The following is a 57,671-nucleotide window of genomic DNA, read 5'->3' on the forward strand; positions in this document are numbered from 1 at the left end:
TAAAACTGAAATTCTCCTCACGCCTGCGCAACGACAAAAAGTACACCAAACGATCGGCGTTTGCAGGTATGTTTACAATCTGTATCTAGTTACGGCTCAAAAACACTACAAAGAAATGAAAAAACATTTGTCCGGCTATGACTTTTCAAAGTGGTTAAACAACGTGCATCTAGTGGAAAATGATCCATGGATTAAAAAGGTTTCCAGCAAAGCCGTCAAACAATCGATTATGAACGGGGACCGTGCTTTTAAGAATTTCTTTAAGGGAAAGTCGAAATATCCACGCTTCAAAAAGAAACGGAATCAAGATGTAAAAGCCTATTTCCCCAAAAACAATCCGACCGATCTTTCGCCGTGTGCAGTAACCATCTTGTATTTCCAACAATTAATAAAGAACGAAGAATCATTCAACTGGAAAAACAATTAAAACGCCAGCAACGAAAATTAAGCAGAAGTTATGAACAAAACAAAAATCGAAAGGACGGTGAATTCTGCGCTAAAAACAGGCAGAAACAACGGTTAGTTGTTCAAAAATTGCATGCCAGAATAGCCAATATCAGGAAAGAGTATATTCGATTTGTCGTTAGTGTGCTGGTGAAAACCAAGCCGGCCTATATCGCCATCGAAGATTTAAACGTCAAAGGCATGATGAAAAATCGCCACCTGTCCAGAGCGATTGCCGCACAAAACTTTAAACAGTTTAGAGAATGGCTCATCGGGAAGTGTTTGGAGATCGGCATTGAAATCCGACTCGTCAATCGATGGTTCCCTTCAACAAAACGTTGTTCGGCTTGTGGTGAAAAAAATCATGACATCTCACTTGCGGATCGCATGTTCACCTGCGCAGTTTGCGGTTTAGAGATGGACCGAGACTTCAATGCCAGTTTAAATCTAAAATATACGAACGACTACACGGTCGTTACTACAAATTAATATGTGTATTAATAGGGTGGGCTACATCCGAATTTACGCCTGTGGAGTGCTAAACCAACCGTAGTAGCGGGATATTGGCGAGGCGGGGTACGAAGAAGCAGGAATGGTCTGGCATAGAAAAAGGACAGTTTTTTTATGTTTTTAGTAGCAGTTGTTGGGATGAAAATGCATCATACACAAGTGACGATCAAACCATTGGGGGATTCTGCGCTTATGGTTCAACTCGGGGATGGAATAGACCCTTTGATTCATAAACAGGTGAAGGCGCTATCAACTCTGTTGCATGAGCATCCATTTGAAGGGTTTGTCGAATCTGTACCTGCTTACAATAACGTTACGGTCCATTACAATCCATACATCGTCTATCTTTCCCAATTTGGAGCAGAAGGGATCACCCCATTTCAAAAAGTGAGCGCTTTCATAAATGAGTTAGTGCAACGAATGGGGGAGACACAGTCCATTGAAGACAGGATTATTACGATTCCCGTCTACTACGGAGGAGAATTTGGCCCTGATTTGGACTATGTAGCAGCGTATCATGATTTGTCCACCGACGAAGTCATTCGGATTCACACAGAAAACGAGTATTTGGTCTATATGCTAGGGTTTGCGCCCGGTTTTCCGTTCATGGGCGGCATGAACGAGTCCATTGCCACTCCGCGAAGAGAAACACCACGGCTGTCAATCGCTCCTGGATCGGTCGGAATTGCAGGAAAACAAACGGGCGTATATCCATTAGAGACGCCTGGGGGCTGGCAAATTATCGGCCGCACGCCAAAGAAACTGTTTCTTCCTCATCTGTCACCGCCGACCTTATTGCAATCCGGCGATAACATTAAGTTTGTTCCGATCTCCCTTGAAGAATATCGAACAATCGAGGAGGAGATGGAATGACCGTTCAAGTACTTCATCCCGGTTTACTGACAACGATTCAAGATTTGGGGAGATTCGGTTCACAACAATATGGCGTCATTGCCAGCGGCGCGATGGATCCCTATTCTCTTCGAATCGCCAATTTACTTGTTGGAAACGAACAAGGCGAAGGGGCGCTCGAGGTCACATTAATGGGGACGTCCTTAGCGTTTCAGCAGGATCGGCTCATTGCCATTACGGGCGGGGATTTACGTGCAACGATTGACGGGGAACGTGCGCCGATGTGGCGACCGATCGTTGTCAGGGAAGGTTCTGTCTTGACATTCGACTATGCCGTTCATGGATGCCGGGCATATGTAGCTTTTGCAGGCGGCATCGATATACCGAAAGTCATGGGCAGTAAAAGTACGTATATGCGTGCAGGGATTGGCGGGTTCAACGGAAGGGCATTGCAAAAAGGGGATATTTTCCATTGCGGCGAGATGGGCGCGCGCAGTCAGTCGCTTGTCTGTGAATTAAAGGATCCGCTCTCTTGGTCTGTTAATTATCATACACTTCTGAATGTAGAACAGACACAGACTATTCGTGTACTGAAAGGGACCGAATTTGATCGCTTTGAGAAAAAAAGCCAGCAAGCGCTATTTACTGAGTCGTATACACTAACAACGAATTCCGACCGGATGGGTTCACGGCTGGAAGGCGCCGCTTTGTCACTGCGTGAGGAATTTGAGTTACTTTCTGAAGGCGTTACATATGGGACGATTCAAGTTCCGCCGAATGGACAACCGATTATTTTAATGGCAGATCGTCAAACAACAGGCGGCTATCCAAAAATCGGTCAAGTGATGACCGCCGATTTACCGAGTTTGGCCCAGTTGAGACCGGGCGGAGCGATTCAATTCAAGGAAGTATCGCTTGAAGAAGCCGAAAAAGCATTCATCAGAAATGAACGGATCATTCAAGAAATCAAAATGGCCATTCAGTTAGTAACTTCATAACTGTTCCTAACATAAAAACCATCCTCTATTCGCGGATCAGAAAGCAGAATAGGGGATGGTTTTTATCAATGCAAATAGCCCAATCGGTTCGATATTTCCTCGGCAGCTGCGATCACTTTTGCTGCAAGTTCCGGAATCCGGTCATTATGATAATTAGCTTCGATGCCGGCGATACTAATTCCCGCAATGACCTCACCACGATGATTAAAAATGGGTGCTGCGATCGCAGATGTGTGATTTTCCAATTCGGAATGGCTCAGTGTGTAAAATATCTAATGACCGGACAACTGTTTTATTTTTATTCGTCATACGAGTTCCTCACTTTATTTCACTTTTAGTTTAGTACGATATAATAAGAAGGCGTTTGCCTTCCCATTGTAGTTGACAACGCCAAAAGGAATCCCATCAGTAGCACATACGTCACAGATTCGTCCAAAATTACCCCAATTGACCATCTTCCTCTTAAACTAGTACTTACATTATACACTTCGAAGTTAGACTTTGGAGAGGATTCAATTAATCATGCGGAGAATCGATTTGAAATTCTCTATTCAGTGGATGTTCAAACGGCTGCATAACCAGCCAACATCCTGTTAGCCCAAGCCTCGGCGATTGATCCCAATCCATCACTAGAAGAAACTGGATTTCTAGACAACTTTTATGTAGTAGTTTAAAATTATTGTAGGGATTTTCTCCTATTGTAGTGTGAATTATTAGTAAATGGATAGTGAATAGACGAAGTCCGAATAATCCAACAGACCTATTCGTTTTTATGTGTATTTATTTCTACCTAATGTTAAGAAAGCAGGAGGGAGAACATGAAAAATGATGACATGCTGAAACAAACTACGTTAGAAGAAAAGGGTCATTTGAAAAAAGTACTGAAAGAATTGGCTGATATTAAATTTGCACTCGACCAATCTTCTATTGTAGCTATAACGGACGATAGAGGGGTCATTTTATATGTCAACGACCGCTTCTGTGAGATTTCTAAATATCAAAAAGAGGAATTGATTGGTCAAAATCATCGCATGATCAATTCCAACTATCATTCTCATGATTTTTTTAAAGACATGTGGACGACCATTAGAAAAGGAAAAGTATGGCGAGGAGAAATTTGTAATCGCGCAAAAGACGGATCTTTGTATTGGGTCGATTCAACGATCGTTCCTTTTTTACATAAAACTGGAAAGCCTTATCAATATATTGCCATTCGAAACGACATTACGCGTCGAAAGAAAATGGAAGAAGAGATCAAAAAAAGCGAAGAAATGTATCGCTTAATTACAGAAAATTCATCAGACTTCATTTCGGTCATTAATACGGACTGTCAGTTTACCTATGTATCACCTTTGCACCAAATTCTTTTAGGACATGAGGAAGCGTCATTGAAATCGAGTCAATTACTTCATTGGATACACGAAGATGACAGGGAAGAGGTTTCACAAATGCTAGAAGAATTAGTGAAGGGGCGTAAACAATCCATTCGATTCGACTATCGGATGCGGACGAAGAGTGGAACTTATATAGATGTAGAAACGAAAGCAAGTGCAATGTTCGATGAAGCATCGGACAGCAATAGATTTGTGCTTGTGACGCGAGATATTACCGAGCGTAAACAATCTGAGCAGATGATTTATCATCTTGCTTATCATGATGCATTAACGGACTTGCCTAATCGCAGATTGTTTATGAAGCGATTAAGGGATGAAGTGGCGAAGGCAAAAAAATCGGCAACGACTCTTGCTGTTTTGTTTATTGACCTGGATCGGTTCAAATACATTAATGATACATGGGGACATGATACTGGAGATTATATTCTTCTCCAAGCAACACAGCGTATTAAAAATTCCCTTCGTTCTACGGATTTCATCGGAAGATTAGGTGGAGATGAGTTTGCTGTACTATTAAGCGGGGATGCAAATCAAGAGAATATAGAGATCATTATCAAAAGAATACAAAAGAATTTTGAAGAACCCGTCAACATTTCAACTCACAAATATACCCTTTCTTGCAGTATTGGCGCTTCTTTTTTTCCTGACGATGGAAAAAGTGCGGATGAACTATTAACAAAAGCGGATACTGCTTTGTATGTTGTAAAAGAACAGGGTAGAAATGGGTATGCCTTTTTTAATCCGGAAATGGAAAAGCAATCGCTGGAACGAACTTTGTTGGAAAACGAGTTAAGAAAAGCCATTGAGCTCGAGCAGTTTCATCTTGCTTACCAACCGAAAGTTGATTTTTCAAAAGGTGAATTAGTAGGCATGGAGGCGCTTGTGCGTTGGGATCATCCTGATTTAGGCAGCATTCCACCAAATAAGTTTATTCCGTTGGCAGAAGAAACGGGATTGATCCTCCCGCTTGGTGAATGGATTCTTCGCCGCGGCTGTGAACAGAATAAAGAGTGGCAACAGAAAGGGTACCCGCCTTTAAGGTTATCGATTAATTTATCGGTTAGGCAATTAGAATGTCCTACTATTCCTCAAGTGGTCGAAGAGGTATTGCGAGATACGGCATTAGACCCTCAATGGCTTGAGCTCGAAGTGACGGAAAGCGTTTTTGCGGAAGTAGAACACGCTTCAACGCTTCTGAAAAATATTAGAGCATTAGGGGTTACCATCTCCATTGATGATTTTGGGGCAGGGTATAGTTCTTTTAGTTATATTAAGCACCTTCCTGTGGACACCCTTAAAATTGATTCGTCATTTATTCAAGATATTGACCAAAACGAGCATAGTCAAGCGATTGTAAAGGCTGTTTTAACGCTTGCCAAGACACTCCGCCTGAATGTGATAGCTGAGGGGATTGAAACTAAGGATCAACTTGCCATTTTAAATGAGGACGGATGTAAACAGGGGCAAGGATATTTATTCAGCAAGCCGTTGTCAGGTGAGGATTTTGAAAAATACTTACAGAATCGTTTGAATTAGCACGTATCCTCAATAATAGTAGAAAGCATCCGAGCAGTCGTTGTTGACAGGCTCGGATGCTTTTTTAGTTGCGATAGGTTGTCACAAAAGAGGGGCGAGGAAATAGAGTTGATTGCTTGTCAATCCCACTCGACGTACCTCGTTTTGCATGCGCTTTCTCATATAGGGGAAGAGCCTGTTTAATCTGCGAGTTCAATCGTAGCCGTAATCGGAACACCATTTAATGACTGTGTTGCCAGCCGATCTGCTTCTGTATTTAATTTACGCCCAATCAGTTGGTATTCTGGTTGGATCCCATGTTCTTTCATCTTTTCTTCAATACGGTCTGCCCATGCTGATAGATTGTTTTCGAGTGTCGGCCATTCTCCGGTTAGCTGATTGATCACGACTTGGGAGTCCCCTTTGAAAAGAACTGGCAAATGATGAACGTTCATCAGTTCAAGCTCTTGCAGACATAAGTAGAGCGCTGCATATTCCGCCTCATTATTCGATTTCAGTTCTGTGGAATGTGCATTCCGGCGCAATCTGTAAGATTTACCATTTTGTTCATAATAAATGACACACCCTAAACCCGCATGACTACTTTCAAGGTCGAAGCCGCCATCAAAATAGACGGTAATATGATGGGGTTCGGTATCGATTTCTTTCAAATAGCGCTTCAACTCTTTAACTGTCCATAGGTTGTCTAATCGATCAATCAATTTCACATGTTTAGCGCGTCCCGTACGCTCGATGTCTTCTGTCAGCATTAACGCTTGCGCTGCTGGCATCTCATCAGCATAAAATGCAGCTTCCGCCCCGTTTCTTGCTTTGTACGTCCATTCGATCCGAATTTTCATCGCAAGTCCTCCTATTCATCTACCCATATCATTTCCTGTTCCCATACAGTATGTATACAGTGAGTGTAACCAAAGTTGATCCTCATAAACGAGAGTGTCATAAGTGTGATGTTCTCATACAACACGAAATGGTACGAGAACATCACATTGGATCTCTTATGACGTCCGATTCGTTTCGCTCATGAGCTCCCCATTTTCAGAAAGTGGGGAAAAACGTGCGTTGAAAAAGCGGAGTGTCGGCGGTTCATAATCCATCTTCAGTCCGCAAATCGATGCTCGTTTTTTGTACAGGTCGACGATCGAGTCCACAACAACATCCATATGATTATTCGTATAGACGCGGCGGGGGATTGTTAAACGGACGAGTTCAAGATTAGGTGTATTATGTTGTCCCGTTGTTTTGTTACGTCCGGCTGAAACGATTCCGCGTTCCATACTGCGCACACCGGAATCTAAGTAAAGGGCGGCGGCAAGCGCTTGTGCTGGGAATTCTTCTTGTCGTAAGTGGGGGAGGAATGCACGTGCATCCAAAAATACAGCATGACCTCCGATCGGTTTCACGACTGGAATGCCCGCATCGATAAGTTGCTCGCCGAGATGGCGAACTTGGCCGATCCGGTGTTCAATATAATGATCATCGATCGATTCCCGAATTCCAATTGCCATCGCTTCCATATCACGTCCAGCCATACCGCCGTAAGAGGGCATGCCTTCATACACAACCACTAGCTCGCGTGACCGAATGTATAACTCTTCATCATTCATCGCAAGGAAACCGCCGATATTAACGAGGCAATCTTTTTTCCCGCTCATCGTACAGCCGTCTGCGTACGACATCATTTCTTTTAAAATCGCTGCAATGGACCGATTGGCATAACCAGCCTCTCGTTCTTTAATGAAATAAGCATTTTCAACGCAGCGCGTCGCATCGAGCATCACGTCAATATCATGTATTTTACAAAGATCATACACTAGCTTCATATTTTGCATACTGACCGGCTGTCCGCCCGCAAGATTCACTGTTACGGCAAGGCAGACATATGGAATGTTTTCGGCACCGACTTCATCGATGACCTTTTGCAATTTGATTAAATCAACATTCCCTTTGAACGGATGTTCAATGGTAGGGTCATGTGCTTCATCAATAATAATATCGACAAAAGTAGCGCCGTTTAGTTCCTGATGGGCACGTGTTGTTGTGAAATACATATTCCCAGGGACGACATCGCCTTTTTTTATTTTCAATTGAGATAAGATGTTTTCCGCCCCGCGCCCTTGGTGTGTCGGCAGGACATATTGAAAGCCGTAAACATCTCGCACTGCTTCTTCTAACTTGCGCCAGCTTTTGCTTCCGGCATACGCTTCGTCGCCTGTCATGAGCGCTCCCCATTGTGCGTCACTCATTGCCGTTGTGCCGCTATCTGTTAGTAAATCGATATACACATCTTTTGAATCGATGAGGAATGTATTGTATCCGGCTTGTTGAAGTGATTGTTTTCTTTCTTCATACGAAAGCATCGCGACGGGTTCTACGCTTTTAATTTTATACGGTTCTGCTGTTCTCCTTTTCATTTCACCATCCCTTTCATTCGTTCTTATTATTACTATATCGATGGGGGATGGGTGTTACGACTTCGTCATGGCTCCTTATAAAAAAATTCAACTTTGTTGAATGGATTCGGCTCGCATAATTCATCAGTCTTGAAACAAGCTATCGTAAGATGACTGGATTGAACACCAGTAATTGCTTAGATGGGGGAATCACATATGAAAAAACCCTTCACACCACAGCTTGTCTATTTTGAACCGAATGCATTGGATTATCCGCTCGGCCAAGAACTAAAAGAGAAGTTTGAAAAGATGGGGATCGAAACGCGCTTCACGACATCGCATAATCAAATTCGGGATTTGCCAGGTGAGACGGATGCACAAAAATACCGGATTGCAAAGTCGACATTAGTTGTGGGCATTCGAAAAACGCTGAAATTCGATTCGTCCAAACCGTCTGCAGAATATGCCATTCCTTTTGCGACGGGCTGTATGGGGCACTGCCATTATTGTTATTTACAGACCACTATGGGAACGAAGCCGTATATCCGGACGTATGTGAACGTGGAGGAAATTTTGGACGCTGCTGACAAGTATATTGAAGAGCGCGCACCAGAAATCACTCGTTTTGAAGCGGCTTGTACATCTGATATTGTGGGAATCGATCACCTGACTCATACGTTGAAACGGGCGATTAACCATTTCGGACAGACCGAATTAGGACGACTGCGGTTCGTGACGAAATTCCATCATGTCGATCATTTGCTAGATGCGGCGCATAACGGCCATACCCGTTTTCGATTCAGTGTCAATGCCGATTATGTCATTAAAAACTTTGAGCCAGGCACCTCGCCATTAGTGAAACGGATTGAGGCAGCAGGAAAAGTAGCAAGAGCCGGCTATCCGCTCGGCTTTATCGTGGCCCCCATTTATCTTCACGAAGGATGGCAAGAAGGTTACCGATATCTATTTGAGCGGCTCGATGAGGAACTGCCTGACGATGCAAGGGAAGATATTACGTTTGAATTCATTCAGCATCGTTTTACGAAACCGGCGAAAAGAGTTATTGAGAAAAACTATCCGAAAACGAAATTAGCGTTGAATGAAGAAGAAAGACGTTATAAATGGGGCAAGTACGGAATTGGAAAATATATTTACCAGAAAAACGAAGAAGACGAGATCAAGGAGACGCTATTCGGTTATACAGAAAAATTCTTTCCGAATGCGAAGATTGAGTATTTTACATGATCAGATCCAAGCATATCGATAATGGATATGCTTGGATCAATCAATTTATTTCTTCTTTAACTGTGTTTGCGCCATCCCTACCATTTTTTTCACCATTTTACCGCCGATATTTCCAGCCTGTTTTGCCTTCAGCTCACCGTTGTACCCTTTTTTAAGAGGGATCCCTAGTTCCTGCGCAATTTCAACCTTCTTATTGTCATCTACATCATTGCCTTGCGCGTTGAACACTTCAACTTTTAAACGATTCATTGCCGCATGCCACTCCGATGATCTGTATCGACCGTTGTATTGATCGTTCTGAGTCATGATTGATCTCCTCCTCTCAAACGTAGTATTTCCGCAATTTGAGTATTCACTCAAACAAAAGTGCTAGGTGACTGGCACCAACTTACAGTAAGGAGGGCGCTTCTTTCTGCCGGATAGGTGCCCAATTGTTACCGCCTATATTGTTGTGAACAGATCCGAAGTATAAACTCCTTCATATCAACAAGTCGCGGATAGGTTGGTTGCTCGGTCGTTCCGGCAATCACCAACGGTACAAGTGACTCTTGTCTGTGTAATGAACCATGTGCTGCGCCGCTAAGGTGGGCCGGTGTTAATTGGGCTTTGAATTCATAGCCAGGCTTTGCATTCACGACGATAAAACGACCCGAATGAGAATGTAATGCACTATAAACTCGAGCTAATGCATCTGGATAATCTCCGTAAGACAACTTTTTCTCGCTCGTCACTTTCAAATCCAGAAGCTCCGGATTTCCTTCGATACTCCATGTTTGATCATACACATCCTGATAGTCACCGGTTGGACGAAAGGTCAATGAACCTTCGCGCATGCCAGATACGATGCGAATTGAGTCATCCTTCTTGCAGGCAATAACATCCAAACGTCGATCATTTCTGAGGCGTTCGATTATCGCAGACAGTGGAAGGTTTTTATCCAGCACGTAAATATAAGCCATTCGCTGGTTGACACAAACAACAAGCTGATCTTTCTTACGTACTGGGCGCTCGATCCGGGCGATACGATATGTTTGAAGTAGTTTACGCAAATCAATCGCAAATTCCCGGTGCTTGGAACCTGTTGGAGAATGACCATTGTCTCCCATCACCATCCATATATTCCGTTTTAGCGCTTCTTCCCAAGATGGATACAGATTCAATGTTTTTTGGATTTCCCGGTCAATTTGGGTAATTCCCTTTAGATCTTTGGGGCCCTTGAAATGAAGGCGGAGGTCCATATCTTGAAATATACAAAACGTAAACGCCGGGAGTTTGTTTTTACGAATTAAAGTTCGAAGCTCTCGTGCAGTATATTTATAATTTCCAGCAGCTATTTGCGATGTGAATCCCCACGGTCTTAGTTTGGAAAAAAGACCTAGAGAGAAAAGTGGTGGTGTATGACTTGTCCATTTACCCTTTTCGAAGCGAGTCAATGTACTAAATAATCGAGGAACCTGTAACCGCCTAGGTGTATTCCCGCGATAAACAAAAGAATTAATAGAAGCGGAAGGGATTCCTCTGTTACCCAACTCCTCATAAATTGTAGAAACATCACTACTTAAATGCTCGTTGTTTAGCCGGTAAAGCATGTTATGAACCGATCGGCGTACACCTAATCGAAACGTTTCACGAAAACCAGTACCATAATTAATAATTTCTTTTCTTGAGTGATCAAACCAGTTTAAGCCCGGAACATGGTGTTGATCAGCATACGTACCTGTCAAAAGACTGCTATCGATCGTTACCGACATCGTCGGAAACGAACTGACCATATTGGGAATAAACTGACCGTTTTCCATCAGAAATTTTAAAGCAGGAGCACGTCCAGTTTGAGTAGCGATTTCCAAAGGTTCAGACATCAGAGAATCGATGTTTAACAAGATGACTGGTTTTGGCGATTGTAGGTTATTCCTCATAGTTTTCAACCTCATTGCATTTTCTGTATTGTTTTTTCTATACTTCCCATTTTTCTACTGTTGTACTCTGGAAAAATCTTTCTTCGAGGGCACAGAAAAGTCCTTTTACTATCATAAAGAATGGATCCTTATAAACTCGAGGGGATTTTTTCGGTGACTGGCACGAAAAACCCGATCCCCCTGGCAAAGGGGATCGGGTTTTCATTATCTGACCGAAATGACTTGTTCATTTGTCATAATTTCCAATTGTTGCGCTATCACATGACTAGCATTCTTTCCATTACCTAGGCAGATGCCAACCTCGTTCATATTGTACTGGCGCTTCAATAGTTGCTTTTAGTTCTACTGCCGCCGTATAAGGCCAATACGGGTTTCGGAGTAATTCTCGCGCTAAAAACACAAGATCCGCACGGTCGTTTTTGACGATTTCCTCGGCGTGAAGCGGGGAAGTGATGAGTCCAACTGCACCTGTTGGGATCGATGCGCCCTGTTTAATCGTTTCCGAAAAAGGTACTTGGTAACCCGGATAGGCATCGATTTTCGCGGGGACGACTGCACCGGAACTGACGTCAATTAAATCAACCGTTTGTTCTTTCATCCACTCGGCCATTTCCACATAGTCTTCTGCTGTCATGCCGCCTTCTGTGTAATCATGGGCGGAGATGCGAACGAATAGGGGGCCCTCCCAAACTGCCCGTACTTCATCCAATACTTCACGCAAGATTCGATAGCGATTTTCGGCCGAACCTCCGTATGCATCCGTTCGTTTATTGGATAAAGGGGATAGAAATTCATTCAATAAGTAACCGTGTGCCGCATGAATTTCAATGACGTCAAATCCGGCTTTTTTCGCTCGAATCGCACCATCTTTAAACGCTTGTACAGTTGTTTTGATATCATCGATCGTCATTTCGGTCGGTGTTTTCGATTTAGCATCGAACGGAATCGCGGAAGGTGCGTAAATCGTTCCATCGACCGTCGCTTTTCGTCCGGCATGCGCAAGCTGGATGCCGATTTTGGCGCCATTCGCTTTCACAAGACGAACGACTTCACTAAGTCCTTCAATATGATTATCATCCCAAATGCCAAGATCTCGGGCAGAAATACGCCCTTCCGGCTGCACACCCGTTGCTTCAACAATGATCAAACCAACACCGCCAATTGCACGTGTGGGGTAATGAATCTTGTGCCAATCTTGTACTTTGCCATCATCGTTGCTAGAATACATGCACATCGGCGCCATGACGATGCGGTTGTTAAATGTGACACCGCGCAGTGTAAACGGTTCAAATAACTTTGCCATGTTCATTTCCCTCCTAAATAGTACAAACTTTAGTATAGCAAAGGGAAGTGTCGCTCACACAAGATCTGTTTTCAAACAAACGCAATATTTTTATATTTAACTTATAAATTGAAGTAGGGAACACATGGAGTATGTGATCTGGTTTGTGAGTATAGTTCTGTTTTGCATCGGATGGGCTTATTGCAAATATGTCTTCCAACACCGTAAAATGTATTTCATTCCTTATATCGTATGTCAATTTGGCATCACACTTTTTGTCGCAAGCATTTTTCTCATTGGTGGTTGGGAAGGCATGGCATGGCATGGGGCATGATGTCCCTGTTATTAATGGGGATGGGACTGCTTGCGGCACTCTTATTATATTTCTATCGTTTACTGAAAAGGTGGTTCGGACAAAACTAAAGAGCCTTCTCCCGCTAACTGAGAAGGCTCTTTGTCATGATTGAGGAAAATCTTGTTGCATTTGTTGCATGAGCCCATGATCATCGACTGTCATTTTCCCGATTTTTCCTTCCTCCGGACAAATCGCTGTACCGGTAATTTCAAATGGCAGCGTTTGTCCCTGACGATTTGTATACAAAACTTGGGCAATAAAGTCATAATGAGTCGGCGCGACGTCACTTTGGTTGATAGAAAGATCCGTTACCTCCAGTTCATAGTCCATGGTCGACCAGTGGTAGAAAAATAGCAACGGTCTCATATTTTCATAACCATTTTCTGTGAAGTATGGATCAAATGTTTCTTTTACATATGCTTCCATTTCTTGCAGCTCCGGCGCACCTTCGGGAAGTGATACAACGCCTTGAGGGTCCGCAGTTTCCTTCCTATTCTCCAGTAATTGTTTTTCAACCTCTTCAGCTAATCGGATATATTCGGCATCAGGCGCGGTAAATTGCTGTTGGAGCACCGCCCGAATCGCTTGCTCACTTGAATCCTTTTTCGTTTGTGCCGAACATCCCGTGAACAATAAGCAAGTGAAGAGTGTAAAAAACAACTTCTTACGCATATGTTTTCTATTCATGATCTCTCCTCCTCATTCCAAACAGCTGCTTGATCAATATACGACTATATAGTTTGAAAAGTTTCACCAAGTGCTTATTTAGGCAGATTGATGTTCATGTGCATTCTTTTTCATCTCCCAATACTGAATGAGCTTAAAAAGCGGTGGAAGGATGACGCAAACCGCGATGACTCTTAATACTTGGACTGCTAGCACAAATGTTGAGTCTCCGCCAAGAACAATTGACGTTGTCGTCATTTCCGATATGCCGCCCGGAGAAAATGCCAATGCAGTCGTGATGAAAGGCAAGTCCGTCAGTAGAGAAGCGAGATAGGCGCTGAGAAACATTGTAAAGATGAGGAAGATGGTACTTACCATTGAAAAGAACACTATTTTCTTCAGCCCTTGAAACATGCTTCGATGTATGCGGGAACCGATGCTTGTGCCAATCAGAACTTGAGAAATAACGATCATTCCGGAAGGCCACCATGCTTGCAGCTCCGCATTCAAAAAGATCGTGCTAACCATTTGCAGAAGGGCTACACTTACCATGCTTCCAAGTAGCCAAGGCGCCGGGAATTTTACAAACCTTCCAAAGAAATAGCCGAACCATGCAATGCCGACTAACAATGCAGTTCCCCAAATATGCCCCATTTGAAATGGCGGGCTAACAGAAGCGCTAAGTTCAGGAACAGCCTCAACAGGTGGTCCCATGCTAAAAGATAGAATGACGGGAATCGTCAGGACGACTAAAAAGATCCGCATCGTCTGTGCAATGCTCACTACACCGGTGTTAGCACCAAGTTCTTCCGCAATGCCCGGTATCGTGGACAACCCTCCAGGTGCAGCAGCAAAAAAACTTGTCAGTAAATCTAGTTTTGTGAATTTCCATAAAATGAGACCAGAAAGTAAGGCGAAAACGATGGATAGAAGAAGCATCGTACTAATCGTTAACCAATGGTCTTGAAAAGTGAAAAAAAACGTGCTGTTCATTTTCCTTCCCAGTTCAATGCCTAACATACATTGTCCGACCGCCATCCAATATTTTGGAATTCCGATATGTGGTACGGGGCTTTCATCTTGCTGTTTTCCATATCGTAGAGAGAGAATGGTTGCTGCGAGCAGCGCGCCAATCATCCAACCGATTGAAATACCTGTTAAAGAAAGTAGAAAGCCGCCGACTCCACTTAAAACAATTACATTCAACGAATGTAGAAATGCATTGTGCCTAAACATGTTGCCCCCTTCTTTCAGTTGTTTTATTAAAATAGTCTTGCTTGCATGTACTAGTAACTGTAGTACACTTTTAGCAATAAATAAAATAGTGGTTATTGATGTTTAACCATCAAATATTGTGATGTCTGAAGGGGGTTTTTCCACTTGAATGAACGGGATTGGCTCGTGTTACAGACGCTCTATGAGGAAAAAAATATCACAAAGGCTGCCCAACAGTTATTTATTTCCCAGCCGGCGCTCACGAACCGGCTGCAGCAAATGGAACAAGAATTTGGCGTTAAAATTGTTAATAGAGGAAGACGCGGCGTACAATTTACGCCGCAAGGAGAGTACCTCGCTAAGTGTGCACAGGAATTGCTTTTCATGACGCAAAAAATGAGAGAAAATGTCTTGAATATGGAAGATGAAGTCGCGGGTGTTTTAAAACTGGGTGTGACAAGTTATTTTACAGATTATAAGCTTCCTAACTTGTTGAAACGATTCAAAGATCAATACCCGAATATCGAATTTAAGGTTACGACAGACTTTAGTGCTCATATTGCCCAAATGGTTTATAACCAAGAGGTCCATGTTGGTTTTGTGAGAGGAGATTACACGTGGAAAGATCAAAAACGTCTGTTATTCGAAGAGACCTTATGCATTGTTTCAAAAGAAAAAATTGATATACAGCATCTTCCTTCGTTGCCGAGAATTGAGTATCAGACAGATTCTTTATTGAAAACGACTGTTGAAAAATGGTGGTATGAAAATTTCACCCAGCCACCACTCGTCAGTATTGAGGTGAACAAAGCGGATACTTGTAAGAAAATGGTGCTGAACGGCTTAGGCTACGCCATTCTACCCAGCTTGATTGTCAACGATGCAGATCATCTGTATAAAATAGACTTGACCGATCAGGACGGGAAACCGATCATCCGGAAAACATGGATGTTTTTCCATCAGGAGTCTTTGCAATTAAACATCGTCAAAGCCTTTGTTGATTTTATCGAACAATTGGACTTGGACGAAGATATTTAAAAAGTGAGGCGGCTTGTTAAAGTATATGGAAATGATTGATTAAAAAGGGGGATGTGAGGGGATGTATGATTTTTTAATCGTTGGCGGGGGAATCGTTGGACTGTCAACCGGAATGGCATTATATGATCGATTTCCAAACGCGAAAGTAGTTGTGCTGGAAAAGGAAGCGGAAATTGCATCGCATCAGACAGGGCATAACAGCGGGGTTATTCACTCAGGCATTTATTATAAACCTGGTAGTTTTAAAGCAGAATTCGCGAGAAAAGGCAGCCAATCGATGACGGATTTTTGTGAGATGCACGGAATTGAGCATGATATATGCGGTAAAGTCATCGTCGCAACGTCCCAAGAAGAGCTTCCTTTACTCGATAATTTGTACAATAGAGGGCTTGAAAACAAGCTGGCGATCCAAAAAATTGGCGTCGATGAATTAAAAGAAATAGAGCCGCATGTCAGCGGATTAGGTGCGATTCGAGTGCCGCAAGCTGGCATTGTGAACTATAAGCAAGTCAGTCAGAAATTTGCAGAAATTATTCAAGGTAATGGCGGGGAAATTAAGCTCAATGCCAAAGTTGAAAAAATTATTGAGGAAAATGATCAAGTCATTGTCGAAACGAAAAATGAGACATTAAAAGCGAGAACAGTCATTAACTGCGCCGGCTTACATAGTGACCGTGTCGCATTCGCTGCGGGATATAAAACCGATATGCAAATTGTTCCGTTTAGAGGAGAGTACTACAATCTCGTTCCTGAAAAAAGACATTTAGTGAAGCATCTCATTTACCCTGTGCCGAATCCAAAATTCCCGTTTTTAGGGGTTCACTTTACAAGAATGATTGGCGGAGAAGTCGATGCCGGACCGAATGCGGTCTTAAGCTTTAAAAGGGAGGGATATAAGAAAACAGATTTTAGCGCAAAAGATCTTGCTGAAGTGCTAAGATTCAAAGGCTTTTGGATTTTGGCCAATAATTTTATGAAAGAAGGAATGGAAGAATACGCGCGTTCCTTTAGCAAAAAGCGATTCACAAAGAGTTTACAGCAACTCATTCCAGAAATAAGGGAAGAAGATTTAATCCCAGCCCCTGCAGGCGTAAGAGCGCAGGCACTTAGTTCAGACGGGAATATGGTGGATGATTTTAATATTATTATGGGGAAAAATACGATCCATGTGTGCAATGCCCCGTCACCCGCAGCGACCGCTTCCATTGAAATCGGAAAAGAAATTGTACGAAGAATTTCTGGCAACTCTCATCTATTGGAAAAAGATACGGAGGAGACAGCTTATGTTTAATGGAAAGACAATGTTTACCGCGTCAAAGAGGATATTTTAACGAATAAGATCATTATAGATTTGAATGAGGACATCGCTGAAACGGGCGATGTTCTTTTTCATGTTGGAGCGTATTAGTTGACGAACAAAAAAGCTGATGCGAAAAAAATGTGTATTGTAAATAATATTATGGTAAAATTTCTACAAGTAACATCATTCTTAACACAAACACCTTAGAAAAGCAGAGAAAGTAGGGGAATGGGATGCAACAACAAGAATTAGCAAGAGGCCTAAAAAATAGGCATGTACAGCTGATCGCAATCGGGGGTGCGATCGGTACTGGGTTATTCCTAGGAGCAGGAAAATCGATTCACTTAGCAGGGCCATCGATTTTATTTGCTTATTTAATCGCTGGTGCCATTTGTTTTTTAATTATGCGAGCGCTTGGTGAATTGCTGTTATCGAACTTGAACTATAATTCTTTTGTAGATTTTGTGCAAGATTATTTAGGAAATATGGCTGCGTTTATCACCGGTTGGACGTACTGGTTTTGCTGGATTTCAATCGCTATGGCAGATTTAACAGCAGTCGGTATTTATATTCAGTTTTGGTTTCCGGAAGTTCCGCAATGGATGCCAGGATTAATCGCACTTGTCGTCTTACTCATTATGAACCTTGCGACTGTGAAACTTTTTGGTGAGATGGAATTCTGGTTTGCTTTAATTAAAGTGATTGCGATTTTGGCATTGATTGTAATCGGTGTCATTATGATTGTAACGGGCTTTTCGACAGATTCGGGCGCGTCAAGCTTCTCCAATTTATGGAGCCATGGCGGCATGTTCCCGAACGGCGTTTACGGTTTTATCCTGTCATTCCAAATGGTTCTTTTTGCGTTTGCTGGGATTGAGCTTGTAGGACTGACGGCGGGGGAAACAGAAAATCCGAAAAAAGTGATCCCAAAAGCGATCAATAATATTCCAATTCGGATTTTAGTGTTTTATGTCGGTGCACTCATTGTCATTATGGGCATCTATCCATGGAATGCCATCAATCCATTGGAAAGTCCATTCGTTCAAGTCTTCGCTGCAATTGGAGTCGTCGCAGCAGCCGGCATCATCAACTTTGTTGTCCTAACATCTGCTGCATCGGCGTGTAATAGTGCCATTTTTAGTACAAGCCGGATGCTGTACTCGCTTGGCAAGGGAAAACATGCGCCTGTTCCCTTAACAAAACTAACGCGCAATCGAGTGCCTTCCAATGCACTGTTCTTTTCAACCGTTGTCATTCTGATCGCAGTTGTATTGAACTACATTATGCCAGAGGGTGTATTCACACTCATTACGAGTGTTGCTACCGTTTGTTTCGTTTTTATTTGGGGCATCACGGTCATCAGCCACTTGAAATATCGCAAAACGAGACCAAATCTAGCGAAAGAAAGCACGTTCAAAATGCCGCTTTATCCATTCTCTAATTATTTGATACTTGCTTTTCTAGCGTTTATTCTCGTTGTACTGGCGCTTGCGGAAGATACCCGTATTGCTTTATTCGTAACGCCTGTTTGGTTTATTTTACTCATTGTGGCTTATAAGACACGGCAAGTAAAAGTTGAGCAAGAGGCGGCGCATTTAAATTAAATCTTGACGAAAACCAGCTGATGTGAAAAACTCGGCTGGTTTTTTGTCATCATTCATCTTTCTTATTTCAAGATAACACACCCAATTCCCGGGAACGAGCCTCTGCTTTGTCAATGCACTCAGCGATCGCTTCCTTGAATAATCTGCCCTCTAAAGCTTTTAACCCTGCTTCCGTTGTGCCGTTTGGGCTTGTGACGTGCTTTCTTAATTCCGCAGGCTCCGTCTTCGTTTGGCGCATCATGGCCGCCGCCCCTTCAATCGTCTGGATAATGAGCTCCCGTGCTACGTCTTTGGACAACCCTTTCGTCATCGCCGCCGCTTCCAGTGCTTCCGCCAAATAATAGACATAAGCAGGGCCGCTTCCGGACAACGCAGTGACCGCATGCAAATCATCTTCTTCAACCTCTTTGACTAACCCAATTCCGCCTAATAACCCGAGAATATGACGCCGCATATCATCATCGACTGCGACATTCATTGCCACACCTGTTGCCGATTTGCCAATTGTCGCGGACGTATTCGGCATGGAGCGCGCAATCGGCCGGTTGCCCAATCCATTTTCCAATGTTTGGATGGAAACACCGGCAATGACCGATAAAATTGCCGCTTGTTCATTGATAAATGGGGCTGTGTCTGCCATCGCTTTTTGGATATCTTTCGGCTTCGTCGCAAAGACAATGAGATCTACTTCATGTAATAAGTATTTATCCGTCAAAATAGAAATGCCATATTGTTGCTTGAGGGAAAGGAGCCGTTTTTCATCGGATTTGTTTGTCACAAAAATATTCTTCGGTTCCAATACACCTTGTTCTACGATTCCAGCCATGACCGCTTCCGCCATGGAACCTGCGCCGATAAACGCAATCGATCTCATATTAACCACTCCTTCAGTAAAATAAAACATGCGCTTCCGTCCTATCCAAAGGACGAAAACGCATGTTTCCGCGGTACCACCTAAATTTGCCAGCTGACAGCCAGCACTACTTTTTCCTTTTTTAACGCAAAAGGGACGGCTATGTTTCCACAGCGACTCGGAAGGAGGTTCACTGCGGGAGAGGGGATGTGGCTTTCAGCCGGTGACCACATTCTCTAGACCCATTTCCGCAGCTACTCGTCTTCGTCAACGTCAGTCTATGTTTTTAAAGTAGATATTCCGTACCAAGCATATCCTCAGCCTGATTGAAAACGCTTGTCAAGGAAGGCAGGCTAAGCGCGACGTCCTGTCGCAACGCCTGCATGACTCGCATCGTGCGAGTCCGCGCGAAGTCGAGCGAAGACGCGAATAGAACTAAGGTTCATGAGCGGGCGAGCAAATAAGGAAGGCATCCTAAGTTCGCCGCGTCCTGCGGCAACGGATGCATGACCTACATCCTGTAGGCCCCAACGACGAATGTGAGGGTTTGTCAACAGGCTGAGTCGTTCATGAATTAGAACGATTATGGCATGTCTGAAAAATAATGTCAATGCCTCTAACTATAATTTCCTAACAATGCGATAATAAAGGCAACTAACATCATAACTGCAATGACAACAAGCGCCACCTTCCCCGTACTGATAGGTGCTTTGCCACTCACTTTCCCGGTTTGTCCATTGACTAAAAATCGATAAACCGTGTCTTTATAACGGAAGGACGAAATCCATATTGGCAACAGTATATGCTTGTATGTGATGTCTTGATAATCTGTCGAAACACTTGTGATGTTGACAATATCTCCATACACTTGGCCGCGAATCCCATTTTCGATTCGCCGATCTATTATTTGTTGCGCGTCTTGCCATCCAGTCGGCAATGAAATCGAATAGCGTTCAGCCAAAAACCCCGATAAGTATTCCATTTTATAATCTACAAGGTCCTTTAAATGAAATGGCTCAATCCGTTTCACAAGTCCACTTGCGACATTTTCAGATGCTTTCACAAGGACATCATCGAAAAATTCATTGTAGCGGCCGCTTTCCATATGCCAGCGAATTTTCCGAACTTGCTCCGTCACTTGCCGCGGCTGTCCGTCCTCATATACGGTGCGCGTGACTGTAACATAATAGTATGTGCCGACTTGCACAACATATGCCGATTGTGTATCGGCGTCAAATGTCCAGTAGGGGATATAAGCTCCCGACAAACGATTCAAGCGATACGTTTTCTTCAGCTCATTCGGCGCGAAATAGCGCTTCCGAATCCATACTTTAAATTTTTCAACAGCTTCTTTTTCAGATACTTGGAAAGGGACGACTAAAGCAGGTTTTATACCCGCATGGTGATCACTGACCGTAATGTGGGAGGAACCGCAAAACGAACAAAAGTCGGCTACTTTATCTTGATCCAACAACGTTTCCGCACCGCAGCTGTCACATGTAAACACACGTTTTTCGTCATCCCAGCTATGGTCTTCCTTTTCCAGCGCTTCTAAAAAGTTGAGCTCAATCGTGTTGTTTTGCGTACGTTCGATTTCTTGCGTACTGCCGCAAAACGGGCATTGAAGCGCGCCTGTTTCGGGTGAGAATTCCATATTGCCGCCGCAAGACGCACATTGCGTCACGGCTGTTTGTTCGATCTTTGCCTTTTCATCGCCATTTTCGATTAAATCTGTCACGCAATCACCCCATTAAAACTCATGGCTTTAAGTTGTCTCCACAGTCACTGCAAAACTTTGCAGTCGGCGTGTTTTCTTTTCCGCATTTTGTACACGTCCGATGGCTTACTTGCTTCCCGCCGCATTCGCCGCAAAATTTGGCATCTGCATCGATCTCTTTTTGACAATGCATGCATGGTACTTTTTGGGGTTGCACGGCATTGCCACATTCTGGGCAGAACTTAGAGTCTTCTGCAATACGTGCTTGGCAATGCGGGCAAGTCGTTTTTGCAGTTTGCTCATTGACAGGGGCGGCCTGCTGCTGTGCATTTCCCGAAAAGACGTTTGCCATGACATTCCCAAGAGCCGCTCCTGCACCAAGTCCTGCACCCGCACCAGCCAATCCGCTTCCTTCGTTTCTCGCCGCATCTCGAAGCGCTTCCGCCGCTTGGTACTGTTGGTATTGTCCGAGATTGCCAAGGACACCCATGGACGTTCTTTTATCCATCGCCTCTTCCACTTCTTTTGGAAGCGATAAATTTTCAATATAAAGAGAAGTGATTTCAAAACCGAATGCTTTGAATCGCTCCCGCATTTTCTCTTTTCCTTGGCCGCTTAATTCATCGTAATACATCGCGAGGTCAAGGGCTGGAATGCGAGATTCGGCAAATAGATCCGTCAACCCGGACAAAATCATCTTTTTCAAATGGTTTTCAATGTTGCTTGTATCGTAGGACGCATTCGTTCCGAACAGCTCTTTTAGGAAAACAGCTGGATCCGACACCCGGTAGGAATAAATGCCATACCCTCGTAATCGAATCATGCCAAACTCAGGATCCCGCATCATAATCGGGTTTGATGTGCCCCATTTTTGATTGACAAATTGCTTCGTGTTGACAAAATAGACTTCCGCTTTAAATGGGGAATTGAAACCGTGTTTCCACGATTTCAGCTTCGTTAAAATCGGCATATTTTGCGTATATAATAAATGGCGGCCTGGGCCAAAAACATCCGCAATTTCCCCTTCATTGACGAAAACCGCAGCTTGCGACTCTCTCACGGTCAATTCCGCACCCATTTTAATTTCATTATTGTGAACTGGAAAGCGGTATACCATTGTATTTGTGTCGGTATCCGTCCATTCGATGACTTCGATAAATTGACTTTTAAAAAATCCGAATAATCCCATCTTGTTGCCTCCCTTATTTGATTCAACTAGTATATTGATCAAATAGTTAATCTCTAATTGGAACCTTCATTATAGCATATTCCGACAACCACCTATTTCAACTGTTGGCCAACTAGAGGGATGACGTCATCCTAGAAAAAAGGTACAATAGCCTGAACAGTCATTCATTTTAAGATTCAAAGAAGGTGGGATTCTATGATACATAAAATTACAATGCCTACGCCGTTTGCGGTAGGGGATGTCAACGCGTTTCTCCTCAAAGGAGATGCGCTCACATTAATCGATGCCGGTCTTAAGACGCCGGAAGCGTATGAGGCACTTAAGTGGGGATTGAAGGAAGCGGGGTATACTTTTCGGGATATCGACCAAGTGGTGTTAACGCATCACCACCCCGACCATGCAGGCTGGATCGAGGCGTTCGATCGAGCGAATATTTTAGGACATGCCTATAATGACCCTTGGCTAAGAAGAGACGACGAGTTTTTCGCGTTTCATGACGCTTTTTACTTGGCGTGTTTAAAAGAGGCAGGTGTGCCAGAACACCATTACTCTTGGGTAGATCGCAAGGGGCGATCCGTGCAGTTGATGGGAGAGCGACCGCTCGATCAGTTTCTGAGTGAAGGTGATGCACTACCCGGACATGAAGGATGGGGTGTCATAGAAACACCGGGACATGCGCAGAGTCACCTTGTTTTTTGGCACGAAACGTCCGGCACGATGATCGGTGGTGATCTTTTATTGGCCAAAGTTTCTTCAAACCCGCTCATTGAACCGCCATTCGATCAAAGTTCGGGACGTCCACGGTCGTTGCTGCAATATAATCACTCGATAAAAAGACTACTAGATTTACCAATTACCCTTATTTATACTGGCCACGGAGATGAAGTGAGGAATGCACATGTATTAATAAAAGAGCGGCTAGAGCTGCAGGAAACACGCGCAATGAAAGTGTTAGGAATGATGGAAGAAAAGCCGCAAACTATTTTTCAATTAACGAGGCAAATCTTTCCAGCTGTCTACGAAAAACAACTAGGCCTCACACTTTCTCAAACGGTAGGGCAAGTGGACTTTCTCCTTCATAAGGGATTGATCGAAGAACGAAGAGATGAAAAAGGTGTTTTATGGTATGCACAAACGTAAATCTGTTTTTATTACAGGCGCAACAAGCGGTGTCGGGTATGCGCTGACGAAAAAACTGTTGGCGGATCAAGATCACTATCATGTCATCGGAACGGGTAGAGCCCCCGACGCCATCTGGACATTGCAAAACGAAGGCGCGCACATGGTACGGGCTGATTTATCCCGCCCGGAAGAGGTGGATTTCTTACTCACGCAAGTCGGAACGCCGGATATCGTCGTTTTTTCAGCTGGGGTTGGTCGATTTGCCACCGCGCACGAAACGTCTGATGAAGCGATGCACGACATGATGAACATGAATGCGATCCTTCCAATGCAGCTGACAAAACGATTATTGCCGGACATGATCCAACGGGGAAGCGGCCACCTCATTTATATTGGCTCGCAGGCAGGCAAAGTCGCCACACCCAAAGCGGCCGTCTATGCCGCATCGAAACACGCCATCATCGGCTTTACCGACGCACTTCGCATGGAAGTTGCGCCGTTCGGGATCCATGTCACAGCGATCCATCCCGGTCCGATCGACACACCGTTTTTAGACGTAGCCGACGACACCGGACATTACCGAAAAGCACTCGGCAACCATTTGCTATCGGTCGATGCAGTTTGTGATGCCGTCATCAAAACGATCGAACAACCTGTCCGAGAAGTGAACTTGCCGGGCTATATGGGGGTAACGAGTAAATTGCATGCCATCGCCCCTGGGCTTGTCGAGCGGATTGGACGGAAGTTTTTTACCAAAAAATAGCAACTGGTGCCAGGCACCCGAACGATTCTGACATTCACGTTTGTTTTAATAATTGATACAATTTACCGTGTGAAGGTAGAGTGGATATAAAGCTTGCAGTGAAAGTAAATGGAAGAGAACTCGATGTTCAAAAAAACGTATACGATTGGAGGAGAGTGGAATGAGCTTGATAAAACGGTTAGGAATGGAACTGCCGATCATTCAAGCGCCGATGGCAGGTGTGACGACACCGGAGTTTGTCGCAGCCTCTGCAGAAGCGGGGATGCTTGGTTCGATTGGTGCGGGTTATTTGTCAAAAGAAGAAACTCGGACATTTATTCGTGATGTGCAAAAACGCACAAAGAAGCCTTTTGCTGTCAATTTATTCGTGCCGGAACAAGTAGAGCCTAGCGAAGAACAATTACATCAAGCATCTCAGGCACTGCAGCCGATTAGAAATGAACTAGGCATTTCTTCGGAGCTATTAACGCTTTCAAAACATGAATTCGATGGACAAGTGCAAGCCATACTAGAAGAAGGCGTGACCATCTGCTCGTTCACATTCGGGCTGCCAGAGGAAAAAATAATCCGTCGATTAAAAGAAGCGGGTATTTTTCTGATCGGCACGGCTACAACAGTGGAAGAAGCGATTTTGGCAGAAGATGCTGGAATGGATGCGGTCGTTGCGCAAGGAAGCGAAGCGGGCGGACATCGCGGTTCTTTCCTTGGAGACATTAAGTTTATTTCACTCGTTGAATTACTTCCGGCAATCGTTAGTGCTGTTGACATTCCAGTGATTGCAGCGGGCGGCATTGCGACGAAAGAACTGATGAACCGCATGTTGGACGCGGGTGCAGGAGCTGTCCAAATCGGTACGGCATTGCTTGCGTCCGATGAAAGCGGCGCCCATCCACTTTATAAGCGAGCAATTGTAGAGGCAGAAGAAGGATGCACCGCGCTAACGACTGCATTTTCCGGCAAATTCGCACGCGGCATTCGTAATCGTTTCATGGAAGAAATGCAAGAGGCAGTCATTGCGCCGTACCCTTATCAAAACGATTTAACGAAAGAAATTCGAAAAGTCGCGGCGAGCGAAGGAAAGCCTGCGTTCATGTCACTATGGGCAGGGGAAAGTGTGCATTTGAGCAGGGAAGGAAGCGTGCGGGATCTCCTGAACCACTTTTCATAAGATCAGTTATCGGTCAGTTTCCTGCATCGTAATCTTTACCACTTTTTCTGTTTTGGTCACAAACCGGATTCTCACAAACACGCCAAATTCTCGATTCCCTTCTTTCAGCCACAGTTTAAATTTTTCAATCGTTTCTTCGCCCTCCGTTTCTCTACCTTCGTGGAGATAATCGACAATATTGGCCTTTGGATATTTGGCGTGTGTTTCTACCATGGCAAGCTGCCCCCATTTCGCATAAGCCGGAACTTGTGCTTGCAGCATTGTTGGAATCTGTGTCGACGTTGAATAAACGGTCATCAACACACCAAGTGCAATCACTATTTTTCGGATCATTAAACTCCACTCCTTTTTTGTAGGATGTGTTGTTTGTTTTGATTCATGCGAGTATGCATTTCAACCTGGTGCCGATTCACCAAAATATCGTTCTTATTACATTATTTTTCTTCTTTCCTGTGTGTTAAACTTTGAATGTTTAACAGGCAATGAGAAGGTGGAAATGATTTGAGCAGAATAGAACGTAAACAGCAACAGAAACAATTGAACAGTACGAAGAAATGGTCTACCCTCAAAAAAACTATCCGAATCCTACTATTTGGAATGCTAGGGATGATCCTTTGTGGATTGCTCGTGGTCAATCTATTCATTACTTTCAGTGATGTAAGTAAACTAGAAGAGCCTGACCCAAGACCGACCTTTATTTACGATCAAAACGGAGAGATCGCTAGTAAAATTTCAAACGCCAACATTGAAGGCGTCCGATTAGATCAGATGCCAAAAGAACTCATTGAAGCAGTCATCTCTGTGGAGGATCAACAATTCTACAAACATCATGGGATCAATTACTTCGGAATTGCACGGGCATTTACCCGAAATTTGGTAAAAGGAGAAGTCGTTGCCGGTGGAAGCACGATCACCCAACAGCTTTCAAAAAATGTTTTTTTAACTCATGAACGTACCTATTCTCGCAAATGGAAAGAATTAATTCTCACAAAGAAAATTGAGAGAACGTATTCAAAAGATCAGATTTTAGAACGCTATTTAAATCAAATCTATTTTGGTGAAGGCGCATGGGGCGTTCAGCGGGCTGCACAAGTCTATTTCGGAAAAGACGTCAGCGAGTTAACGTTAAACGAATCCGCGACATTAGCAGGATTAATCAAAGCACCTTCCTATTTATCTCCATATAAAAATATGGAAAAAGCGATCAAACGACGCAACATCGTTTTATCATTGATGAAAAATGAAGGATATATTCGTCAAGCGGATTATGATGAAACGATCAAACAGGAAATTGTGTTAGCCGATCAAACGACGATGAATTTCAAAGGGAAATATCCCTATTATGTTGACCATATCGTTGACGAGGCGGTTCACAAGTACGGGCTAACGAAAAACGAAGTGCTTTCTGGAGGATACCATATTTACACAGAGTTAAATTCTGTCATTCAAGATGCCCTGGAAGAAGTCTATCGGGATGACCGTTATTTTCCAGAGAGTAAACCCGATCAACTTATTCAAAGTGCTTCAGTCTTCCTCGATCCTACAACAGGTGGCATCCGTGCATTGGTTGGAGGCAGAGGGGAGTATACATATGGACGGTTTAATCATGCGACGGAGCTTATTCGACAACCGGGATCGACCTTAAAGCCAATTGCCGTCTACACTTCTGCATTGGAGCAAGGCTATGAGATGTCGGATTTACTCGTTGACGAACCCATCAATATTGATGGCTATTCCCCAAGAAATTTTGACAGGCAATACAGGGGACAAGTGACCATGTACGATGCAATCGCTCAGTCGTATAACATACCGCCCGTCTGGCTCTTGCATCAAATGGGCATTGAAAATGGTGTGCGTACCGTCGAACAGTTCGGCATTCCATTGGAAGAACATGACCATAACCTCAACTTGGCATTAGGGGGCTTGCATCAAGGGACGTCACCGCTGCGAATGGCGCAAGCATTCTCTACTTTTGCGAATAATGGGGTCATGATGGAAGCGCATGCGATTGTAGAAATAAAAGATGCAGAAGGCGAAGTCATTGGAAAATGGCGGGAACAGTCTGTAGAAGTAACAGAAGCGCAAGTTGCCCAGCAAATGACCTATATGCTGCAAGGTGCTGTCGAAGTCGGCACGGCCAAAAAAGCACAACTATCAGGGATAGAAGTAGCTGGTAAAACAGGGACAACCCAGCTGCCGTTCACCGGTGTTGATGGGTCAAAGGATCATTGGTTCGTCGGATATACGCCAGATATTGTCGGTGCGGTTTGGTTAGGGTATGACCAAACGGATTCCGAACATTATTTAACATCGACGAGTAGTTTCACAGCGCCACCAATATTTCAGCAAGTTTTATCAAGGTCGATTAGTGAATTACCTACAAAGAGATTTGAGTTACCATTCATCGCGAAAAAGAAAAAAGAGCTCGAGAAACAAAATGAGAAAATGAAGGAACAAGAAAAGGAAAAAAGGAAACGAGAGAAGGAAGAACGGAAAGAACGAGAAAAACATGAGAAAGAGAAGGAGAAGCGGGAAAAAGAAGACGAGAAAGAACAAAAGAAAAGAGAAAGAGAGCGAGAAAAAGAAGAGAAGAAACGAGAAAAAGAGAAGGAAAAAGAGGAAAAGAAGAAACGGGAAGATGACGATTGAGCAATTACGGTTGGAAAAGGGACGATCTGTCAGTCTTTCTACAAAACTTACCAAAATTAGACATTTTCAAAGATTTACAATAGTTGGTATTTGTTGTATCATAAACAGTAATCATTCATTGAGAATAAAAAACACTGCCCAGCCTGTTGAAAATCGATAGTAGATTTCATTCGCAGGTAGAAGCCAGTTCAAGTAGACTAACGGTCTCCGTTATCGTCTTTTTGAACTGGCTTTTTCTATTGGCACGAAAAGGGGAAGATCATATCTTTCTGTATACCAGGAATAATTGTAAGCGCTTTAATTTACTAACCAATAAAGGATGCACATAAAGGAGCGGACATTGAATGTATGTTACCGCCTCTATGAAGCCGAAGAATTTTAAAATCCCGTTGTCAATTGATTGAGGGCATTAAACAAAGATTGGGCAATGAACACTGCACGCCATCTGATGCACGTGACATCGAAACGAAAAACGTTCGAACTATAAAGGGGGTAAAAAAATGGAGGATCAAAAACTGTTAAAAATTTTAGGGAACAAAGATGTATTGGCGCTTGCATTCGGCGCAATGATTGGTTGGGGATGGGTTGTTACCGCAGGCCTTTGGATTACCGAGGCTGGCTCACTTGGGGCAATCGCTGCATTTCTAGTCGGTGGATTGCTCGTTGTGTTTGTCGGACTCACTTATGCAGAATTGGCAGCTGCGCTACCGCTCGCGGGGGGAGAAATGTATTATGCCCATGCCGCGATGGGTCGATTGCCTTCTTTCATCACCACATGGGCGATCATTCTTGGTTATGTTTCTGTGATCGCATTTGAAGCAGTTGCGCTTCCAACCGTTTTCGATTATCTCATTCCGGGATACGGCGTTGGGATGGCCGGTTCCATCCTTATTTCTTGGATCAATTATCGCGGTATGAAGTTAACGAGTGTCATCATGGGGATTTTGACGCTATTGATTGCGATCGCTGGGGTTTTATTAATTACAGGTAGCTCAATCGCAGGAAATGTCGAGAATATGGCACCGTTTTTCACGAATAATATGAGCGGAATTTTAATCGTACTGATCATGACACCATTCATGTTCGTTGGATTTGACGTGATTCCACAATCGGCGGAGGAAATTAATTTGCCGCGTAAGCGGATTGGTCAGTTGCTCATCTTTTCGGTCTGCCTCGCAATCACTTGGTATCTATTGATCATCTTCGGTGTTTCACGAGTGTTGACACCGACAGAGATTTCCGGCTCTACGCTGGTGACGGCCGATGCGATGGCAAAAGCGTTCGGCGGCAGCAAAATGATGGGGAATGTACTTGTCCTTGGTGGAATTGGTGGTATTTTAACAAGCTGGATTGGTTTCTATGTTGGCGGAAGCCGTGCGATTTACGCGCTGGCAAAAGCAGGTATGCTGCCGAAATTTTTGGCAGAACTTCATCCGAAGTATAAGACACCGCACAAAGCGATTCTATAAATCGCAATTTTAACAACCGCCGCGCCTCTATTCGGCAGACCAGCACTCGTGTGGCTTGTTGATGCAGGTGGTCTCGCGTTAGTCATTGCTTGGCTCATGGTCGCACTATCCTTTATTATTCTACGGAAAAAGCGTCCGGAAATGAGACGGCCATTCCGTGTTCGAGGCGGCACGTCCGTTGGATGGATTGCGTTGTTGATGTCGATTGGCGTTGTGATTTTATACCTGCCAGGCATGCCATCCGCACTTGTTTGGCCGTACGAATGGATCATTATCATCGCTTGGGCTGCACTAGGATTTGTTTTCTACAAGTGGGCAATGTCCAAGTACGGAGCAACCAATGCGAATACATTAATGGATCAAGAGGTAGATCGAATTCTCCAAACAGAAGATGAACTAGCAATCCCTACAGATGAACAAGCAGAGAAAGAAGTGTATAATCAATAGTGGCAATATTCGATAGACTGCCAGAGATCCAAGACGGAAACATGAGGGGGCTGGGAATGTGAATACACTATTTATCGCAGGGCATGCAAGACTTCCATCTGGTATGGCCGCACAGAATATGTTCGAATCGATCACGATTACTGCAGAAATTGACAAAAATTATGGGGTGATCGTCACGGCAAGCTGTACGCTTGCAACGGATCATGGAAGAGATTTCATTCAGCATTTATTAAGAGGACATAGTTTGCGCGATGGCATTGACAAGCCCATCCAAGTGGTGAAGCAACATTATTTAGGGAAAGCGAGCAACGCACTTGTCTCCGCTTTAAAAGATTTACACAAGCAGTATGAATTGCAAGTCACTGCAAAGGGAACTAGTAGTTGAAAAATGTAAGCCTATACAATCGATCACATGAAAACAGTGCCCGCCACACACATCGTGTGGAAGGCACTGTTTTTTTACCGTTTTCTTTTATTTCTCTTGCCATTAATATTCAGAAATTCACTTTCTTCCCCAAACTCCACTTCTTTATGCTTCGCTACCGTATCATATTTAGGCATGACGTTTGCTTGCTTGCCTTTATCCTTATTGCGATTTTTGTTTTCCTCAGACATGAAAAACCCTCCTTTTGTAAGATCCATCTGTAGTATGAACAAAAGGAAGTTTTTTATTTTGCATTCATGATTGATAACCATTTACCGCATACTTATGTTTGAGAAGGACTTATGAAGGCGGAAAACACCCCTAAAACAATATAAAAGCAGCCAGTGATCCGACTCTGGTACTTTGAACCTACTTTACAGATTTTCCGAACGAGAAAGCCCACTGCCTTTAGGCGTGGGATGAAAGTGAGGTCAAATACGGAGTGGCACTAAAAACCAAAGGTCTTGTGCCGCTTCAAGTATTTGAAATTCTTTCTTCAGCTATACATTCCAGTTATACTCAAGTTGTGAACAGGTGTTCTTTTTCGTGGTATACTGAAAAGGGGGGGTGAACTACTTGCAAACTATCACGCTGAAACTAGAGCTTCGAAAGCCAACAAAAGAGAAAGTATCAATGTTCCAAAAGATGACAAAGGTTAATACTGCTTTTTCAAATTGGCTTTTGGATTTCGAAGGGCTACAAACAGCCACTTCGAAAGTATTTCATCTTTATTCTGATGAGCCATTCCCATCGGCTATCGTCAATCAAACGATTCGCACGGTGAAATCGAAAAAGAAAAACCAAAAAGCGAAAGTCTTTCGCCGCTTATGGTGTGGCTTTAATAATCAGAATTTTAGAGTGGAGAAGGAGAATGGCTTGTATAAAGTCTCTTTCCCGACACTAAACAAGCGAATTGGTGTGCCGGTTGTCTGCAAAGAGCACCAACAGCGTTGGCTTGACAGACTTTTGTCTGGTGGTGCTAAACAAGGTGCGACTGAACTGTATGAAAAAAGAGGGCGCTGGTTTGTCGCAGTCACCTTATCATTCGAGGTGAAACAAAAACAAGCTGATCCCCCTAAAATAATGGGCATAGACATTGGACTCCGTCAACTTGCGGTTGCTTCAATTGGGACAACTTCACTCTTCTTCTCAGGGAATGAAATGGCCTATCGAAGAAGGCGTTTTGCTGCTCGGAGGAGAAAGCTTGGTAATGCGAAGAAGCTAGATGCTATTCGTAAATCAAAAAATAAAGAATCTGAATGGATGAAAAATACCAACCATAAGATCAGCCGCCAAATCGTTGATTTTGCATTAGAGAACGGTGTTCATCTAATTCGAATGGAAGATTTGACGGGTATTCGCCATTCAAGAAAATCAAAAAAAGAAGCAGGACGCAATTTGCATAGTTGGTCGCACTATCAATTGCAACAATTTATTGAATATAAAGCAAAAATAGCAGGGCTTTTGGTTCAATATGTGGATCCCAAATACACATCTATGACGTGTAAATGCGGTCATACCGATAAGCATAATCGGAACAAAGATTCTTTTCTTTGCGTAAAATGCGGCTATTTAAGTCATGCGGATGTAAATGCCTCGATCAACATAGCGAAGGCGATTAGCGGGCTGTCAACAACAAAGATCGTATAAAAATTAGTGTCGTGGTCAAAGCGACACCGCCTGTTTCAGTACATGCCTATCAACAGTAGGTAGAACGAAATAGGGCGGGGCAATGAGATGCCCCTAAACTTGAGGGCTGTTCAAAACAGAAATGGACTGCGAACGCAAAGTCACTCAAGAATCCCACCCGTTGCACCGTAAGGTGAAGGGCTTGCGGCTTTAGCCGTGGGAGTCTCAATAGTGAGCACCCGATTTCTAATACTTGCCGCAAGAACTGCATACAGACCATCACTCATAAAAGCTAGGAGTATAAATATCGTTCCTAGCAGTAGGAATTGCATGGTGACGGATCCGGCAGCAGGTGATATGAATTGCGGAAAGAAGGCAAGAAAAAAGAGTGCTGTCTTCGGATTCATCACTTCTACGAGTACTGATTCATAAAAAACTTTGAGTAATTTTTTGCGAGGAACTGTTGGCAAGTCTGAAGTCGTTTGATCGGATCTAGCAAATAACGTTTTGCATCCCAAATAGATGAGATAAGCAGCGCCTAAATATTTGACCATCTGAAACGCTGTCGCGGATGTCAGTAGAATCGCGGAAACGCCCATTGCCCCCGCTAAAACGTGAACGGAACCGCCGACAGATACACCAAGAACCGAGACGAGCCCCGCTGTCTTTCCTTGATCGATACTTCTTGCCATAATGTAAAACACAGCTGGCCCAGGTATGATTAACAAAGTAAGCGCAGCGATTACAAACAACCAAATTGTTGTGAAATCCATACAATAAACTCCTTCTGTTTATAGCGAAAGATTTTTGGGGTTTGCTTTCATTAAAGAAGCAATTTGTTGCTCGTTTTGCATGGGAACTTGCTCCAACTGTTTGATCACGAGCTCTTGTCAAGAGGGAGAGATATAGCAGTGAGGACCTTGGAAAACCGTTAGGACTTTCTGATTTTCAATATCTTTCCACTGCGGATTCGGGCGCGCAAAGTGGCTGTATAAGATATTTTCATCTTTATTGATTGTGAAAGGCAAATGGGTAGCATAGGGATCTCCATTGTGCTAGGAAAAGAGTGTGGCAAAACTATGCCTTTCGATAACGTCAAAAATCAAATCTGGATCATCGAGCTGAAATTGTTTAAGGATATAAAATTTTGGCAACTCCTTTACAAGTTTCATAAATTCCCAATATTCATATCCTACTACACATACTGACACCTAAAAAGGTACAATAAAAAACAAACAAACATGTCAGGGTGGATGAAAATGAAAAATACGATTTTTGTGTTGGAAGAAGGTTCTCCGAAGTATCAGCAGATTTACGAGAAGTTTAAGTCTTTTATTGAACGTGGGGACATACGGCCGAATGACCGGCTACCATCGATTCGACAGCTTGCGGATTCCTTACATGTAAGCCGCAATACAACATTAACAGCTTATGAACAGCTTGTCGCGGAAGGATATATTCGCGGAGAGGGCAGAAAAGGGTATTTTGTGAATGAAGTCGAACCCTTATTATTTCAGGAGAACGAGAACCCACATCGTAAAAAGCAAACAGCGTTAAAGAAAATGCCGGTAATAAATTTCAGGGGAGATGCGGTCGATCAAGCCCATTTTCCGTTAAAAATTTGGAGAAGGATGGCCAATCAAGTATTAACATGGCAAGACAGCTTTCGATACGGCGAACCATTTGGGGAAGAAGTTTTGCGCGAACAAATTGCAAAATATTTATTCCAATCACGCGGCGTGAAAACAAATGCAAATGCGATCATTATTGGAAGCAGTACCCAACAAATGCTTGTATACCTTGGACAAATACTAAAAGAGGAATTTCAGAGCATTATCGTGGAAGACCCGGGTTATGACGGCGCAAGGGAAGCTTTTCAATTTCATCGTTTTGAGTTTGAAACGTTGCCGGTGCACGAAACAGGTGCTGATCTTTCACAATTAAAACAAATGAACTCCCGATTACTGTATGTAACCCCTTCCCATCAAAGCCCAATTGGTGTGAGCCTATCCATTCAACAGCGGCAAATGCTTATTCAATGGGTGAATGAGAGGTGCGGCTATATTATTGAAGATGATTATGACAGCGAGTTTCGCTATACACAAAAACCATTTCCCGCGCTTGCCTCCATTGATGCGGCACGGGTCATTTATTTAGGGAATTTTTCAAAATCATTTCTTCCGGGCCTCCGTTTAGCCTATATGGTGCTACCGGAGCCTATTTTAAGTCAATATCAAAAGCATTTCGCTTATTTTGAAAGTTCAACTTCGCTTTTAAGCCAACTCACAATGGCAAAATTTATGGAATCGGGAGAGTGGAATCGGCATATTAAACGAATGCGGCTCGTGTATAAAAGAAAAGTGTCGCATTTAGTTGCTGAGTTAAGAAAGCATTTCGGCCCAACGATTACGATCATTGGCGAACAATCTGGTTTGTATTTACTCATCAAATTACACCTGAACCATTCAGAAGAATGGCTCATTCAGCGCGCTTCTTCTTGTGGTGTGAAAGTCTATCCGACTTCACTCTATTTTATGAACAATCATACTGATCGCCCAATCATTAAAATTGGATTTAGTCATCTTTCTATTGATGAAATCGATCTTGGCGTCGAGCTTTTAAAAAAGGCATGGGTGGGGGAGAAAGACATTGAGACTCCCACGGCTAAAGGCGGCGGGCTTTCCCGTTCGGAAAATCTGTAAAAATGATATTTTTCATACCTTCACCTCTGACATGCCTATTTTATAAAATTTGTACCTTTAAAGATGTCAATCACTAGTATACGATGTTAACAAATAGAAAGGGAAGGGTGCTTATGTTTATACCAACATATTTTCAAGTGAAAAATATGGATGAAGTGATTGGATTTATGGAGGAGAACTCCTTTGCGACGGTTGTCACAACCAAAAAGGGGAAGCCGATTGCGACCCATCTTCCATTACAGCTTCAAAAAGAGGGGGAGGAATATTTCATTGCCGGGCATTTTGCATATGGGAATCCCCAATGGCGAACGTTTGAAACCAGTGAAAATGTTCTTGTTATTTACCAAGGACCACATGCGTACATTTCTTCTTCATGGTATGGCCATGAAAACGTGCCAACATGGAATTATCAAGCGGTACACGTATATGGGCAAGCAACCATTTCAGGAGAAGAGGAGTTAAAACAAGATCTAACTAAGTTATTGGAAAAGTACGAGAAACATCGTGAAAATCCAATATTATGGGATATATTATCTCCTAAGCTATTAGAACGAGAACTAAAAGGAATTGTTGGATTTAAAATTAAAGTGGAAGAAATTCAAGCCGCCTTTAAACTAAGTCAGAATCGAAATGAAGAAGATTATCAGAATATCATTGAAAAATTACAAGAAGAAGATAATATAAATTCTCAACAATTGGCTGAAGTGATGAAAAAAACCATGGAAAATAATAAATAAGGGAGTGGTTAGGATTGTTATGAGTAAAGAGAGTGTTTTATGGTGATAATTACAACACAATAACATCAAAAACTTATTTGGAATGTAGCAGATATTTTAGAGGCTTGAGTATGTAGAAGGCTATTAGGGATGGGTTACGGATTTTATATTATTTACAAACTGTGAAACCATCTATCTACCAATAACCTATCACATGTCATTGCTTCATGCTACGTTTCCCTTGAAAAAATACGGACTTCGGTAAGTTTGGATCTTACATCATGGAGTTTTACAAAAGAAGGATGGTTAGATGAGAAAAAATAACGAACAAGATTTAGTGAAAACACAACATAGTGGCGGTGCAGGGTTAGCGATCGTGGCTATTATTCTTGTGTCGATTAGTTTACGTCCGGGAATTATTTCTACTGGACCTATATTGTCTCTTATTCAAGCCGATTTTAATTTTTCCTATTCTACGGCTTCGTTATTGATTACGATACCTGATTTTTTAATGGGGATTTTAGCACTGACTACCCCATGGCTTGCCCGTCGTTATGGGCGTAATACAGTTATCCTTTTTGCTTTATTATTGCTTACTTTCTCTACGATAGCGCGCGTATTTTCTCCCAATACATTTTCACTACTTTTAACGACAGTAGGTGTTGGTGCTGGTATCGCAATCGTTGGTACTTTAATGGGTGGTTTTATCAAATTGAAATTCCCTACAAAAGCAGCATTACTAATGGGGATATATACTACGGCACTCTCCTTGGGTACTGCAGTCTCGGCAGGTACAACAGGAATAATCGCTTCAAATGCAGATAGCGGATGGCGCTTGGCTTCTGGTATTTGGGCTGTGCCGGGAGTTTTAGCTATCATTGCTTGGATTGTTGTAATCCTTCAAGGGCGCAAGGATAATAGCGTTTCAAAAGAAACCTCTACAGCTGGAATAAAACTTCCAATTAGAAACCGCACAGCATGGATGATCGCATTATATTTCGGATGTGTTAATTTCCTTTTTTATGCTTTAATATCTTGGACTTCACTCATGTATCAAGAACTTGGGAAATCCGTTACAGTTTCAGGGTTTATTCTCTTAACTTTCACCGTCGTATTTATGTTAGCCAATCCTATATTCGGCTGGCTTAGTAAATCACTTGATCGCCGTGGCTGGTTAGCTGCTTCTTCTGTTCTGGCGATAGTAGGTTTAATTGCCATTGCTATTGGACCAAATTTAGCTCCATTTATATTTATATCTATTTTTGCATTTGGTCTCGGTGGTGCCTTTACGCTAAGTATGACCTTGCCACTAGATAATACGAATACAGTAGAAGAATCTAATGACTGGAATGCATTTGTTTTAACTGTGGGGTATCTGATTGCAGCGACAGGACCGTTTTTGGTTGGATTTATGCGAGATATCTCTGGAGATTTCAGCAGTTCGATTTGGCTTCTTGTAGGTGTAACCATTCTTATGCTTGTCTTGACACCTTTTCTTAAACCGAATTCTTCTTCTTTACAATAGTTTTCACAAATTCCCAAACTGATAAAAAGTTTGCTGATTAAGTAAAAGGGGTTGGCCTAGAAGTGCCTGGCTCTTCGCTTCGGGACAACCCCTTCTTTTGTTTTTACTGTGCTATTTTGCTTGTTATTTTATTGTTAAAAATTAACTTTCTCTCCCAAAAGAGAACCCGTTAAAATTCGAAGGAGCTCCTCGTTTTTTAACCTTATCCATCATTCCTCATACAACGGTACTCTCCAAGGTTCTTCCACTTTTTCATAACGCGTGACAGAAATAAGGTGCAATGTCAATTGTTCTGGAATTTCTTCCAAGTCATATACCACTAGATCAATCGTCATTTGATGGCGGCCATTTTTATCTTTCTCATTCAGTATGGATCCACTCTCATAAGCTGGATAGACATGCCCTTTGTCATCGACGACAACCCAAGTCCCAAGTGTAGAGGAGAGCGGTTCTGTGCCGCCTTCCATTTCAATGACAATAGAAGTACGTTTGCCAACTGGCCAAATCGACTTTTGCAAATAAAACTCATGCTTCTTTTTGACTTTGTTGATCGTGAGGAAATTCCCTTCGTAGTCAAATGTAACAGGATCTTTCTTCACGTTTTTTGAGTCAATAGCAATCGAAAAGTCGGATGGGACTGTTTTTAACACGCCATCCCATACAAATGTAAGGGCACGGTCATCTTGATGCGGGAAGAAGGATTGATTCCATTTAACGTGTCCAAGCTGTTCCGTATCGAAGCCAGTATTTTGATATTGCGTCATATCGCCAGGCTTGGAATCTTCTGTATAAAAATTGTGATCATCTTGTTCGTAAATCGTCTGTCCATCGGCATTTTCAAAGTGAAAGTGAATCGCTGTGCCATATCGGCCAGAAGTGACACTTTCTTTGCCAAACTTCGCTTCAAGCGCCTGAATATGACGTTCAATTTTTGCTTGCTCTTCATTTGTAAATAGCGTTTCATAGATAAACTCTGTTGAAGAAGGGGCAAATTTCATTTCATTTAAATGAATAGAAACACCTTGGCGGCTTGCTATTTCATCAAATGTCGTTTTTGTTGTGAGCGCATTACTCTTCGTTAAATCGACCGGGACATCCAATTGCCAATTTCCCTTTACACCATTTAACTCTTTCAAATCAATATGGACAGTTAGCTTCTCGGTCGCTGCATGTTCCCTTAATGGCACTTCAATATAACCGTAATCACTAGCTTCGCGCCATCCTGTCCCAACCATCTCAAACAATTGACCGTTTTGATCAACTGCTTTAATTCCACCATTGGCCATAGCAAAATTATTAATATCAGCTTTAAGCGGTTTTCCATTTTGATTTAATATTTGAAAAGATAAAACGACCCGTGACGGATCTGCCACAACATCTTCGACTTTAAATGTAATATTTTGGTCCGTCACTGTAAGATTCACTCGTTCCAAAAGTCCCGCATCCGCCGCCAGTCTGACACCTTCATCGACTTGATCCGTTGTGAATAAACCGCTAATCCAGCTGGCAAAACTCGGTGTGACCGCGGCACTTACGCCAAGCGCTACGACAACTGTCGCGGCTGCGTACATGACTCGCTTCCAAGGTTTCCTTTTTGGCGGAACAGCCTTTTGTTCATAAGGCTCCAGTTGATCCAAAATATTTGCCGTAAAATCATCTGGTAAAGCGGGGGACTGCAATACTTCTTGAAAGTAATGCTGTTCATCCTTTAACGCCATAATAATTCGTTGACATTCCGTGCAATGGTTGACGTGCTTTTTTACGGCTTCTTTCTCTTGTTCTATTAGTAAATCATCTACATATTGTGAAAGTTTATCGGCAGATGGACAGTTCATGAAAATCTCCTCCTCCACGTTTGACTGTCGCCCTCATTTTCTTCTTCGCGCGGTGAAGTTTATTGCGAACGGTAGAAAGGGGGACGTCTACTAATTCACTAATCTCGATATAGCCCAGTTCATTGACATAGCGCAGTAAAATAATGATCCGCTCATCTTCTGGCAATGTGGCGATTAATCGTTCCAGTTGACGTTTTTTTTCTTTCTGCAAAAAAATTACTTCCGGATGATTCGTATTGACAATCGAACTTTCCTCAACTTCAACTTGCTTCATTTGGTAACGCTTTTTTCGGAATTCATCCATACAATGATTGATCGCCACGCGGTACAGCCAGCTCGAAAATGAACCAGTGGCATCGTATTGATGAAGCTGCTCGTACACTTTGATGAACGCTTCCTGCACTAAATCTTGCGCATCTTGCGGATGTTGGGTCATACGCAAAATGGTTCCATATAATGGATTTTTATATTTGTCGATAATAAACGCATAGGCTTGTTTGTTGCCGGCAAGCACTTGTTGGATCCATTCACTCTCTTCTTGCATCATTATCCTCCTTCGTCAAACGATCATGCGCATGTTTCGTTTATGTACTTCACTTAGTATAACGAGTCGAGTTAGGAAATCGTCTCACTAAAAATAAAAAAATGGACTTTCTCATAGAAGGGGAGAAAGTCCATTCTTTACTAATTGACGGCGTTCATTATTGATACAAGTTGCTTTAATGGTCGTGATCATGCTCTTTCGCCACGCTGAGTATCGTAAAACTGTCTACACGATCACAGCCCTCTAGTGTGTAAATGAATAACTGCTCGCCGTCTTCTTCCACAATGGTTGAACACGTCAATTGTTCTTTCGCAGGGGCATCCCCCCTGTTTTTATTTTTAGAACGATCAATCCGTAAGTCAATAGATGCGCCATCATACGATAAATTATAAATCGTTGGATCGCCTTCAAGAGAATAATTTGTAATGCGCACCTCGTCTTTTTTCTGTTGATGGATACTTTCTACAAACCGTTCAAACTGGAAAAGGTTATACACCGGCCCGTGCATATTGACGACATCACCATTTTTGACTGCTTTTGTACTGTCGTAGGCGCAAGCTGAAAGGAGCAAAATCACTCCGAACCAACACAGTAGAAATTTCTTCAAATCGGTACCTCCCAATTCTTTTCAGATCCGCAATAGTACATTCTATGAGACAAGTTGTTTCTTTACGAACAACCATTTATTTTACTAGTCGAATCATTTAAATTTCTCGTCTATTCGGACTTCGAAATATTTGTTAAAATAAGGAAGGCACTTTATCTTTAGTCAGCAGATATTCAACCACCCGCTGACTAAAGATAAAGCCTCCGGCGGATGTCACAGATTTTGAAAGGAGTTAATCGAGCAAGCTCGATTCAAAATCTGGACGCAATTACGCCAAGGCGTAATTGATAAAAGGGGAAGGGAGGAAACTAAATGAAAGTATTTATCGAACTGGGTTGGTATTTCAAGCAGCGAAAAAAGCAATATTTGACTGGAATCATATTGCTCATTTTTGTTGCATTTTTACAATTGCTTCCTCCGAAAATTATTGGCTATGTCGTTGACGACATTCAAAAAGGAACGTTAACGGGAGGCATTTTAGCGAAATGGCTTGTCGTTCTTGCGGTAGCGGCACTTATGATGTATGTGCTTCGCTATTACTGGCGCATCATGATTTTTGGCTCCGCCGTTTTACTATCAAGACAACTGCGGCAGCGCCTTTTCCACCATTTCACGCAAATGTCTCCGTCTTTTTATCAAAAGAGGCGGGTTGGTGACTTAATGGCCCATGCGACGAATGATTTAAGCGCTGTTCAGCAAACAGCTGGAGCCGGGGTTCTGACGCTTGTCGATTCGTTTACTTCAGGCAGCTTCGTTATTCTGGCCATGGCACTGACGATTAACTGGAAGCTGACATTGATTGCACTTATACCGATGCCTTTTATGATTGTATTAACGAGCTATTACGGAAAACTGCTTCACGAGCGTTTCCGCTATGCGCAAGAAGCTTTTTCCGATCTAAACGATAAAACGCAAGAGAGCATTTCTGGGATCAAAGTCATCAAAACATTTGGGCAAGAACAAGAAGATATTGATGATTTTACACGCTTATCTGGCGATGTCGTTGACAAAAATATGCGGGTTGCGAAAGTTGATTCGTTATTCCATCCAACAATTTCTTTTATCGTTGGTATTTCTTTTTTTCTATCCATCTATTTCGGTTCAAAATTCATCCTTGCGGGGACGATGACGCTTGGAGATCTTGTTGCTTTTACAGCTTATCTTGGTCTTCTCGTTTGGCCGATGCTCGCATTTGGCTGGCTGTTTAATATTGTAGAACGTGGACGTGCTTCATACGGGCGCATTACAAAATTATTAAATGAAAAAGCGGAAATTGAAGACCAGCCAAACGCTGTTGACCTAAAAGCAGCGGGGGATTTACAATTTGATATCGATGAATTTACATTTCCAGAAGACAACGAGCCTGCGCTGCGCAATGTCCATTTTACATTGAAGCGGGGAGAAACGCTTGGCATCGTCGGAAAGACCGGTTCTGGTAAAACGACGATCCTCAAGCTTTTGCTTCGGGAATTTGAAGGCTATCAAGGAAATATTACTTATGGCGGTATACCGATTAAAAATTACAAACGGGATCGATTGCGTGAATCGATTGGTTATGTACCGCAAGATCATTTTTTATTTTCCACGACGATTGCTGAAAATATTGCCTTTACAGACACAACCGCTTCCAAAGAACAAATGATAGGGGCGGCAAAGCTTGCGCATATTCATGAAGATATTCTCGGATTTACGGACGGCTATGAAACGATCGTCGGCGAACGCGGTGTGTCTTTATCAGGCGGACAAAAGCAGCGTATTTCCATTGCGCGGGCACTTATGATGAAACCCGAATTGCTTATTTTAGATGATTCGTTGTCGGCCGTTGACGCTAAGACAGAAGAAGCGATCCTTCAATCGCTGAAAGAAACAAGGTCGGGAGAGACGACGATTGTCACCTCTCATCGCCTAAGCGCCATTGAGCATGCACATCAAATCATCGTTATGGAAGGCGGAACGATTATTGAAAACGGTTCGCATGAGGAACTGATGGCACTCGGTGGACAATACAAAGAAATGTACGAACTGCAACAGCTGGAAGCACTTGTGGAGAAAGGAGGGGAAATGTAAATGCAATCACCTCATGAACAGCAGCAGACATTAAGCGGGAAAGAGCAATGGGTTGTGTTAAAACGGTTGCTCAGTTATTTGAAGCCGCATAAGGCGATGATTGCGTTCGCCCTTTTTCTCCTCGGCTTATCTGTCCTAGGGCAAGTGGCGGGGCCTATTCTTATTAAAAAGTTCATTGATGATTACTTAACGCCTGGCAATTTTCCAACGGGTCCAATTACAACGCTCGCGATTGCTTTTATCGTCATTCAAATTTTACATGTGTTTGTTACTTATGTGCAATTACTAAAGTTTCAAGAAATCGCACTAAAAATCATTCAGCAAATGCGGATCGATGTGTTTACGAAAGTGCAAAGACTTGGGATGCGCTATTTTGACCGGACACCGGCCGGAAGCATTGTCTCTCGGGTAACGAATGACACCGAGGCGATTAAAGAAATGTTCGTCGATGTACTGGCAGGCTTTTTACAAGCAGCTTTTTTGATCATTGGCATATACATTGCAATGTTTACGTTGAACCCAAAGCTGGCTGCCATCGCACTTATTCTATTACCGCTGCTCTTTCTCATTATTCGAACGTACCGAAAATACAGTGCGGAGTTTTACCAAGATTTACGGGAGCGGCTCAGTCAGCTCAATGCCAAAATTGCAGAATCTATTTCCGGCATGAGTATGATTCAGGCATTCCGGCAAGAGGAACGATTCGAACAAGAATTCGCGGAAATTAATGGGAAGCATTACCGGGCGGGGATGCGCAATATTAAACTGGACGGTTTGCTCCTTCGCCCGGCAGTGGACCTTGTCTATGCAGCGGCGATCATTCTCTTATTAAGCTATTTCGGCATTGCATCCTTCGATCATGCCATAGAAGTCGGGGTCGTTTATGCATTTGTGACGTATATTGACCGTTTCTTTGAGCCGATTGGTCATGTTATGATGCGACTATCCATTTTCCAACAGGCAATCGTTGCGGCTTCTCGGGTATTCCGATTGCTAGATGAGCCAGATATGGAGCCTGCTCAGCGTGAACAAAACAACGCCTCTATTGCGGATGGTAAAATCGAATTCCAAGATGTTACTTTTTCCTACGATGGCAAAACAGATGTACTCAAAAACATTTCATTTACTGCGAATGCAGGGGAAACGGTCGCACTCGTCGGACACACTGGCAGCGGAAAAAGTTCGATTATCAACTTGCTCATGCGGTTTTATGAATATGAGCGCGGAAATATTGTCATTGACGGCGTTTCATTAAAAGCGTATCCGAAATCGGAATTACGGAAGAAAATCGGTCTCGTCTTACAAGATCCTTTTCTCTTTTACGGAGATATCGAAAGCAATATTCGGCTGCATGCCCCGGATATGACTGCCGAAGAAGTAAAGGCGGCGGCAGAGTTTGTTCGGGCGAATGAATTTATCGAGAAACTGCCCGATGGCTATTTAGAAAAAGTGACAGAACGCGGCTCTACTTTTTCAAGCGGGCAACGGCAGCTCATCGCATTTGCGAGAACGATCGCAACAAAGCCGAAAATTCTTGTGCTAGATGAAGCAACTGCAAACATTGACACGGAAACGGAAGTTGCCATTCAAGAAAGTTTGGAGAAAATGCGGAGAGGCCGAACGACGATCGTCATCGCGCACCGTCTAAGTACGATCCAAGATGCTGAGCAAATCCTCGTGTTGCATAAAGGTGAAATTGTCGAACGCGGTACGCATCAGGAGTTGCTGGCACAAAGAGGGCTGTATCATAAAATGTACTTGCTGCAGAACAATATTTTGGAAGATGACGTCATCTAAACGAAGGGCGTAGAAAGATTTTCTTTCTACGCCCTTCGTTCAATTTCAGCAAAGAAAGGTTAGGCAGTTGCCATCTCAATGATTATAGTATATATTAAAATCATACAACACTTAGTGTTCCGCTTTAAATACAAACACTATATATAGATAATTACCAATAATCATGGTGTCTGAAAAAGACTTAATAGGGAATCTGGTGAAATTCCAGAACTGTACCCGCAACTGTAAATGCTGACGAAATAAACGGATCCACTGTCTTCGGATGGGAAGGGTTTAGAGTAGGATGAAGCATAAGTCAGGAGACCTGCCATTTTTATGAAGTATGATCTTCTTCGGGAGTTGGGAAGGCATAACAAAGGTATTCTGACGAGGAGCAGTGAATATGCACTGTTTTTTTAGAGGATCCCACGTTATGACACCCATCTACTTAGATGGGTGTTTTTATTGTCTACAGTAAATTTCACATTCCTGAAGAATTGTAGCCAATTACTTTGAAAAGGGGGGTCTATGATGCAAGAAAAATTACCTGCAAGTATTTCTAGAACGATTCAAACAAGGCTTGTATTACCACCGGATACGAATCATCTAGGAACCATCTTTGGAGGGACCGTTTTAGCTTACATCCATGAAATAGCAGCCATTACGGCAATGAAGCATAGTCAAAATATCGTTGTCATCGCCTCGATCGACGCGGTCAATTTTTTATCTTCCGCGAAGGTCGGCGATATATTGACCTTAGAAGGCGTCGTTATTTCTACCGGAAAAACATCCATGGAAGTCTATGTAAAAGTAGAATCTCAACATATGGAAACAAATAATAGAACGATGACGACTACCGCTATTCTTACAATGGTTGCCGTTGATAGCGAGGGGATTCCGACAACAGTTAGCGGTGTGATTCCAGAAACTGAAGAAGAAAAAAATCTCTTTCATAGTGCGCAAATGAGAAAAGATAGACGGTTAAAAATTAGTGATTACGCTAAGGACAATAGAATATAACGATGAAAAACGATGGGGTTTAAAAAAATACGATGACACACCGAGGAGTGTAAGGATGAAAACGTATCAAATGTCTTTTAATCTAATAGAGGAATTCGATGAAATTGCAGGCAGCAACAATCAAGATTTAATCCAAGAAAATGCCAATGTCGATGGCAAAAGTCCGATGGGGATGATGGGACTCTTCGCTTCAACGAGTGCAAAGTATTACGCCATTGAACAGTTATTATCCGAAGAGGTAAAGCAAGTCTATACGGATGGATATATACATATTCATGACTTAGATTACTATGTAACAGGCACGACAACATGCGTACAAATCCCATTGGGAAAAGTGTTAAAAGATGGCTTTGACACAGGCCATGGGCATATGCGCGAACCGAACAGCATCTTATCGGCGATGGCATTGGCTTCAATTATTTTTCAATCGAACCAAAACCAGCAACACGGCGGGCAGGCAATGAGTAACTTTGACTTCGATTTGGCCCCGTACGTTTATAAGACGTACGAAAAGAACGTTCAATTATTAAAAAACCTTCAAGCGAATTGCGACATTGAAGAAAAAGCGTGGGAGTTAACAGATCGAGAAGTATTTCAGGCATGTGAGGCTTTTATCCATAATAGTAATTCCATGCACAGCCGAGGGGGCGGGCAAGTCCCTTTCATTAGTATTAACTATGGGTTAGATACTTCAAAAGAAGGGCGTATGCTTGTGAAAAATATGCTTCTTGCGACGCAAAAAGGATTAGGGAATGGAGAAACACCGATTTTTCCCATTCAAATCTTTAAAGTAAAAGAGGGGATCAATTTACAACAAAGTGACGTCAACTATGATCTGTTCAGGTTGTCGCTAGAAACGACTGCAAAACGTCTTTTTCCGAACTATGTGTTTGTAGATGCACCCTTTAATTTACAATATTTTCAAGCAGACGATCCTGAAACACATATCGCAACGATGGGATGCAGAACGAGAGTATTGGCCAATGTGAACGGCAAGTCCACACCAGTTGGGAGAGGAAACCTTTCGTTTACGTCGATTAATCTCCCATTGATCGCATTAGAAAGTGACGGCATCGAAGCATTTTGGGGCAAGCTAGATCATTATATAGACATCGCCTGTCAACAATTACTCGAAAGATTTGACTATCAATCTTGTAAAACACCTATTCATTTCAAATTTTTATACGGACAAGGGATCTGGCGAGATGCAGCGGAACTTCATCCATCCGACACGCTGGAAGACGTTCTAAAACAAGGAACATTATCCGTTGGGTATGTTGGTTTAGCGGAAGCTTTGGTGGCCCTGATCGGCAAACATCATGGGGAGAGTGATGAAGCGCAGGCGCTAGGCTTACGAATTATTTCCTATATGAGGGAAAAGATGGATGCATGGACAAAGAAAATGACATTAAACTTTACATTGCTGGCAACGCCTGCCGAATCCTATGCAGGGAAAGCTTTAAAAATGACTCGAAAAAAACATGGCGTCATTGAAGGTGTAACCGACAAAGAATGGTTCACAAATAGCAATCATGTCCCGGTCGAATATCAGATTAATGCCATCCATAAGATTAAAAAGGAAGCCCCTTACCATGCATTAACGAATGCTGGGCATATTACGTATGTTGAATTAGCTGAAGATGCGTCAAAAAATATAGATGCCCTCGAAACGTATGTACTGGCGATGAAAGAGAATGGGATTGGGTATGGCAGTTTTAACGTTCCGGTCGATCGCTGCCTTCAATGCGGATACAATGGCGTCATTTACAATGAGTGTCCGAAGTGTCAAACGAGCGAAGAACAGGAAATAGAACGCATTAGAAGAATCACTGGATATTTAGTTGGCAGCATGGACAAATGGAATGGCTCCAAGCGGAATGAAGAACAAAATAGAGTCAAGCATGGACGCGGGAAATGAGAATTATGGGCATCGACACGGACGCCACAGACAATGGGAACGGCATCCGGACAGTTATCTACGTATCCGGTTGTAACCATTATTGCAAAGGATGTCATAATCCCTCCTCTTGGAATCCAAATAATGGGATCGATTATCGCATCAGTGAATTGATCACCATTATTGAAGAAAACCCGATCGCCGATGTAACGATCAGCGGCGGAGACAGTCTGACCTTTCAATATGAAGATACATTGATGCTTGTGAAGGAAATTAAAGCGAAAACGACTAAAAATATTTGGTTATATACAGGATTTGTGTTTGAAGAATTACCGAAGCATAAAAAAGAGATCTTACGTTATGTAGATGTGATCGTAGATGGGCGATTTGAATTAGCGAAAAAGAACTTGTGCCTCTTATTTAGAGGTTCGTCCAATCAGCGGATCATCGATGTACAAAAAAGTATACAAGACGGAATGACGACTCTTTGGCGAGATGGCCAATACGACTAACGACCATATGAAGAAGGAAGGATACTAATTGCAAGTATCCTTCCTTTTTTCTGCAAACATCTTCATCATTTCACGCTTTTGGCTGTTCGAAAATTTTGTCATAAACTGTTCACAGTCAAATAAGACGTAATCGTCCGCATCTTTTGTTACGATTGAGATAGATAAATAGAAGGGAAGAGACGAATGGCAACAGATTTAAACCTATTTCTCGCTTTTGGTGCGGGATTTCTTAGTTTCGTATCACCTTGCACATTGCCGCTTTATCCCGCATTCATATCCTATATAACCGGCATGTCGTTAGATGATTTACGATCGGATTCAAAGCGGATGAGCAGGAGCGGCGTTCTTCATACTTTATTCTTTTTACTCGGCTTTTCGATCGTATTTGTTTTCCTAGGATTCGGCACTTCATTCATCGGGAAATTCTTCTTGATGAATCAGGAATTACTCCGGCAAATTGGTGCCATTTTCATTGTTCTATTCGGACTGATGATTACGGGCTTATTTACACCAAAGTTTTTAATGCAGGAACATAAGCTGCAATTTAAAAACCGGCCGTCCGGCTATTTAGGAACGGCAGTGATCGGTCTTGCCTTTGCTGCTGGCTGGACGCCTTGTATGGGACCAATCATTGGCGCCATTATCGGGCTTGCGGCGACCAACCCCGGCTCAAGTATGTTTTATATGCTTGCGTACGTACTTGGGTTTTCCATTCCATTCTTTGTATTATCATTTTTCATCACACGTCTTGGCTGGATTCGAAAACGAAGTATGCTTATTATGAGAATAGGCGGAGTCGTAATGATTTTAGTTGGCATTCTGCTCTTTTTTGACGGAATGACATACATTATCGCTTGGCTTAGCCCAATTTTTGGAGATTTCACAGGTTTTTAAGTTGGAGGAATTCGGATGAACACAATTGATTCGTACGCAGAATGGCAGGACATTTTACAGCAAGAAAATGCTTTTCTTTTATTTATGAAAATGGAAAACTGCTCGGTTTGTGATGGATTACTGCCGCAAGTCATGGAGCTGAAAAAGGATTTTGATCTGCCTTTTTATGTAGTCCGCGCGGAGGATGTACCAGAAATTGCGGGGCAACTCCAGATTTTCACCGCACCTGTCGTGCTGTTATTTAATGAAGGGAAAGAATACGCCCGCTTCGCTCGATTTGTTCAAATGGAAGAATTAAAACGACGACTTTCGGAGCTCGCCCAACTAGGTGCAGAACATTGAGTGCCTTTGTTGAAATGATTTTTACAAAAGTGCCGCCGATTTACTTGGTGATCGTTTCAACGGTCGGCGCCATCTTTATGGGAACGTTGGCGCTCATCGTGCGCTCGCGAGCGGCCAAAAAGCCAGTCACCCCGTTAAAAATCATTTTACCGCCGCTATTCATGTCGACGGGTGCACTGATGTTCTTCTTCAAAGAATTCCGTGTACCTCCTTTACAAATTGTTGAAGCACTCCTTGTCGGTATGCTGTTTTCGATACTTTTAATTCGAACAACGAAACTCGAAGTTAAAAATGAAGCCATTTACGTCCAGCGATCGAAAGCCTTTTTGTTTATTTTATTAGGTCTTCTGATCGTTCGACTGATCGGGAAGCTCGTTTTAAGCAGTACAATCGATGTAGGCGAGCTTGGCGGGATGTTCTGGATTTTAGCATTTGGCATGATTGTGCCGTGGCGGATCGGCATGCTCGTAAAATTTCATAAATTGCAAAAGGAAAAAAGCGTTCATCTTAGCCAATAAGATGAACGCTTTTTACTAATGTTTAACTTGAGAAAACAAATGCTCATACGGATTGACGTCAATTTCTAGTGATGCTAATTTTTTTCGCAGAAATTTATGGTCCCGTTTTGGCGTGGCGAGAATATAGCCCCGAATAATATGATCCAGATCAATATTTTTTGCCTTGTCATCTAAAGCAATTTGACCTATTTTACTAGCAATTTTTTGTTTGGCGACGTCGCGAAATAACTCCGGTACAGGACTCACAAGCTCATTTAACAAGCGCTTCGCTTCGTCATTCCATAGATGGAGCGAGCTTTGCACATAATGTTCTTCCCAGTCCAATGTAGATTTTCCGTCAGCTTTCGGAAATACTTTTAAAAACTTTCGAAACATGAAAAAGCCGCCAATCCCAAATAACGAAACAAGGACGATGCACCAAAAGAATATGAACCACATGAATAGATCTTGCTGCAACAACTTTCACCTCTTCCATCCTACTTCCCATTATAAGAGTTTTCCTTAAAAAAAACACGGACAATGTATCCTTCCTAATCATTTCCCACTATATAGGGGGTGAAAGGAGGTGATCACATGGTCACAATCGAATTCCAGCATGCAGTCGGTCGCGTTTACTTTGAGGCGGGTCAGACAGAAGACGGGAAAGTGATGCGTAAATCAAAGACGTATCGAAACATCGCAAAAAATGCAAGTCCGGACAATTTGTACAATGCGCTTGAACAGCTTGCACTTTTATCAGCACTTCCATTTATCGGTGCGGAGAAAGTGGAAACATCATCCATCGTCAACTAATGACTAAATAAGTGAGGAGATGAAAGAATTGGCAAAAACTCTGCAATTAAACTTTACAACTTCTGCCGGGAAAAATGTCATGCTGACCGTAGACGAACCACGTGAAGACATGACACCAGCGGAAGTTGAAGCTGCCATGCAGCAAATTATTGCATCAGGTGTGTTTGGTGTCGAAGGAGCGTTTTTAGCCGCCTCGAAAGGTGCCCGTATTGTTGAACGTAACGTAACGGATCTAGAAATCAGGTAATTGATCAAATTCAAAAAACCGGTTCTCCAGTTTTCGAACTGGGGAACCGGTTTTTCCATGTCCGAACAGTTACATGCGAAAGGAGCGGGTGAAATGGAGCAATGGATGAATCTCATACAGGAAATTGGATTTCCCATTTTTGTATCCTTTTATCTGTTACACAGGATTGAAACGAAACTTGTCGCCATTCACGATGTTCTTGTAACATTGAAAACGGAATAATATTCCCTAAGATTCTTTGTCCGAATTTGTCGGATACTCACTTGTTTTTTGCTAGATGCGTCACAAAAATGTCACAGGAGAAGTTCTTAACTGCCAGTGCATCGCTTGTTAGAGACCTCTTCTTCCGTTATGATGGATTTATCATTAGAGGTGGGGGAAGATCATGCGGAAAAGTTTATGGTTATCGGTTTTCATGCTTATATCACTCCTATTAAGTGCGTGTTCCGGCGGCAGCTTTAAGGCGGATCACAAATATGAGATGGAACCTTTTGAGTTCACCAATCAGCATCATGAAACAGTATCACTTGACGATTTAAAAGGTGAGGTGTGGCTCGCGCAATTTGTGTTTACAAATTGTACAAGCGTTTGTCCGCCAATGATGGCCAACTTGTCAGATTTGTCACACCGTCTTGAATCAGCAGGCGTAAAAGACTATAAAGTCGTCTCCTTTAGTGTCGATCCCAAAATAGATACACCTGAAGTGCTGCAAGATTATTTGGACATGTTTGAAGTGGCAGATGAATCCAAATGGGAAATGCTTACTGGATTTACACAAGAAAAGATTGCAGAAATTGCAGCGAAGTCATTCAAAACAGTTGTCATTGATGACCCAAATACAGACCAAGTCATACATGGCACTTCTTTTTATTTAGTAAATCAACAGGGTGAAGTCGTGAAAACGTATAACGGTGCAACGGATGTGCCATACGATCAAATCATCAGTGATATGGAAGCACTCATTAAGTCGGGCGCTTAAAGTGTTAGTATTCAGAGATAAAATGAAGGTGTAAACAGATGAAAAAACAAAGAAAAAAATGGCGTGCTACGAAAGTCAAAGCGATGCTCATCGTTCTGTTCGTCCCCATTGCTGTCATCCTATTCACCTTGACAGCAATTATTTGGAGCAACATAAAAAATCCGGATTTAATCCGAAAATCTGCAAATACGCTGCTCGACCTGCAAGGCACTGTAATTCCGGAAGAATACATTCCGATTTACAAAGATGCCGCAGAAACATACGGTATTCCGTGGACATTGCTTGCAGCGCATCATCGGATTGAAACGAAATTTTCAACGATGGACCCACTCCTTTCTCCAGCGGGAGCAGAAGGACACTTGCAGTTCATGCCTTGTACGTTTGTCGGTTGGTCCTATCCGGGGTGTACGGGACTCGGAAAAGGGGAGATCCCAGAAGAAGACAAAACAAATCCCGATGTTATTAAAAAACACGGGGGATACGGCGTTGATGCGAACGGTGACGGTATCGCCGATCCATATGACATTGAAGATGCCATCTTTAGCGCCGCCAATTATTTAGCAAAAAGCGGCGCGGCTGACGGCAACTATGAGAAAGCCATTTACAATTACAATCACAGTGAAAAATATGTCCAAGATGTTCTTTGGTTTTTCAACGAATTTGAAGCACAGCAACTTGAAAAAGAAGACTAAAAAGATGGGCTGCAAAAGCACCCATCTTTTTTAGTTCCCATACTACAGGGGCATATTCTTTATGTTGCTTTCCGCATGGAGCGTAAAATAAAACTCGCCAAAAATACAAGAATAATCGCACCGATTAATGCTGGGAATACATAGAAATCCGAAACTCTCCAGCCCCAATTTCCAAGCAGCTTTCCGCCAATCCAAGCACCGATAATTCCTGCAATGATATTTCCAATAATTCCACCAGGTATATCCCGACCTAGAATAAGTCCAGCAAGCCAACCAATGACTCCACCGATAATTAAAAACCAGAGGAAACTAAGCATTGTTCTTCATCTCCTTTGTTATTGTAATCATAACGTCCTCCCTAGTATGAACAATTTCCTTTTTGTCAATACTTTAAACATGAAAGACGAGATTAATTACAATTAAGAAGACAAAAAATTAACGAACGACAACGGCTCCTAATGTATTTTCAAAATGACGCAGCGCCCATTCATGACCAGCTAAATCAAAGCTTGCGACACCTTTTTCGTGAACAACGAGATCAAAACCGCGATTGAACGCATCGACCGATGTATGAAGAATACAGATATCAGTACAAACCCCTACTAAATGGATTTCCGTGATGCCTCTCGCACGTAGCAATAGTTCTAAATCTGTTCCGGCAAAAGCGCTGAATCGTGTTTTATCCATCCAGTGGATTTCTTCTTTTCGTTCTTCATACAAATCCTGCAAAGTTCCATATAAATTGCGTCCGGCAGTGCCGCGGATGTTGTGGGGCGGGAACCTTTTTGTTTCAGGATGATACGGATCGTCCAAATCATGCACATCCACTGGCATGACAACAAAATGACCTTCATCTAAAAATTCCTTTGTCAGCCCGGTAATATAAGGTTCCAATGCAATACCCGGCTCACCGCAAGTTAACGCACCATCTTCTGCAACAAAATCTACCGTATAATCAATGACAAGCAATGCCTTTTTCAATGATCTAAACTCCCTTCAATATACCTAATATTCATTATCTTCAATTGTCCCACAAATAAAAATAATGGCAACAACAAACCGATAGCGTGCATGATCCATAGAATTAAATTCTCGCAAATTGCACGTCATTACATTTTCTTATGAAAGACTATAATTTTAATGTATTTTACTTATGTACTCTAGTATACTATGATGGAGTAGGTGTAAAGACACTTACTTAGAGCCTTTTCGGCACAGTAACAGACATAAGGAGGAATTCAGCAATGGCGAAAAGCAACCTACACAACAGCCGCCAATCATTCGAGTTGAACGGTAAGACATATAATTATTACCATCTTGCTGCACTCGAAGAAGCGGGTATTGCAAACGTTTCCAGACTGCCTTATTCAGTCAAAGTGCTACTTGAATCCGTCCTGCGCCAGCATGACGGCTATGTAATCAAAGACGATCACGTCGAAAATCTGGCAAAATGGGGGAAAGACGCGGACAAGGACGCAGAAGTACCTTTCAAACCATCCCGTGTCATCCTTCAAGACTTTACAGGTGTTCCGGTTGTTGTGGACCTCGCATCCCTTCGTTCAGCAATGGCTGAAATGGGTGGAGATCCAGATAAGATCAACCCGGAAATTCCAGTGGACCTCGTCATCGACCACTCGGTACAAGTTGACCGCTACGGGACACATGACGCATTACAATTGAACATGGAACTTGAGTTCGAGCGTAACGCCGAACGTTACCAATTCCTGAGCTGGGCGCAAAAAGCGTACGATAACTATCGTGCCGTGCCGCCTGCAACGGGCATCGTTCACCAAGTAAACTTGGAGTATCTTGCTAGTGTTGTACATGCAATTGAAAACGAAGACGGTACATACGAAACGTACCCGGATACACTCGTTGGTACTGACTCCCACACAACAATGATCAACGGAATCGGTGTGCTTGGATGGGGTGTAGGTGGAATTGAGGCGGAAGCAGGAATGCTCGGACAGCCTTCATACTTCCCAATCCCTGAAGTCATCGGTGTGAAGCTTGTGGGTGACCTACCAAACGGAACAACTGCTACTGACCTTGCACTAAAAGTGACACAGACACTTCGTGCACACGGTGTTGTTGGAAAATTCGTTGAGTTCTTCGGACCTGGCGTATCCAATCTTCCGCTCGCAGACCGTGCGACAATTGCGAACATGGCGCCTGAATACGGTGCAACTTGTGGATTCTTCCCAGTTGACGAAGAATCACTTGATTACATGCGCTTAACTGGCCGCGATGAAGAGCATATCCAAGTCGTGAAGCAATACCTAGTTGAGAACGACATGTTCTTCACAGCCGACAAAGAAGATCCAACGTATACAGAAGTCATCGAAATCGATCTTTCTAAAATCGAAGCGAACCTTGCTGGACCAAAACGTCCACAAGACTTGATTCCACTTTCAGACATGCAAAGCTCTTTCAAAGATGCTGTTGTTGCACCTGAAGGAAACCAAGGGTTCGGCTTGAAGGCAAAAGAGCTTGAGAAAACAGCGACAATCGAATTTGAAGATGGCCGCAACGTTGAGATCAAGACAGGTGACCTGGCAATCGCTGCAATTACGTCTTGTACGAACACTTCGAACCCATATGTCATGTTAGGTGCTGGACTTGTTGCAAAAAAAGCTGTCGAAAAAGGGTTAACACCACCAGCTTATGTCAAAACATCACTTGCGCCAGGGTCGAAAGTCGTAACGGGTTACTTGCAAGATTCTGGTCTTGACCAATACTTAGACCAAATCGGCTTCAACACAGTTGGATACGGTTGTACAACTTGTATCGGTAACTCTGGACCGCTTTTACCTGAAATTGAAAAAGCGATTATGGGCAACGACATGCTGATGTCTTCAGTTCTTTCCGGTAACCGTAACTTTGAAGGACGTATTCACCCGCTTGTAAAAGCAAACTACTTGGCTTCACCGCCACTAGTTGTTGCGTATGCACTTGCTGGAACGGTTGACATCGACTTTGAAAAAGATCCAATCGGTAAAGGAAAAGACGGAGAAGACGTTTACTTTAAAGACATTTGGCCTTCATCACAAGAAGTACAGGACGTTGTAAAAGCAACGGTTACGCCTGAGTTATTCCGTAAAGAGTATGCACGCGTATTTACAGAAAACGAAGCATGGAACAAAATCGAAACGACAGACGAAGCATTGTACGATTTCGATCCAAGCTCAACATACATTCAAAACCCGCCGTTCTTTGAAGGACTTTCAAAAGAGCCGGCAGACATTCAGAACCTATCTGGCCTGCGTGTCATCGGTAAATTTGGCGACTCCATCACGACGGACCATATTTCACCTGCGGGCGCGATCGGTAAAGATACGCCAGCTGGTAAATACTTGATCGAAAACGGTGTAACGCCGCGTTACTTTAACTCCTACGGTTCCCGCCGCGGTAACCACGAAGTGATGATGCGCGGTACGTTTGCGAATATCCGTATTCGTAACCAAATCGCAAAAGGCACAGAAGGCGGCTACACGACATACTGGCCGACGAAAGAAATTATGCCAATCTACGATGCTGCGATGAAGTATCAAGCGGATGGCACAGGTCTAGCGATCATTACAGGTAAAGATTACGGAATGGGCTCTTCCCGTGACTGGGCTGCGAAAGGTACTTCCTTACTCGGCATTAAAACAGTTATCGCGGAAAGCTATGAGCGTATCCACCGTTCGAACCTTGTTATGATGGGTGTACTGCCGCTTCAATTCCTAAACGGTGAAAACGCTGAATCACTTGGCTTAACAGGCGAAGAAGCAATTAGCGTAAACATTACGGACACAGTAAAACCTCGCGACATTCTAACAGTAACAGCAACTGCGAAAGACGGTTCTGTGAAAGAGTTTGACGTGCTTGCACGTTTCGACTCCGACGTAGAAGTTGACTACTACCGCCACGGTGGTATTCTACAAATGGTTCTTCGTGACAAAATGAAAAACAATTAATGATATCTTAGGTGTCCAATCTTAATTGGGCACCTTTTTTTCTTGTTATCTAGACTTCGGGTGCCTGTCGCATCTAGGCGGCGCCCTTCGCTTTTGTTTCGTCTAGCTCCGGGTGCCAGACGCTTGGGTCATAAGTCAATCCGACTTTGTGGCAAAACCCGCCACGCCGTCGAATCGCCTTATGCCTGTCGCGTCTAGGCAGGCACCCTCCGCTTTTGTTTAGTATAATGGACAAAGAGGTGAGGATTATGTTTATTAGTGAAAAAAAAGTCGAGGTACGCTATGCGGAAACGGATCAAATGGGTGTCGTTCATCATTCCAATTATTTAGTTTGGATGGAACTTGGCAGAACAGCGCTCATTCAAGAGCTTGGGTTTACATATGCCGGACTCGAGGCAGACGGCTATTTGGCGCCTGTCATCAATGTGTCGATTCAATATAAGTCAGCGATGAAGTACGGACAAACAGCGACTGTTCGCACTTGGATTGAATCGCATAAGAGACTGCGCACGGTGTATGGTTACGAAATTTTACACGAAGACGGGACCGTGGCAACAACTGCAACATCAGAACATGTCCTTGTCACGAAAGAAGAATTTAAACCTGTTCTTTTAAGCAAAGTGAATCCGGAATGGGATGCTGTTTACACGAAAGAACAGCGGGTGACGTCTTAATGGCTTTCGGCATTAAGCGCGAAGAACTTATACAATGGAAAAAAGCTGTTCAAAACGGCGAAATTGCTTTTCTTACGCATTATTGGCTTGACGAACGTTTTCCAGGATGTACAACCGTTACAAAGGTCGGCTGTGCGGATGTTGGTAAACTTGCACAGTGGGGAGCCCAATATGGATTAAAAAAGGAATGGATTGATCAGCGCAATGATTATCCACATTTCGATTTACTCGGCGAACGTCAACGAGACATTTTGTTGAAAGAAGGCATCAAAGATCAGTTGAAACGGTTTAATTTGATGCCCTTTCATTAAAGTGATTTTCGAAGCACGAATAATACCAAGCTCAGACCAATTGAAACGGCCAGGCTTGGTATTATTTATTGTAAAAAAGATTACGTATTGGAATATGGATAATTCTGAATTGCAAGAAACCACGCTAGTGCACATACAAACAAATAACCCGCAACTCATCCATCATATAACCATTATCTATCCCCGCACAATCCACTAAGTCCTCAATTTTACAAGCATTAGGCATAAGAATCTCACATTTTCTCATATAATTGGATAGTAAGCTAAGTCATACAGGTATGAGTAAATTAGTAAAACTTCGAAAAAACAGGTTTCAAATTGGCAAAAAAGGGAAATTTCAATGGTATCGCATCTAAGACAGTAGGTAGCCTTCGTTGCTTATGCCTCTGATTGAGCACTCATTCATTGTTCATTTTAACGGACTATGTACGTAAGGGGGCGTTCGTTCATGTAAGTCTCGAGGAGAATGAGGGGAAGGGTGAGGTCAAGGGCATTATGAATTTGATTCAGTAGGAGGAATGAAGAATGAGATTAGCCGGAAAAACGGCCATTATCACAGGTGGGGCGAATGGGATTGGGCTGGCGGCTTGTGGACGTTTCGCGGAAGAAGAAGCAACGGTCATTATGGCAGATTACGATGAAGCAACAGGGAAGCGGCATGAAAAAGAATTTCGCGCAAATGGTTTAGACGTAACATTTGTTAAACTGGACGTCACAGACCGTGAAAGCGTTTCCCAAATGGTGGAAACGGCCTTACAGCCGCATGGTAAAATTGATATCCTTATTAACAATGCAGGAATTTTGGCAGACGCGACGCTCGTTAAGATGGATCCGGTCGACTTTAAACGTGTGCTTGACGTTAATTTGACAGGTGTTTTTAATTGTAC

The 57,671-nt window shown here is 42.9% G+C and carries 55 protein-coding genes, 4 pseudogenes and 1 riboswitch (1 of these 60 running past the window's edge); of the genes and pseudogenes, 37 read left to right on the forward strand and 22 right to left on the reverse strand.

Annotated elements, in window-relative coordinates:
- The first annotated feature begins 10 nt into the window (after window positions 1-10).
- The 3 genes and pseudogenes from AU377_RS15260 to AU377_RS07065 all read left to right on the forward strand — a co-directional run bounded on the left by AU377_RS15260 (window position 11) and on the right by AU377_RS07065 (window position 2,804).
- Window positions 11-933: pseudogene (locus AU377_RS15260) on the forward strand (RNA-guided endonuclease InsQ/TnpB family protein).
- 135 nt (window positions 934-1,068) lie between these two features.
- Window positions 1,069-1,827, forward strand: a complete 759-nt coding sequence (gene pxpB / locus AU377_RS07060) for a 5-oxoprolinase subunit PxpB (protein WP_253724414.1) — start codon at window positions 1,069-1,071, stop codon at window positions 1,825-1,827.
- On the forward strand, window positions 1,824-2,804 hold the full coding sequence (locus AU377_RS07065; protein WP_067406168.1) for a biotin-dependent carboxyltransferase family protein: 981 nt from the start codon (window positions 1,824-1,826) through the stop codon (window positions 2,802-2,804). Before pxpB ends, AU377_RS07065 begins: the two co-directional genes overlap by 4 nt.
- A 65-nt stretch (window positions 2,805-2,869) precedes the next feature.
- Here the strand turns inward: AU377_RS07065 and AU377_RS07070 are convergent.
- Window positions 2,870-3,070 (reverse strand): annotated as a pseudogene (locus tag AU377_RS07070) (IclR family transcriptional regulator C-terminal domain-containing protein); the annotation flags it as partial.
- 552 nt (window positions 3,071-3,622) lie between these two features.
- Here AU377_RS07070 and AU377_RS07075 point away from each other — a divergent pair.
- Window positions 3,623-5,734, forward strand: coding sequence for a bifunctional diguanylate cyclase/phosphodiesterase (locus AU377_RS07075; protein ID WP_067406174.1), 2,112 nt, complete (start codon window positions 3,623-3,625; stop codon window positions 5,732-5,734).
- Between the two features lie 64 nt (window positions 5,735-5,798).
- Here the strand turns inward: AU377_RS07075 and AU377_RS15740 are convergent.
- From AU377_RS15740 to AU377_RS07085, 3 genes and pseudogenes are all read right to left on the reverse strand, one after another.
- A pseudogene (locus AU377_RS15740) lies at window positions 5,799-5,897 on the reverse strand (antibiotic biosynthesis monooxygenase); the annotation flags it as partial.
- Between the two features lie 16 nt (window positions 5,898-5,913).
- Window positions 5,914-6,573: a ribonuclease H family protein gene (locus AU377_RS07080; RefSeq protein ID WP_067406177.1), complete on the reverse strand. Its 660-nt coding sequence runs from the start codon at window positions 6,571-6,573 to the stop codon at window positions 5,914-5,916.
- 156 nt (window positions 6,574-6,729) lie between these two features.
- Complete coding sequence (locus tag AU377_RS07085) at window positions 6,730-8,145, reverse strand: tyrosine phenol-lyase (RefSeq protein WP_067406180.1); 1,416 nt, start codon at window positions 8,143-8,145, stop codon at window positions 6,730-6,732.
- 195 nt (window positions 8,146-8,340) lie between these two features.
- Between AU377_RS07085 and splB the strand changes: the two genes are divergently transcribed.
- Window positions 8,341-9,369, forward strand: coding sequence for a spore photoproduct lyase (gene splB / locus AU377_RS07090; protein WP_067406184.1), 1,029 nt, complete (start codon window positions 8,341-8,343; stop codon window positions 9,367-9,369).
- A 45-nt stretch (window positions 9,370-9,414) separates the two neighbouring features.
- Here the strand turns inward: splB and AU377_RS07095 are convergent, their stop codons facing one another.
- From AU377_RS07095 to namA, 3 genes are all read right to left on the reverse strand, one after another.
- Window positions 9,415-9,675 carry an alpha/beta-type small acid-soluble spore protein gene (locus AU377_RS07095; RefSeq protein WP_067406187.1) on the reverse strand — a complete coding sequence of 87 codons (261 nt, stop codon included), beginning with the start codon at window positions 9,673-9,675 and terminating at the stop codon, window positions 9,415-9,417.
- A 128-nt stretch (window positions 9,676-9,803) separates the two neighbouring features.
- Window positions 9,804-11,285 (reverse strand): alkaline phosphatase family protein, encoded by a 1,482-nt coding sequence (locus AU377_RS07100; RefSeq protein WP_067406191.1) that lies wholly within the window; start codon window positions 11,283-11,285, stop codon window positions 9,804-9,806.
- Window positions 11,286-11,565: 280 nt separating this feature from the next.
- Window positions 11,566-12,588, reverse strand: coding sequence for an NADPH dehydrogenase NamA (namA, locus tag AU377_RS07105; RefSeq protein ID WP_067406194.1), 1,023 nt, complete (start codon window positions 12,586-12,588; stop codon window positions 11,566-11,568).
- A 124-nt stretch (window positions 12,589-12,712) separates the two neighbouring features.
- Here namA and AU377_RS15895 point away from each other — a divergent pair, with 124 nt between their 5' ends.
- Window positions 12,713-12,901 carry a YesK family protein gene (locus AU377_RS15895; protein ID WP_156450403.1) on the forward strand — a complete coding sequence of 63 codons (189 nt, stop codon included), beginning with the start codon at window positions 12,713-12,715 and terminating at the stop codon, window positions 12,899-12,901.
- 123 nt (window positions 12,902-13,024) lie between these two features.
- Here the strand turns inward: AU377_RS15895 and AU377_RS07110 are convergent, their stop codons facing one another.
- Together AU377_RS07110 and AU377_RS07115 are read right to left on the reverse strand one after the other, a co-directional pair.
- A complete protein-coding gene (locus AU377_RS07110) occupies window positions 13,025-13,609 on the reverse strand; it encodes a hypothetical protein (protein ID WP_067406195.1) in 585 nt (194 codons plus the stop codon).
- Between the two features lie 78 nt (window positions 13,610-13,687).
- Window positions 13,688-14,824, reverse strand: coding sequence for an AbrB family transcriptional regulator (locus AU377_RS07115; protein ID WP_067406198.1), 1,137 nt, complete (start codon window positions 14,822-14,824; stop codon window positions 13,688-13,690).
- Between the two features lie 144 nt (window positions 14,825-14,968).
- Here AU377_RS07115 and AU377_RS07120 point away from each other — a divergent pair, with 144 nt between their 5' ends.
- The 3 genes from AU377_RS07120 to AU377_RS07130 all read left to right on the forward strand — a co-directional run bounded on the left by AU377_RS07120 (window position 14,969) and on the right by AU377_RS07130 (window position 18,745).
- Complete coding sequence (locus tag AU377_RS07120; protein ID WP_067406203.1) at window positions 14,969-15,841, forward strand: LysR family transcriptional regulator; 873 nt, start codon at window positions 14,969-14,971, stop codon at window positions 15,839-15,841.
- A 61-nt stretch (window positions 15,842-15,902) separates the two neighbouring features.
- Window positions 15,903-17,132: an L-2-hydroxyglutarate oxidase gene (lhgO, locus tag AU377_RS07125; protein WP_067406206.1), complete on the forward strand. Its 1,230-nt coding sequence runs from the start codon at window positions 15,903-15,905 to the stop codon at window positions 17,130-17,132.
- 242 nt (window positions 17,133-17,374) lie between these two features.
- A complete protein-coding gene (locus AU377_RS07130; protein ID WP_067406209.1) occupies window positions 17,375-18,745 on the forward strand; it encodes an amino acid permease in 1,371 nt (456 codons plus the stop codon).
- Window positions 18,746-18,812: 67 nt separating this feature from the next.
- Here AU377_RS07130 and proC read toward each other — a convergent pair whose 3' ends face one another.
- The 3 genes from proC to AU377_RS07145 form a co-directional block, all read right to left on the reverse strand.
- Entirely contained in the window at window positions 18,813-19,619 is an 807-nt protein-coding gene (gene proC, locus AU377_RS07135; protein ID WP_067406212.1) for a pyrroline-5-carboxylate reductase, read from the reverse strand.
- A 595-nt stretch (window positions 19,620-20,214) separates the two neighbouring features.
- Window positions 20,215-21,336 (reverse strand): hypothetical protein, encoded by a 1,122-nt coding sequence (locus tag AU377_RS07140; protein ID WP_067406215.1) that lies wholly within the window; start codon window positions 21,334-21,336, stop codon window positions 20,215-20,217.
- 19 nt (window positions 21,337-21,355) lie between these two features.
- Window positions 21,356-22,504, reverse strand: coding sequence for an SPFH domain-containing protein (locus tag AU377_RS07145; RefSeq protein ID WP_067406218.1), 1,149 nt, complete (start codon window positions 22,502-22,504; stop codon window positions 21,356-21,358).
- A 195-nt stretch (window positions 22,505-22,699) separates the two neighbouring features.
- On the opposite strand from AU377_RS07145, the gene AU377_RS07150 reads away from it, so the two are divergent.
- From AU377_RS07150 to AU377_RS07160, 3 genes are all read left to right on the forward strand, one after another.
- Window positions 22,700-23,644: an MBL fold metallo-hydrolase gene (locus AU377_RS07150; RefSeq protein WP_067406222.1), complete on the forward strand. Its 945-nt coding sequence runs from the start codon at window positions 22,700-22,702 to the stop codon at window positions 23,642-23,644.
- The gene (locus AU377_RS07155; protein WP_067406225.1) at window positions 23,631-24,389 is read left to right on the forward strand and encodes an SDR family oxidoreductase; all 759 of its coding nucleotides are present in this window, start codon (window positions 23,631-23,633) and stop codon (window positions 24,387-24,389) included. Before AU377_RS07150 ends, AU377_RS07155 begins: the two co-directional genes overlap by 14 nt.
- A 160-nt stretch (window positions 24,390-24,549) precedes the next feature.
- Window positions 24,550-25,557, forward strand: a complete 1,008-nt coding sequence (locus AU377_RS07160) for a nitronate monooxygenase family protein (RefSeq protein ID WP_172794037.1) — start codon at window positions 24,550-24,552, stop codon at window positions 25,555-25,557.
- A 6-nt stretch (window positions 25,558-25,563) separates the two neighbouring features.
- On the opposite strand, the gene AU377_RS07165 is transcribed toward AU377_RS07160, so the two are convergent.
- Window positions 25,564-25,887 (reverse strand): DUF3889 domain-containing protein, encoded by a 324-nt coding sequence (locus tag AU377_RS07165; protein ID WP_067407210.1) that lies wholly within the window; start codon window positions 25,885-25,887, stop codon window positions 25,564-25,566.
- 267 nt (window positions 25,888-26,154) lie between these two features.
- Between AU377_RS07165 and AU377_RS07170 the strand changes: the two genes are divergently transcribed.
- The 4 genes from AU377_RS07170 to AU377_RS07180 all read left to right on the forward strand — a co-directional run bounded on the left by AU377_RS07170 (window position 26,155) and on the right by AU377_RS07180 (window position 30,507).
- Window positions 26,155-28,206, forward strand: a complete 2,052-nt coding sequence (locus tag AU377_RS07170; RefSeq protein ID WP_082731984.1) for a transglycosylase domain-containing protein — start codon at window positions 26,155-26,157, stop codon at window positions 28,204-28,206.
- Window positions 28,207-28,706: 500 nt separating this feature from the next.
- Window positions 28,707-29,675 (forward strand): APC family permease, encoded by a 969-nt coding sequence (locus tag AU377_RS07175; protein ID WP_368664422.1) that lies wholly within the window; start codon window positions 28,707-28,709, stop codon window positions 29,673-29,675.
- A gap of 48 nt (window positions 29,676-29,723) precedes the next feature.
- Window positions 29,724-30,122, forward strand: coding sequence for a hypothetical protein (locus AU377_RS15900; protein WP_368664423.1), 399 nt, complete (start codon window positions 29,724-29,726; stop codon window positions 30,120-30,122).
- 58 nt (window positions 30,123-30,180) lie between these two features.
- Window positions 30,181-30,507: a DUF3870 domain-containing protein gene (locus AU377_RS07180; RefSeq protein WP_067406231.1), complete on the forward strand. Its 327-nt coding sequence runs from the start codon at window positions 30,181-30,183 to the stop codon at window positions 30,505-30,507.
- A 74-nt stretch (window positions 30,508-30,581) separates the two neighbouring features.
- On the opposite strand, the gene AU377_RS15635 is transcribed toward AU377_RS07180, so the two are convergent.
- Window positions 30,582-30,737, reverse strand: a complete 156-nt coding sequence (locus tag AU377_RS15635; RefSeq protein ID WP_172794038.1) for a hypothetical protein — start codon at window positions 30,735-30,737, stop codon at window positions 30,582-30,584.
- Between the two features lie 385 nt (window positions 30,738-31,122).
- Here AU377_RS15635 and AU377_RS07185 point away from each other — a divergent pair, with 385 nt between their 5' ends.
- Window positions 31,123-32,196, forward strand: a complete 1,074-nt coding sequence (locus AU377_RS07185; RefSeq protein WP_067406235.1) for an RNA-guided endonuclease TnpB family protein — start codon at window positions 31,123-31,125, stop codon at window positions 32,194-32,196.
- A 140-nt stretch (window positions 32,197-32,336) separates the two neighbouring features.
- Here AU377_RS07185 and AU377_RS07190 read toward each other — a convergent pair whose 3' ends face one another.
- Both AU377_RS07190 and AU377_RS15270 read right to left on the reverse strand, forming a co-directional pair.
- Complete coding sequence (locus AU377_RS07190) at window positions 32,337-32,948, reverse strand: LysE family translocator (protein WP_067406238.1); 612 nt, start codon at window positions 32,946-32,948, stop codon at window positions 32,337-32,339.
- Between the two features lie 120 nt (window positions 32,949-33,068).
- Window positions 33,069-33,347 (reverse strand): annotated as a pseudogene (locus tag AU377_RS15270) (FMN-binding negative transcriptional regulator); the annotation flags it as partial.
- A gap of 87 nt (window positions 33,348-33,434) precedes the next feature.
- Between AU377_RS15270 and AU377_RS07195 the strand changes: the two are divergent.
- From AU377_RS07195 to AU377_RS07205, 3 genes are all read left to right on the forward strand, one after another.
- Window positions 33,435-34,877 (forward strand): PLP-dependent aminotransferase family protein, encoded by a 1,443-nt coding sequence (locus AU377_RS07195; RefSeq protein WP_082731958.1) that lies wholly within the window; start codon window positions 33,435-33,437, stop codon window positions 34,875-34,877.
- A gap of 113 nt (window positions 34,878-34,990) precedes the next feature.
- Entirely contained in the window at window positions 34,991-35,614 is a 624-nt protein-coding gene (locus AU377_RS07200; protein ID WP_067406242.1) for an FMN-binding negative transcriptional regulator, read from the forward strand.
- Between the two features lie 289 nt (window positions 35,615-35,903).
- Complete coding sequence (locus AU377_RS07205; RefSeq protein WP_082731959.1) at window positions 35,904-37,118, forward strand: CynX/NimT family MFS transporter; 1,215 nt, start codon at window positions 35,904-35,906, stop codon at window positions 37,116-37,118.
- A gap of 209 nt (window positions 37,119-37,327) precedes the next feature.
- On the opposite strand, the gene AU377_RS07210 is transcribed toward AU377_RS07205, so the two are convergent.
- The 3 genes from AU377_RS07210 to AU377_RS07220 all read right to left on the reverse strand — a co-directional run bounded on the left by AU377_RS07210 (window position 37,328) and on the right by AU377_RS07220 (window position 40,104).
- Window positions 37,328-38,953, reverse strand: coding sequence for a DUF4179 domain-containing protein (locus AU377_RS07210; RefSeq protein WP_067406244.1), 1,626 nt, complete (start codon window positions 38,951-38,953; stop codon window positions 37,328-37,330).
- The gene (locus AU377_RS07215; protein ID WP_067406247.1) at window positions 38,931-39,497 is read right to left on the reverse strand and encodes an RNA polymerase sigma factor; all 567 of its coding nucleotides are present in this window, start codon (window positions 39,495-39,497) and stop codon (window positions 38,931-38,933) included. The genes AU377_RS07210 and AU377_RS07215 overlap by 23 nt, the downstream gene beginning before the upstream one ends.
- Window positions 39,498-39,672: 175 nt before the next feature.
- Window positions 39,673-40,104: a DUF4362 domain-containing protein gene (locus AU377_RS07220; RefSeq protein WP_067406250.1), complete on the reverse strand. Its 432-nt coding sequence runs from the start codon at window positions 40,102-40,104 to the stop codon at window positions 39,673-39,675.
- A 312-nt stretch (window positions 40,105-40,416) separates the two neighbouring features.
- Here AU377_RS07220 and AU377_RS07225 point away from each other — a divergent pair, with 312 nt between their 5' ends.
- The 8 genes from AU377_RS07225 to AU377_RS07260 all read left to right on the forward strand — a co-directional run bounded on the left by AU377_RS07225 (window position 40,417) and on the right by AU377_RS07260 (window position 49,130).
- A complete protein-coding gene (locus AU377_RS07225) occupies window positions 40,417-42,171 on the forward strand; it encodes an ABC transporter ATP-binding protein (protein ID WP_067406253.1) in 1,755 nt (584 codons plus the stop codon).
- Window positions 42,172-43,968 (forward strand): ABC transporter ATP-binding protein, encoded by a 1,797-nt coding sequence (locus tag AU377_RS07230; protein ID WP_067406256.1) that lies wholly within the window; start codon window positions 42,172-42,174, stop codon window positions 43,966-43,968.
- Between the two features lie 147 nt (window positions 43,969-44,115).
- A riboswitch (cobalamin riboswitch) is annotated at window positions 44,116-44,295 on the forward strand.
- A 183-nt stretch (window positions 44,296-44,478) separates the two neighbouring features.
- Entirely contained in the window at window positions 44,479-44,967 is a 489-nt protein-coding gene (locus tag AU377_RS07235) for an acyl-CoA thioesterase (RefSeq protein ID WP_067406259.1), read from the forward strand.
- A gap of 55 nt (window positions 44,968-45,022) precedes the next feature.
- Complete coding sequence (locus AU377_RS07240) at window positions 45,023-46,885, forward strand: anaerobic ribonucleoside triphosphate reductase (RefSeq protein ID WP_067406262.1); 1,863 nt, start codon at window positions 45,023-45,025, stop codon at window positions 46,883-46,885.
- Complete coding sequence (gene nrdG, locus AU377_RS07245) at window positions 46,882-47,376, forward strand: anaerobic ribonucleoside-triphosphate reductase activating protein (protein WP_067406267.1); 495 nt, start codon at window positions 46,882-46,884, stop codon at window positions 47,374-47,376. The genes AU377_RS07240 and nrdG overlap by 4 nt, the downstream gene beginning before the upstream one ends.
- 183 nt (window positions 47,377-47,559) lie before the next feature.
- Window positions 47,560-48,270 carry a cytochrome c biogenesis CcdA family protein gene (locus AU377_RS07250; protein ID WP_067406270.1) on the forward strand — a complete coding sequence of 237 codons (711 nt, stop codon included), beginning with the start codon at window positions 47,560-47,562 and terminating at the stop codon, window positions 48,268-48,270.
- Between the two features lie 15 nt (window positions 48,271-48,285).
- On the forward strand, window positions 48,286-48,612 hold the full coding sequence (locus AU377_RS07255; RefSeq protein WP_067406273.1) for a thioredoxin family protein: 327 nt from the start codon (window positions 48,286-48,288) through the stop codon (window positions 48,610-48,612).
- Between the two features lie 14 nt (window positions 48,613-48,626).
- Entirely contained in the window at window positions 48,627-49,130 is a 504-nt protein-coding gene (locus AU377_RS07260) for a CcdC family protein (RefSeq protein ID WP_067407213.1), read from the forward strand.
- Window positions 49,131-49,145: 15 nt separating this feature from the next.
- Here the strand turns inward: AU377_RS07260 and AU377_RS07265 are convergent, their stop codons facing one another.
- Complete coding sequence (locus AU377_RS07265; RefSeq protein ID WP_156450417.1) at window positions 49,146-49,568, reverse strand: DUF2621 domain-containing protein; 423 nt, start codon at window positions 49,566-49,568, stop codon at window positions 49,146-49,148.
- A gap of 135 nt (window positions 49,569-49,703) precedes the next feature.
- Here AU377_RS07265 and AU377_RS07270 point away from each other — a divergent pair, with 135 nt between their 5' ends.
- The 5 genes from AU377_RS07270 to AU377_RS07285 all read left to right on the forward strand — a co-directional run bounded on the left by AU377_RS07270 (window position 49,704) and on the right by AU377_RS07285 (window position 51,840).
- Window positions 49,704-49,922 (forward strand): DUF1659 domain-containing protein, encoded by a 219-nt coding sequence (locus tag AU377_RS07270; protein WP_067406279.1) that lies wholly within the window; start codon window positions 49,704-49,706, stop codon window positions 49,920-49,922.
- 28 nt (window positions 49,923-49,950) lie between these two features.
- Window positions 49,951-50,169: a DUF2922 domain-containing protein gene (locus AU377_RS07275; protein ID WP_067406282.1), complete on the forward strand. Its 219-nt coding sequence runs from the start codon at window positions 49,951-49,953 to the stop codon at window positions 50,167-50,169.
- A 93-nt stretch (window positions 50,170-50,262) separates the two neighbouring features.
- The gene (locus AU377_RS15275; RefSeq protein ID WP_082731986.1) at window positions 50,263-50,391 is read left to right on the forward strand and encodes a YvrJ family protein; all 129 of its coding nucleotides are present in this window, start codon (window positions 50,263-50,265) and stop codon (window positions 50,389-50,391) included.
- A 163-nt stretch (window positions 50,392-50,554) separates the two neighbouring features.
- On the forward strand, window positions 50,555-51,148 hold the full coding sequence (locus AU377_RS07280; protein WP_067406285.1) for an SCO family protein: 594 nt from the start codon (window positions 50,555-50,557) through the stop codon (window positions 51,146-51,148).
- A gap of 38 nt (window positions 51,149-51,186) precedes the next feature.
- Window positions 51,187-51,840 carry a lytic transglycosylase domain-containing protein gene (locus tag AU377_RS07285; protein WP_067406288.1) on the forward strand — a complete coding sequence of 218 codons (654 nt, stop codon included), beginning with the start codon at window positions 51,187-51,189 and terminating at the stop codon, window positions 51,838-51,840.
- Between the two features lie 59 nt (window positions 51,841-51,899).
- Here the strand turns inward: AU377_RS07285 and AU377_RS07290 are convergent, their stop codons facing one another.
- A complete protein-coding gene (locus tag AU377_RS07290) occupies window positions 51,900-52,157 on the reverse strand; it encodes a GlsB/YeaQ/YmgE family stress response membrane protein (RefSeq protein ID WP_067406291.1) in 258 nt (85 codons plus the stop codon).
- A gap of 118 nt (window positions 52,158-52,275) precedes the next feature.
- Window positions 52,276-52,821 (reverse strand): cysteine hydrolase family protein, encoded by a 546-nt coding sequence (locus AU377_RS07295; protein WP_067406296.1) that lies wholly within the window; start codon window positions 52,819-52,821, stop codon window positions 52,276-52,278.
- 263 nt (window positions 52,822-53,084) lie between these two features.
- On the opposite strand from AU377_RS07295, the gene acnA reads away from it, so the two are divergent.
- The 4 genes from acnA to fabG form a co-directional block, all read left to right on the forward strand.
- Entirely contained in the window at window positions 53,085-55,799 is a 2,715-nt protein-coding gene (gene acnA, locus AU377_RS07300; RefSeq protein ID WP_067406298.1) for an aconitate hydratase AcnA, read from the forward strand.
- A 248-nt stretch (window positions 55,800-56,047) separates the two neighbouring features.
- Entirely contained in the window at window positions 56,048-56,473 is a 426-nt protein-coding gene (locus AU377_RS07305; protein WP_067406301.1) for a thioesterase family protein, read from the forward strand.
- The gene (locus AU377_RS07310) at window positions 56,473-56,784 is read left to right on the forward strand and encodes a hypothetical protein (RefSeq protein WP_067406304.1); all 312 of its coding nucleotides are present in this window, start codon (window positions 56,473-56,475) and stop codon (window positions 56,782-56,784) included. The genes AU377_RS07305 and AU377_RS07310 overlap by 1 nt, the downstream gene beginning before the upstream one ends.
- A gap of 525 nt (window positions 56,785-57,309) precedes the next feature.
- A protein-coding gene (fabG, locus tag AU377_RS07315) for a 3-oxoacyl-ACP reductase FabG (RefSeq protein WP_067406307.1) crosses the window boundary here: on the forward strand, window positions 57,310-57,671 show its beginning. It continues 379 nt past the right edge of the window; 362 of the gene's 741 nt are visible here — the first part of the coding sequence; it begins with the start codon at window positions 57,310-57,312; the stop codon falls past the right edge of the window.

This window comes from Sporosarcina sp. HYO08 (assembly GCF_001563475.1).
Classification (GTDB): domain Bacteria; phylum Bacillota; class Bacilli; order Bacillales_A; family Planococcaceae; genus Sporosarcina.

What these genes read in the sequence shown, in the direction of transcription:
- pxpB (WP_253724414.1), top strand. Translation starts at nt 1,069, where the DNA reads ATGTTTTTAGTAGCAGTTGTTGGGATGAAAATGCATCATACACAAGTG.
- AU377_RS07065 (WP_067406168.1), top strand. Translation starts at nt 1,824, where the DNA reads ATGACCGTTCAAGTACTTCATCCCGGTTTACTGACAACGATTCAAGAT.
- AU377_RS07075 (WP_067406174.1), top strand. Translation starts at nt 3,623, where the DNA reads ATGAAAAATGATGACATGCTGAAACAAACTACGTTAGAAGAAAAGGGT.
- AU377_RS07080 (WP_067406177.1), bottom strand. Translation starts at nt 6,573, where the DNA reads ATGAAAATTCGGATCGAATGGACGTACAAAGCAAGAAACGGGGCGGAA.
- AU377_RS07085 (WP_067406180.1), bottom strand. Translation starts at nt 8,145, where the DNA reads ATGAAAAGGAGAACAGCAGAACCGTATAAAATTAAAAGCGTAGAACCC.
- splB (WP_067406184.1), top strand. Translation starts at nt 8,341, where the DNA reads ATGAAAAAACCCTTCACACCACAGCTTGTCTATTTTGAACCGAATGCA.
- AU377_RS07095 (WP_067406187.1), bottom strand. Translation starts at nt 9,675, where the DNA reads ATGACTCAGAACGATCAATACAACGGTCGATACAGATCATCGGAGTGG.
- AU377_RS07100 (WP_067406191.1), bottom strand. Translation starts at nt 11,285, where the DNA reads ATGAGGAATAACCTACAATCGCCAAAACCAGTCATCTTGTTAAACATC.
- namA (WP_067406194.1), bottom strand. Translation starts at nt 12,588, where the DNA reads ATGGCAAAGTTATTTGAACCGTTTACACTGCGCGGTGTCACATTTAAC.
- AU377_RS15895 (WP_156450403.1), top strand. Translation starts at nt 12,713, where the DNA reads ATGGAGTATGTGATCTGGTTTGTGAGTATAGTTCTGTTTTGCATCGGA.
- AU377_RS07110 (WP_067406195.1), bottom strand. Translation starts at nt 13,609, where the DNA reads ATGAATAGAAAACATATGCGTAAGAAGTTGTTTTTTACACTCTTCACT.
- AU377_RS07115 (WP_067406198.1), bottom strand. Translation starts at nt 14,824, where the DNA reads ATGTTTAGGCACAATGCATTTCTACATTCGTTGAATGTAATTGTTTTA.
- lhgO (WP_067406206.1), top strand. Translation starts at nt 15,903, where the DNA reads ATGTATGATTTTTTAATCGTTGGCGGGGGAATCGTTGGACTGTCAACC.
- AU377_RS07130 (WP_067406209.1), top strand. Translation starts at nt 17,375, where the DNA reads ATGCAACAACAAGAATTAGCAAGAGGCCTAAAAAATAGGCATGTACAG.
- proC (WP_067406212.1), bottom strand. Translation starts at nt 19,619, where the DNA reads ATGAGATCGATTGCGTTTATCGGCGCAGGTTCCATGGCGGAAGCGGTC.
- AU377_RS07145 (WP_067406218.1), bottom strand. Translation starts at nt 22,504, where the DNA reads ATGGGATTATTCGGATTTTTTAAAAGTCAATTTATCGAAGTCATCGAA.
- AU377_RS07150 (WP_067406222.1), top strand. Translation starts at nt 22,700, where the DNA reads ATGATACATAAAATTACAATGCCTACGCCGTTTGCGGTAGGGGATGTC.
- AU377_RS07155 (WP_067406225.1), top strand. Translation starts at nt 23,631, where the DNA reads ATGCACAAACGTAAATCTGTTTTTATTACAGGCGCAACAAGCGGTGTC.
- AU377_RS07160 (WP_172794037.1), top strand. Translation starts at nt 24,550, where the DNA reads ATGAGCTTGATAAAACGGTTAGGAATGGAACTGCCGATCATTCAAGCG.
- AU377_RS07170 (WP_082731984.1), top strand. Translation starts at nt 26,155, where the DNA reads ATGCTAGGGATGATCCTTTGTGGATTGCTCGTGGTCAATCTATTCATT.
- AU377_RS07175 (WP_368664422.1), top strand. Translation starts at nt 28,707, where the DNA reads ATGGAGGATCAAAAACTGTTAAAAATTTTAGGGAACAAAGATGTATTG.
- AU377_RS15635 (WP_172794038.1), bottom strand. Translation starts at nt 30,737, where the DNA reads ATGTCTGAGGAAAACAAAAATCGCAATAAGGATAAAGGCAAGCAAGCA.
- AU377_RS07190 (WP_067406238.1), bottom strand. Translation starts at nt 32,948, where the DNA reads ATGGATTTCACAACAATTTGGTTGTTTGTAATCGCTGCGCTTACTTTG.
- AU377_RS07195 (WP_082731958.1), top strand. Translation starts at nt 33,435, where the DNA reads ATGAAAAATACGATTTTTGTGTTGGAAGAAGGTTCTCCGAAGTATCAG.
- AU377_RS07200 (WP_067406242.1), top strand. Translation starts at nt 34,991, where the DNA reads ATGTTTATACCAACATATTTTCAAGTGAAAAATATGGATGAAGTGATT.
- AU377_RS07205 (WP_082731959.1), top strand. Translation starts at nt 35,904, where the DNA reads ATGAGAAAAAATAACGAACAAGATTTAGTGAAAACACAACATAGTGGC.
- AU377_RS07210 (WP_067406244.1), bottom strand. Translation starts at nt 38,953, where the DNA reads ATGAACTGTCCATCTGCCGATAAACTTTCACAATATGTAGATGATTTA.
- AU377_RS07215 (WP_067406247.1), bottom strand. Translation starts at nt 39,497, where the DNA reads ATGCAAGAAGAGAGTGAATGGATCCAACAAGTGCTTGCCGGCAACAAA.
- AU377_RS07225 (WP_067406253.1), top strand. Translation starts at nt 40,417, where the DNA reads ATGAAAGTATTTATCGAACTGGGTTGGTATTTCAAGCAGCGAAAAAAG.
- AU377_RS07230 (WP_067406256.1), top strand. Translation starts at nt 42,172, where the DNA reads ATGCAATCACCTCATGAACAGCAGCAGACATTAAGCGGGAAAGAGCAA.
- AU377_RS07235 (WP_067406259.1), top strand. Translation starts at nt 44,479, where the DNA reads ATGCAAGAAAAATTACCTGCAAGTATTTCTAGAACGATTCAAACAAGG.
- AU377_RS07240 (WP_067406262.1), top strand. Translation starts at nt 45,023, where the DNA reads ATGAAAACGTATCAAATGTCTTTTAATCTAATAGAGGAATTCGATGAA.
- nrdG (WP_067406267.1), top strand. Translation starts at nt 46,882, where the DNA reads ATGAGAATTATGGGCATCGACACGGACGCCACAGACAATGGGAACGGC.
- AU377_RS07250 (WP_067406270.1), top strand. Translation starts at nt 47,560, where the DNA reads ATGGCAACAGATTTAAACCTATTTCTCGCTTTTGGTGCGGGATTTCTT.
- AU377_RS07255 (WP_067406273.1), top strand. Translation starts at nt 48,286, where the DNA reads ATGAACACAATTGATTCGTACGCAGAATGGCAGGACATTTTACAGCAA.
- AU377_RS07260 (WP_067407213.1), top strand. Translation starts at nt 48,627, where the DNA reads ATGATTTTTACAAAAGTGCCGCCGATTTACTTGGTGATCGTTTCAACG.
- AU377_RS07265 (WP_156450417.1), bottom strand. Translation starts at nt 49,568, where the DNA reads ATGTGGTTCATATTCTTTTGGTGCATCGTCCTTGTTTCGTTATTTGGG.
- AU377_RS07270 (WP_067406279.1), top strand. Translation starts at nt 49,704, where the DNA reads ATGGTCACAATCGAATTCCAGCATGCAGTCGGTCGCGTTTACTTTGAG.
- AU377_RS15275 (WP_082731986.1), top strand. Translation starts at nt 50,263, where the DNA reads ATGGAGCAATGGATGAATCTCATACAGGAAATTGGATTTCCCATTTTT.
- AU377_RS07280 (WP_067406285.1), top strand. Translation starts at nt 50,555, where the DNA reads ATGCGGAAAAGTTTATGGTTATCGGTTTTCATGCTTATATCACTCCTA.
- AU377_RS07285 (WP_067406288.1), top strand. Translation starts at nt 51,187, where the DNA reads ATGAAAAAACAAAGAAAAAAATGGCGTGCTACGAAAGTCAAAGCGATG.
- AU377_RS07290 (WP_067406291.1), bottom strand. Translation starts at nt 52,157, where the DNA reads ATGCTTAGTTTCCTCTGGTTTTTAATTATCGGTGGAGTCATTGGTTGG.
- acnA (WP_067406298.1), top strand. Translation starts at nt 53,085, where the DNA reads ATGGCGAAAAGCAACCTACACAACAGCCGCCAATCATTCGAGTTGAAC.
- AU377_RS07305 (WP_067406301.1), top strand. Translation starts at nt 56,048, where the DNA reads ATGTTTATTAGTGAAAAAAAAGTCGAGGTACGCTATGCGGAAACGGAT.
- AU377_RS07310 (WP_067406304.1), top strand. Translation starts at nt 56,473, where the DNA reads ATGGCTTTCGGCATTAAGCGCGAAGAACTTATACAATGGAAAAAAGCT.